Raw genomic sequence first — 56,602 nt, 5'->3', positions numbered from 1 at the left:
GCGCAGTGGCGCGAGTCCTTCGAGACCGTCTTCCTCGGCACCGTCCGCACCGCCCGGACGGTCGCCGCCGGGCTGTCCGACGGAGGCGCGATCGGGCTGGTCCTGTCCAGCTCGGCGCGCAGCCCGCTGGCCGGACTGGGCATCTCCAACGGGCTGCGGCCGGGGCTGGCCGGGGTGGCCAAGGACATGGCCGACGAGTACGGCCCCCGGGGCGTGCGGGTCGTCGGCCTGCTGCCGGGGCGGATCATGACCGACCGGAACCGGGAGCTGCTCGCGGCCACCGGGGACGCGGGGCGGGCCCGGGCCGAGGCCGAGGCCGGCATCCCGCTGCGCCGCATCGGCGAGCCGGCGGAGTTCGGCCGGGTCGCCGCGTTCGTCCTCTCCCCCGCCGCCGGCTACCTGACCGGGATCACCCTCCCCGTCGACGGCGGCGCGCTGCGCGGCCTCTGATGGCCATCCACCGCCGGGAGCCGAGGACGGCCTCCCCGGCACCGACCGGGCCGGCCCAGACCCGAGCGGCCCAGACCCGAGCGACTCCGACCAGCGCGGCCCAGACCGGAGCGACACCGACCGGAGCGACACCGAGCCGGTCCGGCGGGGCGGACCGGGTTCGGCGGCCGACGCGGGAGGAACTGGCCGCCGCGGCGGACCGGACCATCCCCGACGTCATCGCGCCCGGGCTGACCGTGCTCTTCGTCGGGATCAACCCCGGGCTCTGGTCGGCCGCGACCGGCCGGCACTTCGCCCGGCCCGGCAACCGGTTCTGGCCGGCCCTGCACCGGGGCGGCTTCACCCCTCACCGGCTGCACCCGAGTGAGCAGGACACGCTGCCCGGGTACGGGCTGGGCATCACCAACATGGTGGACCGGGCCAGCGCCCGGGCCGACGAGCTGACCGCCGCCGAGCTGGTCGAGGGGGCGGAGGTCCTGGCCGACAAGGTACGGCGGCACCGGCCCGCGTGGGTGGCGGTGGTCGGGGTGACCGCGTACCGGATCGGGTTCGGCCGGCCGAAGGCGGCCTTCGGCCCGCAGCCGGAGCTGCTCGGCGACGCCCGGCTGTGGGTGCTGCCCAACCCGAGCGGACTGAACGCCCACTTCACGGCGGAGACCCTGGGCGCGGCCTTCGGCGAGCTGCGCGCCGCGACCGCCGGCCCGGCCTGACCCGGCACCGACGCCGGCAGGGCCAGCAGGGCCAGCAGGGCCGGGCCGGGCCGGTCAGTTGGCGGCGGCCGGGGGCATCGCCTCATCGGCGACGTAGGTGGCCATCGGCATGGTGATCACGGTCTCCGGCCCGGTCGCGTCCACGTACGGGGCGGGCGAGTCGGCCACCGCGAACTGGGTGCGGTACAACTCGGCGTAGAGCCCGCCGACGGCGACCAACTCCTCGTGCCGGCCCCGCTCGACGATCCGCCCCTCGTCGAGGACCAGGATCTGGTCGGCGTCCCGGACGGTGGAGAGCCGGTGCGCGATCACCAGCGCGGTACGCCCGGTCAGCGCCACCGACAGGGCCCGCTGCACCGCCGCCTCGCTCTCCGAGTCCAGGTGCGCGGTCGCCTCGTCGAGGATCACGATCGACGGGGCCTTGAGCAGCAGCCGGGCGATCGCGATGCGCTGCTTCTCGCCGCCGGAGAAGCGGTACCCCCGCTCGCCGACGGTGGTCTCCAGCCCGTCGGGCAGCGACCGGACCAGGTCGGCGACCTGCGCCCCGGCGAGGGCCGCCCAGATCTCGTCGTCGGTGGCGTCCGGTTTGGCGTAGCGCAGGTTCTCGGCGATCGTCTCGTGGAACAGGTGGGAGTCCTGGGTGACCACGCCGATCTCGTCGCGCAGCGAGGCGAGCGTGGCGTCCCGGACGTCGACCCCGCCGACCAGCACCTGGCCGTCGCTGACGTCGTAGATCCGGGAGATCAGCATGGACAGGGTGGACTTGCCGGCGCCGGACGGGCCGACCAGGGCCACCATCTGGCCCGGCTCGACGACGAACGAGACGCCCTTGAGCACCGGCTCGTTGACGGTGCGGTCCAGCGTGGTGACCTCCTCCAGGGAGGCCAGCGACACCTCGGCGGCGCTCGGGTAGCGGAACCGGACGTCGTGGAACTCGACCCGGCCGTTGCCGCGCGGCACGGCGACCGCGGCCGGCTTCTCCTCGATGCCGGGGCGCAGGTCGAGCACCTCGAAGACCCGGTCGAAGGAGACCAGCGCGCTCATCACGTCCACCCGGACGTTGGACAGCGCGGTCAGCGGGCCGTAGAGACGGGTGAGCAGGAGCGCCAGCGTCACCACCGTGCCGGCGCTGACGCTGCCGGTGACCGCGAGCCAGCCGCCGAGGCCGTAGGTGAGCGCCTGGGCCAGCGAGGCGACCAGCAGCATCGCCACGAAGAACGTCCGGGAGTACATGGCGGACTGGATGCCGATGTCGCGGACCCGCTCGGCCCGGCCGGCGAACCGGCGCGCCTCCACGTCGGGCGAACCGAACAGCTTGACCAGCAGCGCCCCGGACACCCCGAACCGCTCGGTCATCGTGGCGCTCATCTTGGCGTTGAGGTCGTACGACTCGCGGGTGATGTCGGCCAGCCGCCGGCCGACCCGGCGGGCCGGGATGATGAAGATCGGCAGCAGGATGAGCGACAGGACGGTGATCTGCCAGGACAGGGTCAGCATCACCGCGGCGGTGAGCACGAGCTGGATGACGTTGCTGACCACCCCGGAGAGGGTGGAGGTGAACGCCCGCTGGGCCCCCATCACGTCGTTGTTGAGCCGGCTGACCAGCGCGCCGGTCTGGGTGCGGGTGAAGAACTGCAGCGGCATCCGCTGGACGTGGTCGTAGACCCGGGTCCGCAGGTCGAGGATGATCCCCTCGCCGATCCGGGCCGAGTACCACCGCTGGGCCAGTGAGAAGAGCGCGTCGGCGACCGCCAGGGCGGCGATGACCAGGGCCAGCCGGACCACGGTCGACCCGGCGTCCGGGCCGCCGCGGCTGATCGCGTTGATCACGTCACCGGCGAGCACCGGGGTGGCGACGCCGATCACCGCGGCGATCACCACGGTGACCAGGAAGACCACCATGTCCCGCCGGTAGGGACGGGCGAACTCGACGATCCGCCGGGCGGTGCCCCGCTTGAGCCGGTGGGCGGAGATCTCGTCCCGGTTGCGCATCGACCGGATCATGTTCCAGCCGCCCATGCCGCCGTCAGACATCGCGCGTCACCTCCGGGTCGTGGGCGGACTCGTGCCGTCGGGTCGATTCTCCCGACGCCTACGACAACCTCGGCCGTAACCCGGTTTCTTCCCGGACCAGTCCTTACCGTTGCGCCCCGGTTGGCGAGACCGTTCCGCCCCGGTTTGGCGAGGCTATTCGCCCCGGCCGGCGAGGTCGCGTAGGCGACGGGTCTGTGCCTCGCGCTCGGCCCGCTGCTGCTCGGCGTGGGACCGGCCGGCGGCGCCGGCGAGCAGGGCCTTGATCTCCGTCACGGCGTTCCGGTCGTTGGCGAGCAGACCGGCGGTGAGGTCGCGCACGGCGGCGTCCAGCTCGGCGTTCGGCACCACCAGGGTGGCCAGCCCGAGCCGGTCGGCCTCCGCGGCGTCCATCCGCCGGCCGGTGGCGCAGATCTCCAGGGCACGGGCGTAGCCGACCAGCTCGACCAGCCGTCTGGTGCCGGCCAGGTCGGGGACGAGACCCAGGGTCACCTCGGCCATGGAGAACTTGGCGTCGGCCGCCAGCACCCGCAGGTCGCAGGCGAGCGCGAGCTGGAGGCCGGCGCCGATGGCGTGCCCCTGCACGGCCGCCACCGAGATCACGTCCGGCCGGTGCAGCCAGGTGAAGCCGCCCTGGAACTCCGCGATCCGGTCGGCGCACTCCTGCTCGGGCAGGGTGGCCAGCTCGGCGAAGGAGCCCGGGCCGGAGGAGCCGGCCACCGACAGGTCGAGGCCGGCGGAGAACGCCCGACCCTCGCCGCGCACGACGACGACACGCACGTCGCCGGGCAGGTCCCGCGAGTAGTCGCTCATCGCGCGCCACATCGCCGGGGTCTGGGCGTTGAGCACGTCGGGCCGGCACAACGTGACCGTCGCGACCGGCCCGTCGCAGTCGAGTCGTACCCCGGCCGCGCCGGGGGTCACCGGGCCGCCCGGGGGACGGCGCTGGTGGACGACGTCGGTGGGCGGGTCACGCCTTCTTGCGACGCCGGGCGCCACCGCGCTGACGCAACTGCACGCCGGACTCGGTCAGCACCCGGTGAATGAACCCGTAGGAACGCCCGGTGGAGGCCGCGAGCGCACGGATGCTCTCCCCCGAGGTGTACCGCTTTACCAGGTCCTTGGCGAGCGTCTGACGCTCGGCTCCGACGATCCGGCGACCCTTCTCAGTGCTGGTGGCTGTGCCAGTGGCTGCCATGCTGATTCCTCACGTCCCAGACTGTGCGGTTCGGATACGGTCCCACCTATTAGACCGCCTCGAACGATCATGCGCCAGATATCAACTATTCGCCAACCGACACGCTATGCAGTGTCGGTTACCCGATAGGGTGACGACGACGGCCGGCTGACGGCGCCACCACGGCGCCGGGCCCCGGCCGGGCCGGGCGCGGCGGCCGTACCCTGCCTGGCGTGACCGACCTGATCGCGACCGCAGCCGGCGCGGCGCTGGTGTTCGCCGCCACCAACGTCGACGACGTCATCGTGCTGACCCTGCTCTTCGTGGCCGCCCGGAGCACCGGGAGCGCCCGGCCGTGGCACATCGTCGGTGGCCAGTACCTGGGCATCGGCGCGCTGGTCGTCGCCGCCGTGGTGGCCGCCGCCGGGCTGCTCGTGGTGCCCGACCCGTGGACCGGCCTGCTCGGCCTGCTGCCGATCGCGCTCGGCGTGCGCGCCCTGCTGGCCCGGCGCGACGACGCCGAGCCGCCGGTCGTGGTCGGCGGGCTGCTCGGGGTGGTGGGGGTGACGATCGCCAACGGCGCCGACAACATCGCCGTGTACGTGCCGGTGTTCCGCGCCCTCGACCCGGTCGACGGACTGGTCTGGCTGGTGGTGTTCGCGGTGCTGGTCGGGCTGTGGTGCGCGGTCGCCGCCGGCCTCGGCGGCCACCCGGCGGTGGTCCGGCTGGTCGACCGGGCCGGTCACTGGCTGGTCCCGGCCGTCTTCGTCGCGATCGGCGTGGTGATCCTGGTCAGCTCCGGCGTACTGACCCACCTGGCCACCTGAACCCGCCGCCCCGCCCCGGTGGACACGGAATCCGTGCCGCTTCGCGAAAGGTGCATGAAGTCGCATTCCGCCCGGCACGGCCCCGTGGTCGACCCGGCGCGGGCGGACTCAGGCCAGCTCGACCAGTTCGAGCAGGTCGTCGCTCCAGGCGTCCTCGTCGCCGTCGGGGAGCAGGATCGCCCGGTCCGGCTTGAGCGCCAGCACCGCGCCCGGGTCGTGGGTGACCAGCACGATCGCGCCCGGGTAGTTCGCGATGGCGTCGAGCACCTGCTCCCGGCTGACCGGGTCGAGGTTGTTCGTCGGCTCGTCGAGCAGCAGCACGTTCGCGCCGGAGCAGACCAGGGTGGACAGGGCCAGCCGGGTCTTCTCCCCGCCGGAGAGGACCCCGGCCGGCTTGTTCACGTCCTCGCCGGAGAACAGGAACGCGCCGAGGATCTTCCGCAGCTCGGTGTCGGTCTGCTCGATGGCGGCGGCGCGCATGTTCTCCAGCACCGTCCGGTCCACGTCCAGGGTCTCGTGCTCCTGGGCGTAGTAGCCCAGCCGCAGCCCGTGCCCGGCGTGCACCTCGCCGGTGTCCGGCTTGAGCAGGCCGCCGAGCATCCGCAGCAGGGTGGTCTTGCCGGCGCCGTTGAGGCCGAGGATGGCCACCCGGGAGCCCCGGTCCACCGCCACGTTGACGTCGGTGAAGATCTCCAGCGAGCCGTACGACTTGGACAGGCCGGACGCGGTGAGCGGCGTCTTGCCGCACGGGGCGGGGCTCGGGAAGCGAACCTTGGCCACCTTGTCGGAGACCCGGACCTCCTCCAGTCCGGAGATCAGCTTCTCGGCCCGGCGGGCCATGTTCTGCGCGGCGACGGTCTTGGTGGCCTTGGCCCGCATCTTGTCGGCCTGGGCCATCAGCGCGCCGGCCTTCTTCTCGGCATTGGCCCGCTCCCGGCGGCGGCGCCGCTCGTCGGTCTCCCGCGCCTCCAGGTACGCCTTCCAGCCCAGGTTGTAGACGTCGACCACCGAGCGGGTGGCGTCGAGGAACCAGACCTTGTTGACCACCGACTCCAGCAGCGCGCCGTCGTGGGAGATCACGATCAGCCCGCCCTTGTGGTTGGCGAGGAACCCGCGCAGCCAGGTGATCGAGTCGGCGTCGAGGTGGTTGGTCGGCTCGTCGAGCAGCAGGATGCCGCCGCCGTTCTCGCCGGCGTCGCGGAACAGGATCCGGGCCAGCTCGATGCGGCGGCGCTGACCGCCGGAGAGGGTGCCGATGGTCTGGGCGAGGGCCCGGTCCGGCAGGCCGAGGTTGGCGCAGATCCGGGCGGCCTCGGCCTCGGCCGCGTACCCGCCGAGGGAGGCGAACTGGTCCTCCAACGCGCCGTAGCGGCGGACCAGCTTGTCGTCGGCGCCGTCGGCCAGCCGGGCCTCGATCTCCTGCATCTGGGCCATCAGCACGTCCAGGCCCCGGGCCGAGAGCACCCGGTCGCGGCCGGTGACCTCCAGGTCGCCGGTGCGCGGGTCCTGCGGCAGGTAGCCGATGGCGCTGCGCCGGTCGAGCTGACCGGCGTACGGCTGCCCCTCCCCCGCCAGCACCTTCAGGGTGGTGGTCTTGCCGGCGCCGTTGCGGCCGACCAGGCCGATGCGGTCGCCCGGCTGCACCCGCAGGGTGGTGTCGGACAGCAGGATCCGGGCGCCGGCGCGCAACTCCAGGCCGGTGGCAGTGATCATGTCGAAGGCTCGCTCTCGGGGTCTGGAAGGGCTGACTCAGGGCACGCGAAAGCGCCGGCGGGTCGGTGGTTCCCGTCGGCGCGGGGCGGTTCAGCCTTCGCAGAGCAGCACGCCGCAATTGTACCGGGCGCCCCGGAGCGCGCCGCCCGGATTACCAGGCAAGATCATCGGGTACCGAAAACGGCGTCCGGACCGGTCCGGTACCGCAACCGCCAAACGTGATGAATCGTGATCGGGGTCAACATGGAGCTGAACGAGAACGCGCAGGTCGACACCAGTCAGGTGGACGATCGGCGGGGGTCCGGGGGAGGCGGCGGCCTGGGTGGCATCCCCATCCCGATCGGCGGTGGGCGCGGCGGCCTCGTCGGCATCATCGTCGCGGTGCTGATCGCCCTGGTCGGCGGCGGCGTCGGACTCAACGCGATGACCGGGGGCGACGACGCCAGCCAGGGCGACAACACCTCGCTGGAGCAGAAGTGTTCGGCCGACGACGCGCTGAAGCAGCTCGACTGCCGCAACACCCTGTACGTCAACTCGATCCAGGCGTACTGGCGCAGCGCGCTGCCCGAGGTCTTCGGCGAGCAGTACCAGCCCTCGAAGACCGTCTTCTTCAGCCGGGGCGTCAACACCGGCTGCGGCCAGGCGGACTCCGGCGTCGGGCCGTTCTACTGCCCCGCCGACGACCTGGTCTACATCGACCTGACCTTCTACCAGCAGCTCGCCGGCCAACTCGGCGCGAAGGGCGAGTTCGCCCAGCCGTACGTGCTGGCCCACGAGTACGGCCACCACGTGCAGGACCTGCTCGGCACCGAGGCCCAGATGCGTCGCGAACAGCAGCGCGACCCGGGCAACGCGAACGCGCTCTCGGTGAAGTTGGAGTTGCAGGCCGACTGCTACGCCGGCGCCTGGGCCAAGAACGCCACCGGCACCGCCGACGAGCAGGGCCAGAAGATCTTCACCAGCATCACCGAGCAGGACATCCAGCAGGCCATCGACACCGCGGAGAAGATCGGCGACGACGCCATCCAGCAGCGCTCCGGCCGGCCGGTGAACCCGGACGAGTTCACCCACGGCACGTCGCAGCAGCGCAGGCAGTGGTTCACCAAGGGGTACGACACCGGGGACCCGAAGTCCTGCGACACCTTCGGCGGCGGCCGCTGAGCCGCCCCGTGCCCACCGCCGGCGGGCGGGCCCGGTCGCCTCGGCGGCCGGGCCCGTCCGTCTTCGGGGAGCGGGCGGGGTTCAGACCCGCTGCCAGAGGGCGGGGACGGTCGGCGGTTCCCAACCCGCCTGGGCGGTGTGCGCCTGTAGGCACCGGTACGACTGGCCGCCGTAGGTCACCGTCGCCCCGGCGGCGTACGGGGTGCCCGCCTGCCAGGTCGTGTCACCAGGCGGATTGCCGGTGCCGGTGGGGGTGGGCGTCGGGTCCGGGCCGCCGCCGGAGGTGATCAGGCTCAGCCCGTAGGCGGCCAGGATCGGGTTGACCGGCTGGAAGTACATGGTGCCGCCGCTGGTGCAGTTGCCCGAGCCGCCGGAGGTGACCCCCTGGGCCTGGGCGCCGGCCAGCCAGGAGCCGCCCGAGTCGCCCGGCTCGGCGCAGGCGTTGCTGCGGGTCAGGCCCGAGACGGTGCCCTCCGGGTAGGTGACGGAGGCGTTCTTCTGCTGGATGGTGCCGCAGCGCCAGCCGGTGGTGGAGCCGGACCGGCAGACCGCCGCGCCGACGGCGGCCTCCGTGCTGCCGGCCACGGCGACCGTGCCGCCGTTGTACTGGTTGACCAGGCCGCGCGGGGTGTTGCCGGCGTCCACCTGCACCCAGGCGTAGTCGCGGCCGGGGAAGGTGGAGCCCCGGAACGTGCCGCCCGGCTGGGAGGTCCGGGCGCCCGTCCGGCCACAGTGCCCGGCCGTGACGAACCCGCCCTGCACGGAGAAGCCGACCGAGCAGCGGCTGCTGCCGATGTAGTACGCGTTGCCGCCGATCACGTCGGCGTACGGCCGGGGGTTCTCCGTGCTGGCCTGGACCCGGACGGTGCCGGCCGGCGCCCCGGCGGCGAACGCCTCGGCGGCGGCGCCGCCCCCGGGGCGGGCCAGCACCACGACGCTGTTCGTGGGCAGGTCGGCGTACCAGCCGACCACCGCCTCGGGCGCGGCCTCCGCCCGCTGGTTCAGCCGGTCCACGACCGCCGTCAGGGCCTGCTCGCCGTGCCGCACCCGGACCGGGACGACGCCGAGAGCACGCGCGGTCGCCGCGTCGGCGGCGGTGGTCACGCCGGCGGCGACAGCGCCGTCGCCCGCCACCCAGGTTCCGCCGTAACGGCTGCCGAGGGTCGCGCTCAGCACCTGCTGGGCGCGGCCGGCCCGGGCGTCGGCGTCGAGTCGGGCACGGGCCTGGGCCGGGGTCAGCCGCAGGTCCCGCTGGAGCGCGGCGAACATCTCGGGCGCGATGCCGTCGGGAGCGACGGCGGCGGCCGGGCCGCCGGGGGCCGAACCGGCACCGGGGGCGGCCTGCGCGGCCAGGGTGAAGGTGAGCACCGTGGCGGCGGCACCCAGGAGGGTGGCGGCCAGGGTGGCTGGTCGTCGGCGCATGGGGGATCTCCTCGCGGACAGGGGGGAGGGACCGGGCTGCGGCGACGGGCGCGGTCGCCCGCCCACCGCGCTACCGGCGAGCTAACATTTGTTGTTAACTCTGTTGCCAGTACGGTAAGTGAGGCATACCCATGCGTCAATAAGCCCGCCGGTCAGCCGCATCCGACTGCCACGACCGCCTGGAGTGGCCGTTGTCCACCTCGCCCCGACCCGGCCCGGCCCGCCGCCGGGCAACCCCCGGCCCACCACCGGAGCTGCCCCGGCACGCGCTGGACGTCCCCGCGCCCGACGAGCTGCCGCTCGCCGTCGGCTCCTTCGCCGAGATCGGGCCGCTGTCGCGCGCCGACTTCCCGCACCGGCACACCTTCTACGAGCTGGCGTACGTGACCCACGGGCGCGCCACCCACGTCGTCGACCTCGTCGCGTACGCCGTCCGGCCGCCCCAGCTCTTCCTCGTCACCCCCGGCCAGGTGCACCACTGGCGCGACGCGGACGACCTGCGGGGGCACGTCGTGCTGTGCACCCCCGAGTTCCTGCTGACCGACCCGGCCGACCGGGACGCGCTGCACCGCTCGGGCCAGCGCTCGTGGCACCCACGCGACGCCGCGCACGCGGCCCGGATCCGGTCGCTGCTGGACCGGATGACCGGGGAACGACGCCGGGCCGAGCCGGGCTGCCGCAGCGTGCTGCGGGCGTACCTGCACATCCTCATCGCCGAGGTGGGCCGGTCGACGCCGGCCGGGCCGGCGGGCCACCCGGCCGGGGACACCCCCGCCCCCATCGGCCGGGCCGTGGCGGTGGCCCGCCGCTTCGACGCGCTGCTCGCCGAGCCGGCCCTGCTCGGCGAGCCGCCCCGCGCCTACGCGCGCCGCCTCGGCGTCTCGGTGCGGCACCTCAACGAGGCGGTCCCCCGGGCCACCGGCGCCACCCCGGCCCAGCTCATCCGCCAGGCCCGGGTGCTGGAGGCCAAGCGGCTGCTGGTGCAGACCGACCTCACCGTGGCCCGGATCGCCGACCGGCTGGGCTTCGCCGACGCCGCCTACTTCTGCCGGTTCTTCCGCCGCGAGGTCGGCGACACCCCCGGCGGCTTCCGCCGGCACGGCGGAAAACACCACGACCCGGGCGCCGAACACATCGACGCTGACGGATAGTCATCCCTAGGGTCGGGGCAGCGGGGCCGGCCCGGCCGGGTCGGCCCCGGATTTCCCCTCCGAGCGACAAGGAGCTGCCATGACCGGCGCATCCACCGGCGCGGACGAGCCCCGCGACACCAGCGGTGTCACCCGCAAGACCGTGCTGAGGGCCGTGGCCCTCACCCTGCCCGCGCCCCTGCTGATCGGCGGCGCGGCGCGGGCGCTGGCGACGGCCGGCGGCCCCGCCGGACCGGCGCTGACGCCCACCCCGATGTGCGACGACGGCGACGACCCGACGCCGCCGCAGATCGAGGGCCCCTACTTCAAGCCCAACTCGCCGCGCCGCACCTCGCTGATCGAGGCCGGCACCGTCGGCACCCGGCTGACCCTCAGCGGCTACGTCTTCGGCCTGGGTTGCCAGGCGATCCCCAACGTGTTGCTGGACTTCTGGCAGGCCGACACGAACGGCGGCTACGACAACACCGGCTACCGGATGCGCGGGCACCAGTTCACCGACGCGTCCGGCGGGTACCGGTTGACCACGATCGTGCCGGGCCTCTACCCCGGACGGACCCGGCACATCCACGTCAAGGTCCAGGCCCCGGGCCGGCCGGTGCTCACCACCCAGCTCTACTTCCCCGGCGAGCCCCGCAACAACACCGACTCGCTGTTCGACCCGGCCCTGCTGATGACCGTGCGGACGGTGGACGGCGGCCGGGAGGCCAGCTTCGACTTCGTGCTCAACGTGCCGCAGACCCCCGGACCCACCACCAGCCCCACCGGCACCCCGCCGCCGACGGGAACCTGGGCGGTGGGTACCGCGTACCAGGCCGGCAACCGGGTGACGTACGGCGGGGCCGGCTACCGCTGCCTCCAGCCGCACACCGCACAGGTGGGCTGGGAGCCGCCGAACACGCCCGCGCTCTGGGCCCGCGACTGAGCGGCCCGCCCGCCGAGGCGGGGCACGGCGGGCGGTATGGGCCCTGATCACAGGGTCAGCGCGGCGGGCGGCCCGCCACACCCGGGAGCAGACGGTGGATGGGCGTCAGGTGGCCGGGCGCACCGCCGAGGGTGGGCGCTCACCGAGCCGTTCCACCTCGCGCAGCCCCTCGCGCATCAGGTCCAGCGCCTCGGCGGGCCGGCCGGCGCGGGCGAGGTGGTCGGCCAGCGCCAGCACGGTGCCGGCCAGCTCGCGCCGCCGGCCGGCCGTGCGGAACCCCTCGACCGCCGCCCGCAGGTACCGCTCGGCCCCGGGCCCGTCGCCGGCGTCCGCGCGGAGCAGTCCGCGCACCCGCGCCGCCCGGGCCGCGCCGGGGCCCTCCCCCTCCCGGTCCAGCACCTCTCCCACCAGCGCGTCCGCCGTCGCCGGCCGCCCGAGCGCCCGGTACGCCTCGGCCAGTTCGACCGCGGCCTCCCCGGCCAGCCCCGGCTGGCCGGCGGCGCGCAGCGCGTCGTACGCGGTGGTGAGGTCGGCCAGTGCGCCCGGGACGTCCCCGGCGGCCCACCGGCCGCGCCCGCGCGCCCGGTGGCACGACGCCAACTGGACGTGCAGCGTGGCCTGCCGGGCGGCCTGCCGGGCCTGTTCCACCGCCGTGGCCGCCTCCGCCGTGCGGGCGCACGCCAGCAGGCTGGCCGCCACCGTCAGGTGCAGCCCGGCCACCCGGACCGGCTCGGCCAGCACCGCCAGGGCCAGGGCCCCCGCCGCCGCCTCCGCCGCCGCCGGCTCGTCGTCGAGCTGGAGGTGGCAGACCGCCAGCTCCGCGTGCAGGGTCAGCAGCGCGGCGGGGTCCGGGTAGCCGTCCCGCACCAGCCCGTCCCGGGCCGACGCCAGCAGATACGTCGCGTACCGCAGGTCGCCGCCGCGGCCCACCAGCACCGCGCGGACGGCGGTCGCCTCGGCGCGGACGTGCGGTGCCGCCTCCGTCAACAGTTCCTCGGCCCGGTCCACCTGCGCCGCCGCCTCGCCGGTGTCCCCCCGCCGCAGGGCGAGGCCGGCGAGGCCGAGCCGGGCCCGGGCGACCAGGACCGGGGCGTCCAGCGGTGCGGCGGCCGAGATCACCTCCTGGTAGCCCGCGCCGGCCCCGGCGGGATCGGCCGGCCCGGCGCAGTCGGCCTCGACCAGCCGCAGGTGCAGGCGCACCACCTCGGCCGGGGAGCGGCCGGTGGTCAGGTCGGCCGGGGTGACCCCGAGCCGCTCGGCGAAGTGGGCGACGGCGTCGGCCGAGGGGGTCCGCCGGCCGCTCTCCACGGCGGAGACGTAGGCCGGGGTGTAGCGCGGCTGCGCCAGGGCGCGCTGGGTGAGCCCCCGGGCGACGCGCAGCCGCGCGACGCGGGCGCCCACCTCGTCCCGCCGCGGCGTCACCGCCGCCGCCCCGCCGCGCGCCGGCCGCTCAGGTCGGTCGCTCCGCGGCGCCCCGCCACGCGTCGACCACTCACGTCAGTCGCTCCGCCGCGCGCAGGCCCCGGCGCAGCACCTCGGCCGCCCCCGCGCGGTCCCCCTCGGTGAGCAGCGACTCGCCGAGGTGCCGGCAGGCGACGACGACCTCCCCCATCAGCCCGGCCTGCTCGTACCGGTCGGCCGCGCGGGACAGCAGCCGGCGGGCGTCGGCGCCGGCGCCCCGGGCCGCGCGGACCAGGCCGAGCACGAGGTCGGCCTCCGCCATCAGCTCCCGGTGCCGGCACTCGGCCGCCGTCCGGGCGGCCTCCCCGGCCAGCTCCTCCGCCTCGTCCAGGGCACCCTCGCGGCGGCGGGACTCGGCCAGCTCCAGGGTCGCCCCCGTGTGGTCGAGCACCGCGCCGACCGCGCCGAGCATCTCCCGGGCCCGGCGCAGCTCCGGAGCGGCCTCGGCGGGGCGCCCGGCCCGGCGCAGGACGTACCCCCGGGCCCAGTGACACAGCGCGATCTCCCGGGTGAGCCCCAGCTCGGCGTAGCGGCGGACCGCCTCGCGCAGGTAGCGGTCGGCCTCGGCCAGCTCGCCGTCGCGCCGGAGCTGGCCCGCGACGGCGTAGAACTGGGCCACCCACTCGCCCCGGGTGGCCCGGCTCAACAGCGGCAGCGCGTCCCGCTCCAGCCGGCGGGCCCGGTGCCGCCAGCTCAGCTCGAGAAACGTGTACATCAACGCGTTGGTCAGCCGCAGCTCGGCGTCGGGATCCACCGGCGGCGCCGCCCGCAACGCCCGCAGCCCGTCCTCCAGGACGGCCACCGCGCGGGGGGCGTCCCCGTCGACGAGCAGGCAGTAGGACTGCCGGGCGAGCACCGCGGCACGCAGCGCCGGGCAGTGCGCCGGCGGCTGCGCCGCCAGCCGCGCGTAGCCGGCCGCGGCGGCCGGGGCCAGGCCCCGGTGCAGATCCGCCTCCGCCGCGTAGTACCGCGCCCAGCCGCCCAGCTCCGGCAGGTGGTAGTCGTCGGCCCGGCGGCGGATGTCGGCGAGCGCGCGGTCGGCGGCGTCGAGGTCGCCGGCCGACAGGGCGCGCCGGGCGGTCGCCAGCTCCCCCGCCAGCCGGGCCGCCGCCTCGGCCGGCCGCCCGTGGCGCAGGTCGTCCACCGGCAGCCCGAGCCGGTCGGCGACGTGGGCCAGCGCCTCCGGGCTGGGGGTACGGGTGCCGGACTCGATCGCGCCGAGGAACGCCCGGGTGTACCGGGGCTCGGCTACCTGCTGCTGGGTCAGCCCCCGGGCCGTGCGCAGGCGGCGGATCCGGTCACCGAGACGCTCCCCGTCCGGGCCGGCGCCACCGGCGACGCCGTCCGTCGCCTCCATCCCGACCCCCTTCGCGCGCTGCCGCCAGCCTAGCGGCCCGGGCACGCGCGTCGATCGGTCAGGGTGCGGCCGGTCCGGGATCCCGGACCAGGACCCGCACGGCGCGGGCCGCGTCCACCGCGGCGACCAGCACCGCGTGCCGGGGCTCCGGCACGTCGAGCAACCGGTCGGCGCGCAGCGCGGCCAGCGGGGCCAGCCGCCGGTCCGCCAGCACGGTGTCCACCGCCCGCCGGTCGCCCCCGCCGACCAGGGCGGTGAGCGTGGCCGCCGCGGGCAGCAGCAGCCGGACGGCCAGCTCGGCCGCGTCGCCCAGCGCCGCCCTCGCCTGGTTGTCGCGGCGGCGGGCGAACCGCTGCTGGGACCAGCCACCGGCGGCGGTGCGCCCCTGCACGTACCGGGTGTCGACCTTCGACACGACGAGGTCGCCGCCCTCGGCGATCCCGACCGCCACCGCGCCCTTGCGGGCGAGCAGCAGCCCGATCCGGCGCGGCGCGGCGACGGCGGTCACGAACCCGGCGAGGTCGACGACCGGGGGTACGCCCGGCGGGCCGTGCAGCTCCGCGGTCGCCCCGTCCGGGGCGGCGAGCAGCAGGCCGTACTCCTGGGGGGTGGTGGTCGGCGGGCCGTGCCGGTCGGCGAAGCCCTCGACCCAGCGGGCGACGCGGGCCGGGTCGACCTCGACCCACCGGCCGCCCCCGGCTGCGGGTCGGCTGGTCACCGCTCGACCGTACGGCACGACCGGGTCGCGCCGGGACCGGCCTTCGGTCCGATCGAGGCCCGCGACCGGTCGGGCGACAGCGGATCACTCCCCGCTGCGAACCCCGGTCAGCGCACGAACAGCACGACGGCCGCGAGCGCACCGATGATCGCGCTGGAGACCAGGGCGGTCACCAGCCGGCCCCGGGGCCCGGTCAGCGCCCGGCCGACCAGTGTCCCACCGCCGGCGATCAGCAGCTGCCAGCTCGCCGAGGCGAGGAACGCCCCGGCCACGAAGAGGGCGGCGGCCGGGCGGTCCGGGCCGGCAGCCTCGCCGCGGCCGAGCACGAGCGCCGCGAAGTAGACCACCGTCGCCGGGTTGAGCAGGGTCAGCGTCAGCACCCCGGCGAAGGCCCGCCCGGGGGTGCCGAGGCCCCGGCCTTCGCCCGCGTCGGCGGACGCGGGGCGCGGGCGCAGCGCCCGCCACGCGGTGTGCCCGGCGAGGACGAACAGCACGGCCGCCGCCACCAGCCGCAGTGGCCCGGCGACCGGGGTCACCAGTTCGGCGACCGCCGCCCCGCCGAGCACGGCGACGGCGGCGTACAGGCCGTCGGCGGTCGCCACGCCGAGCGCGGCGGCGGCGCCGACCCGGAACGACGTCCGCGCGCTGAGCCCCAGGATCAGCACGGCGATCGCGCCGACGGGCACGGCGACGCCGTAGCCGGCCACCAGGCCGGCCAGGAAGGCCCCGGTCACGACGTTCTGGAGCGGGCCGAGCCGGACCGGGGAACCACCCGCTGTCGCCCCGTGGCCACGGTCGCGGCAACAGGGGCGAGGGGCATCCGGCACGTCTCGATCACGCGCCCATCCTGCCCCGCGGCCCCCTCCCCCACCACCGCTTTTCGGCCCCGCCTCCCGCCCGCTACGGACAGTGCGGCGGCGCGAAGGAGCGACCGGCGGACCACGCACCGGGCAGGGGCAGGGGCGGTCGGGCCGGCCTGGGACCGAACTACGCAGCGGGCCGCTTCGGCCGGCGGCGGGGCGGGAGACACGTCGAGCGCGCCGCCCCGGTGCGGGGCGACGCGCTCGACGGTTACCGGCGCGGGGCCGGTGTCAGACGTTGAAGCCGAGGGAACGGAGCTGGTCGCGGCCCTCGTCGGTGATCTTGTCGGGGCCCCACGGGGGCAGCCAGACCCAGTTGATCCGGATGTCGTCGACCAGTCCCCCGCCGGGGCCGGTGGTCAGCGCCTGCCGGGCCTGGTCCTCGATGACGTCGGTCAGCGGGCAGGCCGCCGACGTCAGCGTCATGTCCAGGGTGGCGACGTTGTCGTCGCCGACGTGGACGCCGTACACCAGGCCGAGGTCGACCACGTTGATGCCCAGCTCCGGGTCGACGACGTCCTTCATCGCCTCCTCGACGTCGGCGACGGCGGCCTTGCCACCGGCCGCCGCGCCGGTGGCCGCCGACGTGGCCGTGTCCTCGGTGGCCGGAGCCGAACCGTCGGTCGCCACGGCGCCGGTGCCCGGCGTGCTGGCGGTTTCCTCGCTGCTCATGCCGTCCCCTCGCTTCGCTCGGCACCGGCATGAGCTGTGCCGGCACTGTGCCGATGATCCGCTCGCTGACGCTCGCTCATGCCTTCACCTCCGGGCTCGCGCCCACCCCGGCGCGTGCCGCGGCGTCCTTGAACGCCATCCACGGCAGCAACGCGCACTTGACCCGGGCGGGGTAGCGCGCGACACCCGCGAACGCCACCCCGTCACCGAGCACGTCCTCGTCCGGCGTGACCTGGCCACGACCGGACATCAACTCGACGAACGCCTCGTGCACCGCGAACGCCTCACCCGCGCCCCGACCGCGCAGCAGCTCGTGCAGCACGCTCGCCGACGCCTGGCTGATCGAGCAGCCCATGCCGTCGTACGAGATGTCGTGCAGCACTTCGCCGTCGGTGGCGACCCGGACGGTCACCTCGTCGCCGCAGGTCGGGTTGACGTGGTGCGCCTCGGCGACCTGGTCGGCCGGGTCGTCGGCGTCGCGCAGGCCACGGCCGTGCGGGTGCTTGTAGTGGTCCAGGATGATCTCCTGGTAGAGCTGGTCGAGCTGCATCAGTCGAACACCTTCCGCGCCTGCTCCAGACCACCCACCAGGGCGTCGATCTCCTCGGTGGTGGTGTACAGGTAGAACGAGGCCCGCGTCATGGCCGGCACGCCGAACCGGGTGCACACCGGCTTGGCGCAGTGGTGGCCGACGCGCACCTGGACGCCGAGCGAGTCGAGCACCTGACCCACGTCGTGCGGGTGGATGTCGCCGAGCGCGAACGAGATCGTCCCGCCCCGGCCCACCGGCACCGTCGGCCCGAAGATCCGCAGGCCGGGCACGGTGGCGAGGGCGTCCAGCGCGTACGCCGTCAGCTCCTTCTCGTGCCACTGGATGGCCCGCATGCCGATCCCGGCGAGGTAGTCCACGGCCGCGCCGAGCGCCACGGCCTCGGCGATCGGCGGGGTGCCGGCCTCGAACCGGGCCGGCGGGGCGGCGAACGTCGACCGGGCCATGGTGACCGTCTCGATCATCGAGCCGCCGCCGAGCACCGGCGGCATGGCCGCGAGCAGCTCGCCCCGGCCCCAGAGCACGCCGATGCCGGTGGGGCCGCACATCTTGTGCCCGGTGAAGACGATGAAGTCGGCGTCGAGGTCGACCACGTCGATCGGCAGGTGCGGCACCGACTGCGAGCAGTCGAGCAGCAGCAGCGCCCCCACCTCGCGGACCCGATCGGTGATCCGGGCGGTGGCGTTGACGGTGCCGAGGATGTTCGACATGTGCACCAGCGAGACGATCTTCGTCCGCTCGGTGACCAGGTCGTCCAGCCCTGACTCGTCGAGCCGGCCGGTGTCGGTGACCGGGAACCAGCGCAGGGTCGCGCCGGTACGCTCGGCCAGCAACTGCCACGGGACGATGTTCGAGTGGTGCTCCATCTCGGAGATCACGATCTCGTCGCCGGGGCCGAGCCGGAAGCGCTCGTCGGCGTCGGGCCGCAGCGAGGCGTTGGAGAACGCGTACGCCACGATGTTGATCGCCTCGGTGGAGTTCTTGGTGAACACCACCTCGTCCGCGCTCGGCGCGTTGACGAACGCGGCGATCTTCGCCCGCGCGCCCTCGTACGCCTCGGTCGCCTCGGTGCCCAGCGTGTGCACCGAGCGCGACACGTTGGCGTTGTGCCTCGCGTAGTGCTCGGTGAGCACGTCGAGCACCTGGCGCGGCTTGTGCGAGGTGTTCGCGCTGTCGAGATAGACCAGCGGGTGCCCGTTGACCTCCCGGTCGAGGATCGGGAAGTCCGCGCGCACCGCCGCGACGTCGAAGCGCGGCACGTCGTCGAACTGCGGCATCCCCTCGGGGATCGTGATGGTGGTCATCTGCGTGACCGGCCCCTTCCTCAGGCCCGCGCCGAGCCGGCCCCGGCGGCGTACCGCTCGTAGCCCTCGTCCTCGAGCTTGTCGGCCAGCTCCGGGCCGCCCTGCTCGACGATCCGGCCGGCGACGAACACGTGCACGAAGTCCGGCTTGATGTAGCGCAGGATGCGCGTGTAGTGGGTGATCAGCAGCAGGCCCGTGTCGCCGTTGTCGCGGACCCGGTTCACGCCCTCGCTGACCACCCGCAGCGCGTCGACGTCGAGGCCGGAGTCGGTCTCGTCGAGGATCGCGATCTTCGGCTTGAGCAGTTCGAGCTGCACGATCTCGTGCCGCTTCTTCTCGCCGCCGGAGAAGCCCTCGTTGACGTTGCGCTGGGCGAACGCCGGGTCCATCTGGAGGCGCTCCATCGCGCCGCGCAGCTCGCCGCCCCAGGTGCGCAGCTTCGGCGCCTCCCCGTCGATCGCGGTCTTGGCGGTACGCAGGAAGTTGGCCACCGAGACGCCGGGGACCTCGACCGGGTACTGCATGGCCAGGAACAGCCCGGCGCGGGCCCGCTCGTCGACGGACATGGCGAGCACGTCGGAGCCGTCCAGGGTCACCGAGCCGCCGGTGATCTCGTACTTCGGGTGGCCGGCGATGGAGTACGCCAGGGTGGACTTGCCGGAGCCGTTCGGGCCCATGATGGCGTGCGTCTCACCCGAGCGCACGGTCAGGTCGACGCCGGCCAGGATCGGCTTGAGCTCACCCTCGGGCAGCTTGACCGACACCTTCAGGTCGCGGATCTCCAGGGTGCTCATTATCGGGTCACTCCATTGCTCGGCGTCAGACTGACGTAGATGTCGCCGTCGCGGACTTCGACGGGGTAGACGGGTACGGGTTCGGTGGCGGGCAGCCCGGTCGGCTCACCGGTACGCAGGTCGAAACGGGAGCCGTGCAGCCAGCATTCCAGCGTGCAGCCCTCGACCTCGCCCTCGGAGAGGGCGACCGCGGCGTGCGAGCACTCGTCGTGCACGGCGTAGAACTGGTCGTCCTCACCGTGCACGAGGGCGATCTGCGTGCCGTCGACGTCGGCGCTGATCACCGTGCCCTTCGGCACGTCCTCGATGGCACAGATCCGGATCATCAGGCCCCCGCCCTGGCCAGCCGGGCCTCGATCGCGTCGCCGAGCCGCTCGCGCAGCTCCTCGACCGGGATCTTGTTGATCAGCTCGGCGAAGAAGCCGCGGACCACCAGTCGGCGGGCCTCGCCCTCCGGGATGCCCCGGGCCATCAGGTAGAAAAGCTGCTCGTCGTCGAAGCGGCCGGTCGCGCTGGCGTGCCCGGCACCGGCGATCTCGCCGGTCTCGATCTCCAGGTTCGGCACGGAGTCGGCGCGGGCGCCGTCGCTGAGCAGCAGGTTCCGGTTGATCTCGTACGTGTCGGTGCCGGTCGCCTCGGCCCGGATCAGCACGTCACCCACCCAGACCGTGTGCGCGTCCGCGCCCTGCAACGCGCCCCGGTAGCCGACGTAGCTGCGGCAGTCGGGCACGTTGTGGTCGACGAGCTGGCGGTGTTCCAGGTGCTGGCCGCCGTCGGCGAAGTAGACGCCGTACAGCTCGGCCTCGCCGCCCCGGCCGGTGTACTCCACCGAGGTGTACTGCCGGACCAGGTCGCCACCCAGGCTGACCTGGATGTGCACCACCTTGGCGTCCCGGCCGAGCTTCACCCGCAGGTGCTGGGCCTGCACCGCGTCGGCGGCCCAGTCGGCCACGGTGACCAGGGTCAGCTTCGCCCCGTCGGCCACCGACACCTCGACGTTGTCGGCCAGTGTCGCCGAGCCGACGTGCTCCAGCACCAGGGTCACCTCGGCGAACCGGCCCACGTCGACGACGGTGTGCCCGAACGCCAGAGCCTCGGCGCCGGCGCCGAGGACCCGCAGGCTCACCGGCGCGCCGACCACCGCGTCGCGGGCGACCTCGACCAGCAGCGCATCGCCGGCCCCGCCGTACGCCAGGGCGCTGACCCGGTCGACCGGGGTGAGCACGCTGCCCACCCGGGGATCGTCCCTGGTGATCCGGGAGACGGTGACGCCGGAGGGCAGGTCACCGTACTCGTGCCGGACCGTGCCGGTCGCGGCCTGGGCCCCGCCGACCAGCCCACGCAGCCGCTTGAGCGGGGTGAAGCGCCACTCCTCCTCCAGGCCGGTGAGGGCCGGGAAGTCGGCGACGTCGTACGAGCGGAGCGCCTGCGACTTGGTGCTGGGCGGCGCGGAAGCCTGGGTAGTCATCTCTTCCTTGGTCTGTTCTGCGACGACGGTGTCATTGATCGGAGGGCGGGCCGGGGTTCGCGCGGCCCGGCCCGACGGGTCCGGGTTCGCGGTCGGGGTCAGCCGACCGCGCCCTCCATCTGGAGCTCGATCAGGCGGTTCAGCTCCAGGGCGTACTCCATCGGGAGTTCCTTGGCGACCGGCTCGATGAAGCCGCGCACGATCATCGCCATCGCCTCGTCCTCGCTCAGCCCCCGGCTCATCAGGTAGAAGAGCTGGTCATCGCTGATCTTGGAAACGGTCGCCTCGTGCCCCATCGACACGTCGTCCTCGCGGATGTCGACGTACGGGTAGGTGTCCGACCGGGAGATGGTGTCGACCAGCAGCGCGTCGCACTTGACGGTGCTGCGGCTGTGGTGCGAGCCCTCCAGCACCTGCACCAGGCCCCGGTACGAGGTCCGGCCGCCGCCCCGGGCGATCGACTTCGACACGATGGTGGAGGAGGTGTGCGGCGCGGCGTGCACCATCTTGGCGCCGGCGTCCTGGTGCTGGCCCTCGCCGGCCATCGCCACCGAGAGCACCTCGCCCTTGGCGTGCTCGCCGGTCATGTAGACCGCCGGGTACTTCATGGTGACCTTGGAGCCGATGTTGCCGTCGACCCACTCCATGGTCGCGCCCTCGTGGCACACGGCCCGCTTGGTGACCAGGTTGTAGACGTTGTTCGACCAGTTCTGGATGGTGGTGTAGCGGCACCGGGCGTTCTTCTTGACGATGATCTCCACGACCGCGCTGTGCAGCGAGTCGGAGGAGTACAGCGGCGCGGTGCAGCCCTCGACGTAGTGCACGTACGCGCCCTCGTCGACGATGATCAGGGTCCGCTCGAACTGGCCCATGTTCTCGGTGTTGATCCGGAAGTACGCCTGGAGCGGGATCTCCACGTGCACGCCCTTCGGCACGTAGATGAACGAGCCGCCGGACCACACGGAGGTGTTCAGCGCGGCGAACTTGTTGTCGCCGACCGGGATCACCGTGCCGAAGTACTCCTTGAAGATGTCCTCGTGCTCGCGCAGCGCGGTGTCCGTGTCCAGGAAGACGACGCCCTGTTCCTCAAGGTCCTCGCGGATCTTGTGGTAGACGACCTCGGACTCGTACTGCGCCGCGACACCGGCGACCAGCCGCTGCTTCTCCGCCTCGGGGATGCCCAGCCGGTCGTAGGTGTTCTTGATGTCCTCGGGCAGGTCCTCCCAGCTCGTGGCCTGCTTCTCGGTGGACCGGACGAAGTACTTGATGTTGTCGAAGTCGATCCCGGTAAGGTCCGCGCCCCAGGCCGGCATCGGCTTGCGGCCGAACAGCCGCAGGCCCTTCAGCCGCAGGTCGAGCATCCAGGCCGGTTCGTTCTTCTTCGCCGAGATGTCCCGCACCACCGCCTCGTTGAGGCCGCGCTGGGCGGCGGCCCCGGCAACGTCGGGGTCGGCCCAGCCGTACTCGTAGCGACCGAGGGCGGCGAGCTGCTCCTCCTGGGTCAGGGGCTGGACGATCTGCTCGGTCATATATCTGTCCTCACAGTGGTGACGGTTCTACCGGACTGGGCGCGCCCCGGCTGGGCGGGGATGTGCGTGGTGCACACCCCGTCGCCGTGCGCGATGGTGGCCAGGCGCTGCACGTGGGTGCCGACCAGACGGGAGATCACCGCGGTCTCGGCCTCGCACAGCTGGGGGAACTCGGCGGCCACGTGCGCCACCGGGCAGTGGTGCTGGCAGAGCTGACCGCCGGAGGCGATCGTGGACGCGTTGGCAGCGTAGCCCTCGGCGGTCAGCGCCCCGGCGAGTGCCTCGGCCCGTGCCAGGGGGTCGTCGCCGGCGTCCTCCATGGCGGCCCGGCAGCGGTCCTCCAGGGCGACGACCTGGTCGGTCGCGAACGCCTCCACCGCCTCGGAACCGCCGTTGCGGGCGATCCAGCGCAGGGCGGCGGTGGCGATGTTGTCGTAGTGGTGGGTGCCGCAGCGGCCCCGGGCCGCGTCGGTCAGCACGAAGACCTTCGCGGGGCGGCCCCGCCCCCGGCTGCCCCGCACGGTCTGCTCACGGGCGACCACGTCGCCGTCGACGAGCATCGCGTCGAGGTGCCGGCGGATCGCCGCCGGGCTGAGCCCGAGCGCCGAGCCGAGCTGCGCGGCGGTGGTCGCCCCCCGCTCCAGCAGCAGCTTGGTCACCCGGTCACGGGTGGAGAGGTCGGTCGCGGCGGAACCGGCGGACGCCACCGGGACGGCGGCCACTGGCGCACCGGCGGGCACGGACGCACCGGCGACCGGACCGGTCGCCGGCTGTCGCCCGGACAGCGCCGCCGCGTTTTTCACAACGGCAACGTTACGTAATTCGCCGGGGGCCCGCAATCCGGGTACCGGTGATCCGAGCCACCGGCACGGCGGGAGTCACCCGATCGGGCTCCACTACGTTGCGTAGGATTTGGCCCGTGAAGCGATCCGTCCGGTTCCCGGTCTCCACCACCCTGCTGCGCCGCCTGGCGCTCGCCTCGATCATCGCGAACGTGGGCATCGTCGTCACCGGCGGGGCGGTCCGGTTGACCGCGTCCGGCCTCGGCTGCCCCACCTGGCCCAGGTGCACCGACGCGTCGTACAGGACGACGGCCGAGATGGGCGTGCACGGCGTCATCGAGTTCGGCAACCGGCTGCTCACCTTCGCCGTCGGCGCGATCGCGCTGCTCGTGGTGGTGGGCGTGCTGCTGCACGGCGCGCGGCGGCGGGCCCTGCTGCCGCTCTCGATCGGGGTGCTGTTCGGCATCCCCGCGCAGGCGGTGGTCGGCGGCTTCACCGTGCTGACCAACCTGAACCCGTGGGTGGTCGGCCTGCACTTCCTCGCCTCGATGGCGGTGATCGCGGTCGCGTACGCGCTCTGGCGACGCATCGGCGAGCCGGACGGCCCGGCGGTGCCCACGGTGCCGGGGCCGCTACGGGCGCTGACGCTGGTCACCACCGTGGTGAGCGTCGCGGTGCTGGTGATCGGCACCTGGGTCACCGGCAGCGGCCCGCACGCGGGCGACCAGGGCGCGGCCCGCAACGGCCTCGACCCGGAGTCGATCTCGCAGGTGCACGCCGACGGGGTGTTCCTGCTGATCGGACTCTCGGTGGCGCTGGTCTTCGCGTTCCGCGCGGTCGGCGCCCGGCGGGCCGAACGGGCCGCCCTGGTGCTGGTCGCGGTGGAGCTGAGCCAGGGCCTGATCGGCTTCGTCCAGTACTTCACCCACCTGCCGGCGGTGCTGGTCGCCCTGCACATGCTCGGCTCGTGCCTGGTCCTGCTGGCCACCCTCGGGGTGCAGTGGTCAACCCGGCAGCCCCACCCGCCCCACCCGCCGTCCACGGCGCCCCCGGCCCTGACCGAGCCCCCCGTCCCGGCCACCGCCTAACCACCACCCACCCCACCCCGCCGCGCAAACCGATTCTCGGAATTTGCACGGCGGGGCACGGCGGGACGGGGACGGTGGGGTCAGCGGGGTAGGTGGGTGAGGATCGCTTCGGCCAGGCGCTCGGGGGCGCCGTCGGCGTACCCGAGGAACAGGGACGGCTCGGTCAGTTCCAGCTCGACCAGCACGGGCGACCCGTCGGGGCCCGGGATGAGGTCGACCCGGGCGTAGAGCAGGCGCTCCGGCCCGCCCGGCACCGCCGCCAGCGTCCGCTCGGCGACGGCGAGCTGGTCGGAGACGGCCGCCCGGGAGCTGATCTCCTCGGCCTTGTACAGCCCGTCGACGCCCAGGTCGGGGCCGGTCAGCATCGGACCCTTGCGGATCGCGTGGCTGAACCGGAGCCCGTCCGGCCCGGCCAGGTACAGCAGCGCGGTCTCCCCGGCGGTGTCCACCGCCGCCAGGTACGGCTGGACCATGGTCACCCGGCCGGCCCCCGCCAGTCGCCGCACGTGGGCCGCGGCCAGCTCGCGGTGCCCGGGGTCGGCCAGGTCGTACCGGCCGGTGTCCTGGCTGCCGGCGCTGACCGCCGGCTTGATGACGTACTCGCCGTGGGTGGCGGGCGGCTCCCAGCTCTCCCCCGGCAGGACCCAGCGGGTCGGCACGGTGGGGACGCCGGCGGCCGAAAGTTCGCCGAGGTAGCGCTTGTCGGTGTTCCAGCGCACCACGTCGGCCGGGTTGACCAGCCGGGGGACGGTGTCGGCCCAGGCCACGAACTCGTCGCGGCGCAGCGCGTAGTCCCAGGGCGAGCGGATCACGACCAGGTCGTACGCGGCCCAGTCGACCGCCGGGTCGTCCCAGGCGGCGGCGGCCACCCGGACGCCGTGCCCGGTGAGCGGGGCGAGCAGGAGCCGGTCGTCCGGGTCGAGGTCGGACAGCTCGGCGCAGGTGACGAGAGCGACCCGGGGTTCCCCCCGGGTCGACTGGTGGTGTTCGGTCATCTATGTGTCAACGGGCCATCGTGCGCCGGGCCATCGACCGCCAGAGGTCGTTGCTGGGACGCATCTGGTCCATCAGTTCACGCTCCCAGGCGTTCTCGACGGCGACGCCTGCCTGGGCGCAGGCCTCCCGCGCGACGACGGTGTCGTCCGCGAACTGGTCGCCCCAGGCCCCGTCGGAACCCACGAGGACGATGCGCGCGCCGCGCTTGCCGACGTACTCGATGACCGCCTTCGCCCCGCCGTGCCCGTCGGCGAACGACCTGATGCCCGCGACCAGGCCGTTGGGGGCCTGCGCGGCGACGGTCTGGTCGGCCGTCAGCGTCGTATCGGAACCATCTGCCATGACGCGAAGCCTAAGCAGACTTCCCTCGGGACGTGCGAGAACCATGAACTATTTGTGATGCCCGTTACCCGACTGTTTAAGGAGAACCACAGGTGATTCGCCCTGACTTATCCGGCTTTTCCGGCCAAAGCCACCGGGCAAAGTTACTCGTTGTCACCCAGGTTGAGCGAACCCGACTCAGGATGAAATTCTTTCCGATGGGTCGCCAAAGGCGGACAACTCATCAACGATGATGATTTGTCGGGGCAGCCGGGGAGGCGGTGGACCAAGTGGGCGTTGCGGGCGGGGGGCCGGACCGCCGGATCCACGGGCGGGGCGGCAACCGGCGCGGGCCGGGAAGCTGGAGGGGGCGGGAACCCGCGCGGGAGGGGACCGACGGCCCCGGCCGCGGCTTGCGGAGACCCCGTCAGATCAGGGCGTCCACGGCGACGGCGGCGAACAGGATGGTCAGGTAGACGTACGACCAGTGGAACAGCCGCATCGGCCTGACCGCCCCGCCCCGGGCCACCTGACGGCACAGCTTGTGCGCCTCGTACACGAAGACCCCGCCGGACACCAGCGCCGTGACGCCGTAGATGGCGCTCATCCCGAGCGGCCAGACGGCCAGCGAGGAGAGCAGCGTCAGCCAGGCGAAGCCGATGATCTCCGCGTTGACCCGGCGGGTGGAGGCGACCACCGGCAGCATGGGGATGCCGGCGCGGGCGTAGTCGGCCTTGTACTTCATGGCGAGGGGGTAGAAGTGCGGCATCTGCCAGAAGAAGACCACCGCGAACAACGCCCACGCCGCCGGGGCCAGCGAGCCGGTCACCGCGGCCCAGCCGATCAGCACCGGGGCCGCCCCGCAGGCGCCGCCCCAGAAGGTGTTCTGCGCCGTGGTCCGCTTCAGCCAGAGCGTGTAGACCAGGTCGTAGTAGACGATCGCGGCCAGGGTCAGCCCGGCGGCCAGCAGGTTGGTGAACGCGGCCATCAGGGCCACCGAGACCACCGCCAGCACCAGCCCGAAGACCAGCGCGCTGCGCGGCGAGACGGTGTGCGTCGGCAGCGGGCGGCGCTTGGTGCGCCGCATGACCTGGTCGATGTCCCGGTCGATGTAGCAGTTGAGCACGCTGGCCGCGCCCGCGGCGAGCGAGCCGCCCACCAGCACCACCGCCATCAGCCACAGCGACGGCAGCCCGCCCTGGGCCAGCATCATCGCCGGAACGGTGGTGACCAGCAGCAGCTCCACGATGCGCGGCTTGGTCAGCGAGACGTACGCCGAGACCACCGCCCGGACGTCCCGCCGGGGCGAGGCCGGCGCCTCGGTCACCGTGCGCACCGGCGGCTGCCCGGCAGAGTTGCTGACGGGGCGCTCGGTGATCATGCTCACGGATTGCCACCTTCCGGCGTCGGCAGGGGGGGTCGGGTCGGTCGGACCCGTCCGGGCCCACGCACCGACCCACACACTACGCGTTGTCGTTTTGGCTGCCCGCGCGACCCGACAACGGTGCGGGCCGTCACACCCAGGTGGAACGGCCGATCCGGTCGGACCCGCACAGACCAGCATGCAGAGATCCCTGGGCGCACGTTTAGTGCCGCTCGATAGGGTCATCACTGAGGGTTCCGCCCAACTGCCGAGGAGCACAACCATCGTGGCTGCCAACCGACCCGAGCAACCCGCACTCAACTGGTCCGACCTCGACCGCCGGGCCGTCGACCTCGTCCGCGTGCTGGCCATGGACGCCGTGGAGAAATCCGGCAACGGCCACCCCGGCACCGCGATGAGCCTCGCGCCCGCGGCGTACCTGCTTTTCAACCGGGTGATCCGGCACAACCCGACCGACCCCAACTGGGCGGGTCGGGACCGGTTCGTGCTGTCCGCCGGCCACTCCAGCCTGACCCTCTACATCCAGCTCTTCCTCTCCGGGTACCCGCTGGCCCTCGACGACCTCAAGGCGCTGCGGCAGTGGGGCTCGCTCACCCCGGGCCACCCGGAGCACGGGCACACCCCGGGCGTGGAGACCACCACCGGCCCGCTCGGCCAGGGCCTGGGCAACGCGGTCGGCATGGCGATGGCGGCCCGCCGCGAGCGCGGCCTGTTCGACCCGGAGTCCGAGGCCGGCGCGTCGGTCTTCGACCACGACATCTGGTGCATCGCCTCCGACGGCGACATCGAGGAGGGCATCAGCCACGAGGTCAGCGCGCTCGCCGGGCACCAGCAGCTCGGCAACCTCACGGTGATCTACGACGACAACGAGATCTCGATCGAGGACGACACCCGCATCGCCAAGAGCGAGGACGTCGCGGCCCGCTACGAGGCGTACGGCTGGCACGTGCAGACCGTCGACTGGCGCACCGGCGACGCCGACCAGGGCGACTACCACGAGGACGTCGAGGCGCTGCACCGGGCGCTGCTGGCGGCGAAGGCCGAGACCGGCCGTCCCTCCTTCGTCGCGCTGCGCACCATCATCGGCTGGCCCGCCCCCAACAAGCAGAACACCGGCAAGATCCACGGCTCGGCGCTGGGCGCCGACGAGGTGGCCGCCACCAAGCAGCTCCTCGGCTTCGACCCAGCGCAGAGCTTCGAGGTCGACGAGGAGGTCCTGCGCCACGCCCGCCGGGTGCTGGAGCGCGGCGCGCAGGCCCAGCAGGAGTGGGAGAAGGCGTACGCGGACTGGGCGAAGGCCAACCCGGAGCGCAAGGCGCTGTGGGACCGGATGTCCCGGCGGGTACTGCCGCAGGGCTGGACCGAGGCGCTGCCGACCTTCCCGGCCGACGCCAAGGGCGTCGCCACCCGGGCCGCGTCCGGCAAGGTGCTGGAGGCCCTCGCCCCGGTGCTGCCCGAGCTGTGGGGCGGCTCGGCCGACCTGGCGGAGAGCAACAACACCACCATGAAGGGCGAGCCGTCGTTCGTCCCGGCGGTGCACGCGACCAAGGACTTCCCGGGCCACGAGTACGGCCGCACGCTGCACTTCGGCATCCGCGAGCACGCCATGGGCGCGATCCTCAACGGCATCTCCCTGCACGGCGGCACCCGCCCGTACGGCGGCACCTTCCTGGTGTTCAGCGACTACATGCGCCCGTCGGTGCGGCTCGCCGCGCTGATGAAGCTGCCGGTGGTCTACGTCTGGACGCACGACTCGATCGGCCTCGGCGAGGACGGCCCGACCCACCAGCCGGTGGAGCACCTGACCGCGCTGCGGGCCATCCCCGGCCTGGACGTGGTCCGTCCGGCCGACGCCAACGAGACCGCCTGGGCGTGGCGGCAGGCCCTGGAGCACACCGACCGGCCGACCGCGCTGGCGCTGAGCCGGCAGCCGCTGCCGACCTTGGACCGGTCGACCCTGGCCAGCGCCGAGGGCGTCACCAAGGGCGGCTACGTGCTGGCCGAGGCGTCCACCGGCAAGCCGCAGGTGATCATCGTCGGCACGGGCTCCGAGGTGCAGCTCTGCCTCACCGCCCGGGAGCGGCTGGAGGCCGACGGCACCCCCACCCGGGTGGTGTCGATGCCGTGCCAGGAGTGGTTCTTCGCGCAGGACGAGGCGTACCGGGACTCGGTCCTGCCCCGCGGGGTAAAGGCACGGGTGAGCGTGGAGGCGGGCATCGGCATGTCCTGGCGCGGGATCGTCGGCGACTCCGGCGAGAGCGTCAGCCTGGAGCACTACGGCGCGAGCGCCCCGCACTCCGTGCTCTTCGAGCAGTTCGGGTTCACCCCCGACCGGATCGTCGCCGCCGCCCACGCGGTGCTGACCCGGGTGGGCGACATCACCGGTTTCGCGACCGGCAACTGAGGGGAGCGTGGACGGCATGACGGACAGGCTTAGCGAGCTCACCGCCGCCGGGGTGGCGGTCTGGCTCGACGATCTCTCCCGGGTACGGCTGAGCTCCGGCGGACTGGACCAGCTCCGCCGGGAGAAGCACGTGGTCGGGGTGACCACCAATCCGACGATCTTCGCCAAGGCGCTCGCCGACGCCGACGAGTACGACTGGCAGCTCCGTGACCTCGCCACCCGGGGACTGGAGGTGGAGGAGGCGGTGCGCATGCTCACCACGTACGACGTGCGGTGGGCGTGCGACGTGATGCGCCCGTCGCACGACGGCAGCCACGGCGTCGACGGCCGGGTCTCCATCGAGGTGGACCCCCGGCTGGCCCACGAGACCGACAAGACGGTCGCCGAGGCCAAGGCGCTGTGGTGGCTGGTCGACCGGCCGAACCTGTTCATCAAGATCCCGGCCACCGAGGCGGGCCTGCCGGCGATCACCGCGACCCTGGCCGAGGGGATCAGCGTCAACGTCACGCTGATCTTCGGCCTGGACCGCTACTCGCAGGTGATGGAGGCGTTCCTCGCCGGCCTGGAGCAGGCGCGGGCGAACGGCCACGACCTGTCCAAGATCGGCTCGGTGGCCTCGTTCTTCGTCTCCCGGGTCGACTCCGAGGTCGACAAGCGGCTGGAGAAGATCGGCTCGGCCGCGGCCAAGGCGCTGCGCGGCAAGGCCGCCGTGGCCAACGCCCAGCTCGCGTACGAGCGCTACGGCGAGGTCTTCTCCTCCGACCGGTGGCAGGCCCTGGCCGACGCGGGCGCCCACCCGCAGCGCCCGCTGTGGGCGTCCACCTCGACGAAGAACCCGGACTACCGGGACGTCATCTACGTCGAGGAGCTGATCGCTCCCGGCACGGTCAACACGATGCCGGAGTCGGTCATCCACGCGTACGCCGACCACGGCGAGACCCGTGCCGACACCATCACCGGCGCGTACGACGCGGCCCGCGGGGTCTTCACCGACCTGGAGTCGGTCGGCGTCGACATGTCCGACGTGATCGCCACCCTGGAGCGGGAGGGCGTGGAGAAGTTCGAGGCGAGCTGGCTGGAGCTGCTCGACGGGGTGCGCAAGTCGCTCGCCGCGGCGGGCCGGGGCACCGGGCGGCCCGGCCAGGCCGCCGAGGGCAACGCGCAGGCCGCCCAGCATGCCGGCGGCAACGCGTGACCGACGCTCGCGGACGCGCCCCGGGGCACCGCCCCGGGGCGTCCCGTGCCGCCGGTCGGCGGTACGGGACGGCCCCGTGAGCGACCTGCTCGCCGGCCCGGCGGACGCGTCCGCCGGGCTGGTCGTGCACGGCGCGGACGCGGTCGACCGGTCCGCACCCGCGTCGACCCGGGACGCCCTGGTCAGCCGGGGCGTCCCGGCGAGACTGGCCGCGAAGGACCCCACGCTGTGGGGGCCGGCGGCCGAGGCCGAGGCGGCGACCCGGCTCGGCTGGCTGGACACCCACCGGCGCAGCCGGGAGCTGCTCCCCCAGCTCGCCGAGCTGACCGCCGAGCTGGCGGACCTGGACCACGTGGTGCTCGCCGGGATGGGCGGCTCGGCGCTGGCCCCCGAGGTGATCACCCGCACCCTGGGCCGGCCGCTGACCGTGCTGGACACCACCGACCCGGGCCAGGTCCGGGCGGCGCTGGCCGACCGGCTGGAGCGCACCGTGGTGGTGCTGGCCAGCAAGTCCGGCGGCACGGTGGAGACCGACAGCCACCGGCGGGCGTACCTGCGGGCGTTCCTCGACGCCGGGATGACCGAGGCGGAGGCCGGCCGGCACTTCGTGGTGGTCACCGACCCGGGCTCCCCGCTGGAGTCCGTCGCCGCCGAGCTGGGCGCGGTCACCGTGCTCGCCGACCCGCGGGTGGGCGGCCGGTACTCGGCGCTGACCGCGTTCGGGCTGGTGCCCGCGGCGCTGGCCGGGGTCGAGGTGACCGAGCTGCTCGACCAGGCCGAGGCGCTGTCGGAGTCACTGGCCCGGGAGACCGACAACCCCGGCCTGGCGCTGGGCGCGGCCCTCGGCGCGGCGGCCACCGGGGGTCGGGACAAGGTCGCCCTGATCGGCGACGGCACCGGCATCGACGGGCTCGGCGACTGGATCGAGCAGTTGCTCGCCGAGTCCACCGGCAAGTCCGGCCTCGGCATCCTGCCGGTCGTGCTGGAGTCCCCCGACGCCCCCGGCGGCACCGGCCCGGACGTGCTCACCGTCAGCTACGGCGGGGCGCTGTCCCCCGGGGCCGTTCCCGGCGGCGGCTGTGTGCCGGACGTCGCGGTCAACGGTCCGCTGGGCGCCCAGTTCCTGACCTGGGAGTACGCCACGGCGGTGGCCGGCGCGGTGCTCGGGGTGAACCCGTTCGACCAGCCGGACGTCACCGAGAGCAAGGAGAACACCGCCCGCATCCTGGCCTCGACCGCGCCGGCGGAGCCACCGTCGTCGACCGCGGACGCGATCGAGGTGTACGCCCCGGCGGGCAGCCCCGGCGACCTGGCCGGCGCGCTGCGCCACCTGCTCGACGGCGTCGGCGACGGCTACCTCGCCGTGCTGGCGTACCTGGACCGGTTCGCCGACGCCGACGCGGCCCGGCTGCGTCCGCTGCTCGCCGGGGCGGCCGGGCGGCCGGTCACCTTCGGCTGGGGGCCGCGCTTGCTGCACTCCACCGGCCAATACCACAAGGGCGGTCCTCAGGTGGGCCGTTACCTCCAGGTGACCGGTACCGTCGACAATGATCTGCATGTGCCCGGGAAGCCGTACTCCTTCGGTGAACTCCAGGCGGCCCAGGCCGCGGGCGACCGGCAGGCCCTGGCCGGCCGGGGTCGCCCGGTGCTGCGGCTGCACCTGACCGACCGGGTGGCGGGAGTGGCCCAGCTGCTCGACGCGGTCCGGCAACTACGAACCTGACGATGGACGACGTGACACCAGCGGAGCGAGGAGGCGGCGTGAACCCGCTGCGCGACGCACAGGACCGGCGGCTGCCGCGGATCCCGGAGCCCTGCGCTCTGGTGATCTTCGGGGTGACCGGTGACCTGGCGCGGAAGAAGCTGCTACCGGCGGTCTACGACCTGGCGAACCGGGGGCTGCTGCCACCCGGTTTCGTGGTCCTGGGCTTCGCCCGGCGTGACTGGGGCGACGGCGACTTCGAGTCGGTGGCCCACGAGGCGGCCAAGCAACACGCCCGGACACCCTGGCGGGAGGAGGTCTGGGCCCGGCTGGCCGGCAACATCAAGTTCGTCGGCGGCTCGTTCGACGACGACGCCGCCTTCGACCAGCTCAACCGGACCCTGGACGAGCTGCGTGGCACCCACGGCATCCACGGCAACGCGGCGTTCTACTTCTCCATCCCCCCGGCGGCGTTCCCCGTCGTGCTCAAGCAGCTCGCCCGCACCGGGATGGCCGACAACGACAAGTGCGGCGGCTGGCGCCGGGTGGTGGTGGAGAAGCCGTTCGGGCACGACCTGCCCTCGGCGAAGGAACTCAACGACCTCGTCGACGACGTGTTCACCCGGCAGGACGTCTTCCGGATCGACCACTACCTGGGCAAGGAGACCGTCCAGAACATCCTGGCCCTGCGGTTCGCCAACAGCCTGTTCGAGCCGCTGTGGAACTCCAAGTACGTCGACTCGGTGCAGATCACCATGGCCGAGGACGTCGGCATCGGCACCCGGGCCGGCTTCTACGACTCGGTCGGCACCGCCCGCGACGTGCTCCAGAACCACCTGCTCCAGCTCCTGGCGCTGGTGGCGATGGAGGAGCCGACCAGCTTCGACGCCGACGAGATCCGGGCCGAGAAGCTGAAGGTGCTCAAGGCGATCACCCTGCCGAAGGACGTCTCCGAGGGCACCGTGCGCGGGCAGTACCTGCCCGGCTGGGTCGGCGGGCAGCGGGCGGTCGGCTACCTCGACGAGGAGGGCGTCCCGGCGGACTCCACCACGGAGACGTACGTGGCCGTGGAGCTGGGCATCCAGAACCGCCGCTGGGCGGGGGTGCCGTTCTACATCCGGGCCGGCAAGCGGCTGCCCCGGCGGGTGACCGAGGTCGCCATCATGTTCAAGAAGGCCCCACACCTGCCGTTCGACGAGGCCGACATGGAGATGCTCGGCAACAACCAGCTCGTCATCCGGGTGCAGCCGGACGAGGGCGTGGTGCTGAAGTTCGGCTCGAAGGTGCCGGGCACCACGATGGAGGTCCGCGACATCGCGATGGACTTCCAGTACGGCGAGGCGTTCACCGAGTCCAGCCCCGAGGCGTACGAGCGGCTGGTGCTTGACGTGCTGATCGGCGACCGCACCCTCTTCCCCGACGCCGCCGAGGTCGAGCAGAGCTGGGCGGTGGTGGACCCGCTGGAGCACGCCTGGGAGGGCACGAAGCCGGAGCCGTACCGGGCCGGCGAGTGGGGGCCCCGGGCCGCCGACGAGATGCTGGCCCGCGAGGGCCGGGCATGGCGGAGAGCGTGAGCGAGCACAGCGAGCGAACCAGGAGGTTCCATTGATCGGGCTGTGGGACACCACCGGCAACGAGGTGGTCAAGGCGCTCGCCGCCGAGCGGCGCAGCGCGGGCGGGGTGGCCAGCGGCATGGCGCTCACCCTGATCGTGGTGGTCGACGAGAAGCGGGTCCGCGAGGCGGAGGCGGCGGCGACCATCGCCGCCGCCGCCCACCCGTGCCGGCTGCTCGTGGTGGTCCGCACCGACGTCGAGCGCGACCGCAACCGGCTGGACGCGGAGATCGTCGTCGGCGGCCGGCTCGGCCCGTGCGAGGCGGTGGTCACCCGGATGTACGGCCGGCTGGCGCTGCACGCCGAGTCGGTGGTGATGCCGCTGCTGGTGCCGGACGTGCCGGTGGTGACGTGGTGGCACGGCGAGCCGCCGGCGGAGATCGCGACGGACTTCCTCGGCGTGGTCGCCGACCGGCGGATCACCGACACGGCGCAGGCCGTCGACCCGATCGAGGCGCTGCGCCAGCGGGCCCGGGACTACGCCCCGGGGGACACCGACCTGGCGTGGACCCGGATCACCCCGTGGCGGACCCTGGTGGCCGGCGCGTTCGACACCACCCAGGCACGGGTCACCGAGGCCCGGGTGGTGGCCCCGCCGACCGACCCGACGGCCGCGCTGATGTGCGGCTGGCTGGGCAGCCGGCTCGGGATCACCCCGCGCTGGGAGCCCAGCGACGAGTCCCCCCGGATGCGGGAGGTGCAGCTAAGCTGCGCCAACGGCGACGTGCTCACCCTCACCCGGGAGGACAGCCTGGCCACGTTCCGGCGCACCGGGCAGGACGACCGCCAGTTGCCGCTGGTCCGCCGGCCGCTCGGCGACGAGCTGGCCGAGGAGCTGCGCCGGCTGGACGCCGACCAGGTCTACGCCGAGGCGCTGGGCGCGATGGCCGGCGTCTCCGGGCTGGACGAGCGGCCCGGCCAGCGGGTGCACGTCTGGAAGGACCCGGCGACCGCGAAGCGGGCCGAGGCGGGGGTCACCGCCCACGCCGGTACCAGCGCGACGCCCTGACGACGGCGCCGGCGGGCCGGGTCCGGCCCGCCGGCCCGTCCGCCGGGCCGCGCGACGGAGGGCCGCCGGCCCCCGGGCACGACGAACAGGGGACCGCGCGGGCGGTCCGGAGACGAAGGCACAAAAATGAGCGAGGCGAGTGTCGCCGTCCACGCCGACGCCGACCTGCTGGCGCAGGCGGTGGCGGCCCGGTTGCTGGTGAAGCTGCTCGACGCGCAGGCGGACCGCGGCCAGGCGTCGGTGGTGCTGACCGGCGGTCGGATCGCCGCGGCCGTGTACCGGGCGGTGGCCGCGCTGCCGGCGCGGGACGCGGTCGACTGGTCCCGGGTCGACGTCTGGTGGGGCGACGAGCGGTTCCTGCCCGCCGGGGACCCGGAGCGCAACGAGACGCAGGCCCGGGCGGCGCTGCTGGACGCAATGCCGCTGGACCCGGCCCGGGTGCACCCGATGCCCGCGTCCGACGGCCCGGCCGGGGCCGACCCGGAGGCCGCCGCCGCCGGGTACGCCGCCGAGCTGGCCCGGGCGGCCCGCCCCGGGAACGCCGCGCTACCCCACTTCGACGTGCTGATGCTCGGCGTGGGCGAGGACGGGCACGTCGCCTCGGTCTTCCCGGAGCACCCCGTGCACCACGACAGCCGGCCGGTCAGCGCCGTGCGGGGCAGCCCCAAGCCGCCGCCGGTGCGCACCACGCTCACCCTCCCGGCGATCAACACCGCCGAGGAGGTCTGGCTGGTCGCCAGCGGCGCCGACAAGGCCCGCGCGGTCGGCATGGCGCTGGCCGGGGCCGGGCCGGTGCAGCTCCCGGCGGCCGGGGTGCAGGGCGTCGGGCGCACCCTCTGGCTGCTGGACCGGGCGGCGGCGGCCGACGTCCCGCCCCGGCTGCGCAGCCTGCGCTGAGGCGTACGCAAGGGCCCCCGCCGGCCGCGGGGGCTTTTTTGCGCGTGTCCGGGCGGCGGGTCCCCGTACCCGGCTGCGCTCAGGCCCCGCCCCGGCGACGGTGCAGGGCGGCCAGGGCCTCAGCCAGCAGGGCCTCCCCCTCCTCCGGGGTGCGCCGCTCCTTCACGTACGCCAGGTGGGTCTTGTAGGGCTCCGGGCGCGCCCGGCCCGGCGGGTTGCCCGGGTCCCGGCCGGCCGGGACCCCGCAGTGGGGGCAGTCCCACAGCGGCGGGGGCTCGGCCTCCGCCGCGATCGGGACGTCGATCCGGTGGTCGTTGCGGCACCAGTAGCTGACCGACCGGCGCGGGGCCGGCGCGTGCCGCTCGTTGAAGCGTTCCGGGCCGGATCCGGTCCGGGCGCCCCGGATCAGGTTGCCACTCGCCACGGCTGCTCGCTCCTGTCGTCGGAGGGGACCGCCGCTCGGGCGGGCGGCGGGCGACGCGGTGCAGCGGGAAAACACCTGCGCGCGGCCCGTCGGTGACGGACCGCGCGCAGATTGTACGACTCGGCGGGCTCGCCCTCAGGCCCCGCTGCCGAGCTGGAGGCGCAGCCACAGCCCCAGCCCGACGATGCAGGCGAACCAGACGATGCCCACCAGGACCGTGTAGCGGTCGAGGTTCTTCTCGGCCACCGAGGAGCCGGCGAGGCTTGAGCTGACCCCACCGCCAAACATGCTCGACATCCCACCGCCCTTACCGCGGTGCAGCAGGATGAGCATGGTGAGCATGACGCTCGTGATCGTCAGCAACACGATCAACGTGTATGCGAACCAGATCGGCATGGCTGGGGTCAGTCCTCTCGTAGCGATCCTCGCCCGGACAGGTCGGGCACTGCGGCACCGACCGACGGACGGGCGGAGTCAAGGATAGCGACCGGTCAGCGGCTGAGGTGCTCCGGGAACCGGCAGATCTTGGCGAATTCCTCGGCGTCCAGGCTCGCGCCGCCGACCAGGGCCCCGTCCACGTCCGGCTGGGCCATGATCGAGGCGACGTTCGAGGATTTCACCGACCCGCCGTAGAGGATCCGGACCTGGTCCGCGGTCGCCTGGTCGAAGGTCTCGACCAGCCGCTTGCGGACCTCCCCGCACACCTCCTGGGCGTCCTCGGGGGTGGCCGTCTTGCCCGTCCCGATCGCCCAGACCGGCTCGTACGCCACGACGACCTTGGTGACCTGCTCGCGGGTGAGCCCCCGCAGCGCGCCGTCGAGCTGGTCGCAGCAGTGCGGCACGTGCCGGAGCTGCTCGCGGACCTCCAGCCCCTCCCCGATGCACAGGATCGGGGTGAGCCCGTTGGCCAGCGCGGCGGCCACCTTGTCGTTGACCAGCGCGTCGTCCTCGTGGTGGTACTGCCGCCGCTCGGAGTGCCCGACCACCACGTACGTGCAGCCGAGCTTCGCCAGCATCGTCCCGGAGATCTCCCCGGTGTAGGCGCCCGACGGGTACGGCGACACGTCCTGCCCGCCGTAGCCGATCAGCAGCTTGTCGCCGTCCACCGCGGTCTGCACGGTGCGCAGGTCGGTGAAGGGCGGCAGCACGACGCACTCGACGTCGGTGAGCTGCTTCTCGGTCAGGCTCGCGGCCAGCTTCTGCACCAGCAGGTTGGCCTCGAGGTGGTTGAGGTTCATCTTCCAGTTGCCGGCCATCAGCGGCCGGCGGGTGATCGCCGCCATCAGTCCTCCAGCGCCGCGATGCCGGGGAGGGTCTTGCCCTCCAGGTACTCCAGGGAGGCGCCGCCGCCGGTGGAGATGTGCCCGAAGGACGACTCGTCCAGCCCGAGGGCGCGCACCGCCGCGGCGGAGTCGCCGCCGCCGACCACGCTGAACGCGTCGGTCTTGGTGATCGCCTCGGCGACGCCGCGGGTGCCGTTGGCGAAGGCCGGCATCTCGAACACGCCCATCGGCCCGTTCCAGAAGATCGTCTTCGCCTCGGACAGGGCCGCCGCGAAACCGGCCACCGTCTCCGGGCCGATGTCCAGGCCCAGCCGGTGGCTGGGGATGCCGTCGGCGCGGACCGTGTCGTGCGCCGCGTCGGGGGCGAAGGCGTCCGCCACCACCACGTCGACCGGGAGCATGATCTTGCCCGCGGACCGCTCCAGGAGGTTGCGGCAGGTCTCCACCATCTCCCCCTCCAGCAGCGAGGTGCCCACCTCGTGGCCCTGGGCCTTGAGGAAGGTGAAGCACATCCCGCCGCCGATGAGCAGCCGGTCGACCTTCGGCAGCAGCGCCTCGATCACCGCGAGCTTGTCGGAGACCTTGGAGCCGCCCAGCACCACCACGTATGGCCGCTCCGGCTCGCCGGCGAGCTTCGCCAGCACCTCCACCTCGCGCAGCACCAGCCGGCCCGCGACGTGCGGCAGCCGGGCCGGCACGTCGAAGACGCTGGCGTGCTTACGGTGCACCGCGCCGAACGCGTCGTCGACGTACGCCTCGCCGAGGGCGGCGAGCTGGTCGGCGAACGCGCCCCGCTCGGCGTCGTCCTTGCTGGTCTCCCCCTTGTTGAAGCGGAGGTTCTCCAGCAGGGCGACCTCGCCGTCGGCGAGCGCGTCGACCGCGGACCGGGCGGAGTCGCCGACGGTGTCCTCGGCGAACCGGACCTGCGCGCCGAGCAGCTCGCCGAGGCGGGCCGCGACCGGGCGGAGGCTGAACTGCGGGTCCGGCGCGCCCTTCGGGCGGCCCAGGTGCGAGAAGACCACCACCTTCGCGCCGGCCCCGGTCAGGGCGGTCAGCGTCGGCAGCACCGCGCGGATCCGGCCATCATCCGTGATGGCGCCGGTCTGCTTGTCGAGCGGGACGTTCAGGTCGGCGCGCACCAGCACGCGCCGACCCGACACCCCCTCGGCGAGCAGGTCGTCGAGGTTGCGGATGGTCACAGCGACTGACCCACCAGCTTGACCAGGTCGACCAGGCGGTTCGAGTAGCCCCACTCGTTGTCGTACCAGCCGACGACCTTGACCTGGTTGCCGACGACCTTGGTCAGCGGCGCGTCGAAGATGCAGGACGCCGGGTCGGTGACGATGTCCGAGGAGACGATCGGGTCCTCGTTGTAGACCAGGATGCCCTTGAGCGGGCCCTCGGCGGCGGCCTTCAGCGCGGCGTTGACCTCGTCCACCGTGGTCTCCCGGTTGACGTTGACCGTGAGGTCGGTGGTCGAGCCGGTCGGGATCGGCACCCGCAGCGCGTACCCGTCGAGCTTGCCCTTCAGCTCCGGCAGCACCAGGCCGATGGCCTTCGCGGCGCCGGTGGAGGTCGGGACGATGTTCAGCGCGGCGGCCCGGGCGCGGCGCAGGTCCGAGTGCGGCGCGTCCTGGAGGTTCTGGTCCTGGGTGTACGCGTGGATGGTCGTCATCAGGCCGTGCTGGATGCCGAACGTGTCGTGCAGCACCTTCGCCATCGGGGCGAGGCAGTTGGTGGTGCAGGAGGCGTTCGAGATGATCGTGTGCTTGGCCGGGTCGTACTGGTCCTGGTTGACGCCCATGACGACCGTGACGTCCTCGTTCTTCGCCGGGGCGGAGATGATGACCTTCTTGGCCCCGCCGGCGACGTGCGCCTTCGCCTTGGTGGCGTCGGTGAAGAAGCCCGTGGACTCGATGACCACGTCCACGCCGGCCTCGCCCCAGGGCAGCTTCGCCGGGTCCCTCTCGGCGTACGCCTTGATGGTGTGGCCGCCCACGGTGATCTCGTCGTCGGTCGCCTTGACCTCCTGCGGGAGGCGGCCCAGGATGCTGTCGTACTTGAGCAGGTGGGCGAGCGTCGCGTTGTCGGTCAGGTCGTTGACGGCCACGACCTCGATGTCCGCGCCGGACGCCAGCACGGCCCGGAAGAAGTTGCGGCCGATGCGGCCGAAGCCGTTGATGCCAACCCGGATGGTCACAGGTCCCGTCTCCTCGCGTTCTGATCCGCCGGCGTCAGCTTCGGGCCGGCGAGGTGATGTGCGCCGGCCGTTGCAGCCGGCCGTTGCCAGTTCATGTCGGCCACCCCGCCGCGGTCGGCAAGACCCTGACCGCCGGAGGCGGTGTGCACGGCGAGGAGTGCCTGTGCCGGCCCCCTTGCCGTACCCAGCGACCCTATCCGAGCACGCGGCGGCGCGCTGCGGCGGGTGGTGATCCGCTTCGCGTCACCGGGCCGGCGCCCGACCGGACGACGGTCGGCGGGACGGGCCGGCGCCCGCCGCCGCGCGCGCCGCCGTCCGCCTACCGCCACCGTCCTATCAGACCACGAGCATGTCGGGCGTGACGGCCGCTTCGGTATCAGGGATGCCCAGGTCACGGGCCCGCTTGTCGGCCAGCGCCAGCAGCCGGCGGATCCGCCCGGCGATGGCGTCCTTGGTCAGCGGCGGGTCGGCGAGCGCGCCCAGCTCCTCCAGGGACGCCTGCCGGTGCTCCAGGCGCAGCCGGCCGGCGGAGGTGAGGTGGTTCGGGGCGTCCTCGGCGAGGATCTCCAGGGCCCGGGTCACCCGGGCGGCGGCGGCCACCGCGGCCCGCGCGGAGCGGCGCAGGTTGGCGTCGTCGAAGTTGGCCAGCCGGTTGGCCGTCGCCCGCACCTCGCGGCGCACCCGGCGCTCCTCCCAGGCCAGCACGCTGGAGTGTGCTCCTATCCGGGTGAGCAGCGCGGCGATGGCGTCGCCGTCCTTGACCACCACCCGGTCCACGCCGCGCACCTCGCGGTTCTTCGCGGTGATGCCGATCCGGCGGGCCGCGCCGACCAGTGCCAGCGCCGACTCCGGACCGGGGCAGGTGATCTCCAGGGCGCTGGAGCGGCCCGGCTCGGTCAATGAGCCGTGCGCCATGAACGCCCCCCGCCACGCGGACACCGCGCAGCAGACGTTGGCCGCCACCACGTGCGGCGGCAGCCCCCGCACCGGCCGGCCCCGGACGTCGAGCAGGCCGGTCTGCCGGGCCAGGGCCTCGCCGTCCTTGACCACCCGGACGATGAAGTGGCTGCCCTTGCGCAGCCCGCCGGAGGCGAGCACGTGGATCTCGCTGGGATAGCCGTAGACCTCGGCGATCTCCCGGCGCAGCCGCCGGGCCACCGCCCCGGTGTCGAGTTCGGCCTCCACGACCACCCGACCGGAGACGATGTGCAGCCCGCCGGCGAAGCGCAGCAGCGCCGCCATCTCCGCCCGCCGGCAGCAGGGCTTGGGCACGTCGACCCGGCTCAGCTCGTCCTTGACCGCAGCCGTCATCGCCATTGTGCGCCCCCTCACGGACCGGTTCCGGCGTGTCGCCGGAGATTACGTACGTGCTTAACGATCGGCGCCCAGGACAGGCACCAGCGCGGCGCCCAGGGCGGCCGGATCGTGACGGGGCTCGCCGTCGGTGACGGCGACCGGGGCGAGGACCAGCCGGGCACCAAGCGATTCTGCCGCACGCTCGACGGGCCCGGGATCGCCCACCGCCTTGGAGTCCGCCAGCACGGCGTCCACCATCAACTCGGGCAGATAGTGCCGCAGGGTGTCCAGATGGTCGGCCAGGGAGAGCCCGAGGGTCTCCTTCTCCGCCGCCAGGTTGAGGGTGACCAGCCGACGGGCCGGGCTGTCCACGATGGCGGCGGCCAGCCCCGGCACCAGCAGGTGCGGCAGCACGCTGGTGTACCAGCTACCCGGCCCGAAGATCAACCAGTCCGCCTCGGCGGTGGCCGCCACGACCTCCGCGCAGGCCGCCGGGGTGGTCGGGGTGAGCCGGAGCGACTCCACCCGCCCGGTGGTGACCGCCACCTGGTGCTGCCCGCGCACCGTGCGCACCTCGTCCGGGCAGGCCGGGTCGGCGCCGCGCACCCGGGCCTCGATGCCGACCGGCTGGCGGGACATCGGCAGCACCCGGCCCACCGCGCCGAGCATCGCCCCGGCGTGCTCCAGGGCGGTGACCGGGTCGCCGAGCAGCTCGATCAGCCCGCACAGGACCAGGTTTCCGACCGCGTGCCCGGCCAGCCCGTCTTCGGTGCCCGGCGGGTCACCGGGGGTGCCGGCGAAGCGGTGCTGGAAGAGCCCCGCACTGCGCCGGGTGGCCGGGTGGTCGCCGGCGAGGGCCACCAACGCCTGACGCAGGTCGCCCGGCGGCAGCCCGCCGCGCCGGGCCCGCAGCCGGCCGCTGGAACCGCCGTCGTCGCCGACGGTGACCACGGCGGTGATGTCCAGGTCGAGCTCGGGCGCGCAGCGGCGCAGCGCCCGCAGGGACACCGACAGGCCGTGCCCGCCGCCGAACGCGACCACCCGCGTCGGCGTCATTCCCGCCCCAGGTCGCGGTGCTGGGCCTTGGCGGCGAGGCCGGCGTGGCGCAGCCGGGCGGCCAACTCCTCGGCGATGGCGACGCTGCGGTGCTTGCCGCCGGTGCAGCCGACCGCCACGGTGAGGTAGCGCTTGCCCTCCCGCTCGAAGCCGACGGTGGTGGCGTTGACCAGGTCCGCGTACGCGCCGACGAAGGCCTCCGCGCCCTCCTGGCCGAGCACGTACGCGCTGACGGCCTCCTCCCGGCCGGTGTGCTCGCGCAACTCGGGCACCCAGTACGGGTTCGGCAGGAACCGGGCGTCGAGGACGAAGTCGGCGTCGGGCGGGAGGCCGTACTTGAAGCCGAAGGAGAGCACGGTGACCCGCAGCCGGCGGCTATCCTCGCCGCCGAACAGCTCCTCGATCCGGCGGCGGAGCTGGTTGACGTTCAGGTGGCTGGTGTCGATGATCACGTCGGCCTGGTCCCGGGCCTCCTCCAGCAGGCCCCGCTCCACGGCGATGCCGTCGGCGAGCCGCCCGTCGCCCTGCAACGGGTGCGAGCGCCGGACGCTCTCGAACCGGCGGATCAGCACCTCGTCGTCGGCGTCGACGAAGACCACCCGGGGCGAGAAGCCCCGGTCCTTCAGCTCCCGGATCGCCCCGACCAGGTCGGTGGAGAAGGCGCGCGAGCGCACGTCCAGCACCATCGCGGTACGCCGGGCCGCGCCGCCGGCCTTGACGGCCAGCTCGGCCATGTCGAGCATCAGCGCCTGGGGCAGATTGTCGACCACGTAGTAGCCGACGTTCTCCAGCGCCCGCGCCACGGTGCTGCGGCCCCCGCCGGACACGCCGGTCACCACGACCAGGGTGGTCTCCGACTCCGACACCGCCGGTGTCGGGCCGCCGGTCGGAGCCTCGGGCGTCCGCGCCTCGTTCACTGCTCTACTCCCCACGGGTGAGCCACGGTCGAGACGACCGGGCATGGCCGATCTGCGACTCTATCCCGCCACCCCCCACCAGCCGGCGCACCCCGCCCAACCCCCACTCCACCCCACCCCGCGCTGACCCACGCCCCGCCCGCGCCGCGCCGCCCGCGCCGCGCCGCGCTGATCTTGCACTTACGGCCCGGACAAAGAGCGCAGGAGAGGCATATCGACTTCCGTAAATGCAAGATCGCGAAAACAGGGGCGGCGGGGCGGGCAATTGGGCACGATGGAAGAAGTCAGTCGGCGAAAGTCCCGCCACACTGCGGTTGGACATTGATCCGCGTAAATCAACTGCGCGCAGCGGGTTGGCGGGCGCGTCCACGCGGCCGGCGGTCACCGGCCTCCCGGTCCGGGCGTCGTCGCCAGTGTCGCCGCCGCGCCCGCGCCCGGGTCTCGTCCCCCCAGCGTGAGGAGCGCAGCGTGACGCAGACCCACAATTCCCCCCGACGGCCCAGGGTGCCGGTCGAGATCCGGCCCGACGCCGGGCAGGAGGGGACGTCCACCTTCGTCAACGGGCACTTCCCCCGGCGACGGGCGCTGATCGTCCTACTCAGCGTGCTCGGCGGTTTCCTGCTGACCGTGATCTGGTCGGCGGAGTTCGTGGACCAGACCATCGGCGACAACGTCGCCAACACCCTCCTCGGCCACGACGCCAAGGAGACGCCGATCCAGGGGATCGCGGCGGGCATCGTGTTCGCCTTCGTCTCCGGGATCGCCGGCACGTTCACCGCCTGCAACATCGCCGCCTTCGGCGCCCTCGCCCCGCTGACCGGCACCACCACCGGGAGCAGGTTCAGCAGACTCGTCCAGCCGCTGAAGCCGCTGGGCTGGATGTCGGTGGGCATGATCGCGGTGTCGGCCGTCTACGGCGCGATCGTCGGCATCGTCGGCACCTCGATGCCGCAGTTCTCCACCGCCCCCACCACGCCCGGCGGCCTGTCGCCGAGGAGCATCCAGTCGATGGTCGTCTTCGGCGTGATCGGGCTGGTGATGGTCTATCTCGGGCTGGCCTCGATCGGCGTGGTGCGGGACCCGTTCGCCCGGATCGCCCGCCGGTACCCCAACGCCCCGATGATCTTCATGGGCGCGCTGATCGCCGGCTTCCTGATCGGTCGGCCGTTCGCGCTGTTCCGGCAGATGTTCCGCGACGCCGCGGAGAGCGGCAACCCGCTGTACGGGGCGGCGGCGTTCACGCTCCAGTCCCTCGGCAACATCGTCATCATGGCGGTGCTGTTCCTGCTGCTGGCCTGGCTCGCCGGCTCCCGCCTGCAACGGTGGTTCACCGAGCGGCCGACCCGGCTGGCGGTGCTGACCGCGGTCGCGTTCATCGTCGCCGGCGCGTTCACGTTCCTCTACTGGGACGTACGACTGCTCGCCCGCCGCGAGATCATCCCCTGGTACCCGCTGGCCCCCTGGGCCTGACCCGCGACACCGCCGCTGGTGACCGTGTCCCGATCACCAGCGGCGGTTCCGCAGCGTCTTGACGCGGTCACGGCCGAGCACGCCGAGGTAGTCCCACGGCTCGTCAAGGCAGGAGTCGACCTCGGCTGATCCGATGATCTCGGCCAGCCGGGCGGCCAGTTCGTCGGGGTCCGGCTGCACCTGCTCGCAGAGCTGGACGTGGGCCGCCCGCAACGCGCCGCCGATCTCGCCCGGCTCGTCCTCGTACGTCTCCCAGGCGTCGTAGAGGTAACCCGCAAGGCCGTCCCAGGCGCGGGCGGCCCGCTCGACCACCAGCAGGGTTCCCTCCGTCGCCGGCCGCTCGGCCAGCACCCGCACCTCTTCGACGAGCGCCCGGCCGGCCTTCTCGACGTCGTGCAGGTCCCAACGATCACCGCTGGTTGCCTCATGGGCGATGTTGTCGATGGTCCGGCGGGCGTCATCCAGCTCTGCGGCGGTGAGGGTTGATAGCCGGCCCGTGTACGCCAGCAGCCTGTTCTCCAACACGCGATCCGTGGCCGCCCACTCGGCGACCAGCAACGCAAGCCGCCGGGCGGGGATGCTGCGCGCGAGTTCGGCCAGCCCGGCGAGCCTGGGGTCGATTTCCACGGCTGACGGCGGGGTGGCCGCCGAGGACCACGTCAGTCCGTCTGCCAGGGCAGCGGCGGTGAGGGCCACCGCGTGCCCGCACAGGTCCGCACCGGCTGGGCAGTCGCACTCGGTGGTGAAGCCGTCCGCCGTGACCCCCACCCAGACCTCGTACGGCGGCTGCCCGGCCTCCCGGATCACGCAGGACGCTCCCCCGCCGAGCGCCATGATCTCCACCGGCTGACCGGCTGCCTGGAACTTGTCCGCCGCTTCACAGGCGACGAACCCGGCCGCGTCCCGGAGGGCTTCGATGTCGATGCGTACCGCCATCCGGCCATCTAACCGGGCGTGGGTGATGCCGCCGACATCAGGGCGGCGACCAACTCGCCAGGGCGTCAGTCGAGCGGGCCGCGCCGAAGGCCGACGACGAACGACGACCAGGCGTCCCGATCGAAGAGGAGCGCAGGCCCCTCCGGGTCCTTGGAGTCCCGGACGGCCAACGCGTCGGTCAGCTCGGCCACCTCGACACAATTGGAGCCGCTTGCGCTGCTCCGGCTGCTCTTCCGCCACTTCCCTGCGTGAACGACCGGAGCAGTCATCGGTCAGGCTCCTTGAGTGCTAGTCAGTACTCATCAGCCACCCGGGCCAGGAAGCCAGCCGACTCGTCAGGGTCGAGTGCCTTGGCCATGAGGTGATCGAACATGAGTCTATATCGGGCGACATGCCTCTCCTCCTCCAGCAGGAGCGTGCTGGAGTCGTTGTCGAGATAGACGACGGTGGGGTCCAAAGCCGGATCGGCATAGTCGAGCAGGGTGAACGGGCCGCCCATGGCTGCGTGTGCGCCAGCAGCGAAGGGAAGGATCTGGATCTCGACGGTAGGCAGCTCGCAAGCTTCGATCAAACGCGCGAGCTGCGCTCGCATCACCTTCGGGCCACCCACAACTCGGCGGACGGATGCCTCATCGAGCACCAACCACAACCTCGGCGGCGCGTCTCGCGAGAGCAGGACCTTGCGGCCGAGGCGAGCCGCTACGCGCCGATCGATCTCGTCCTGATCGGCGGTACTGCGCCCCGCCCTGACGATCGCGCGGACGTACTCCTCCGTCTGCAACAGGCCGGGCACGTACAGACTCTCGAACGTGCTGATCGCTGCGGCCTCGGCCTCGAAGCCGACGTAGTCGTCCGGCAGCACGTCGCCGTACGCGCTCCACCAACCCTTCTGTCGGGACTGCCGCAGCAGCGCGGTCAGCGACTCCCGCTCCTCCTCAGAGGCGTCGTAGAGGTCGAGCAGCGGCGGCATGTCCTTGGGCATCACCCGGGAGTGCCCGAGTTCGAAGCGGATGACCTTGGTCCGGTGCCAGCCGAGGATCTTGGCCACCTCCTCGGCTGTGTGTCCGGTGCGGTCCCGCAGCCGACGCAACTCACGCCGGAGACGGCGGGCTCTGATCGTCGGACTTGGCACCTGCGCCATCTCCACCTCACCTCCACTGCGAGTAGTCAATTCTCGCCGAAGAGCAACCGAAGATCAAGCACTCGCCAGAGAAAAGTACAACGTTGCGTTTCCAGCCTAAGTAGTCCAGTCTCTTGGCAATCACTCGCTTACGGAGAGGCAGTGCCGGTGACTGGCAATCGATCGCCGCGGTGGGAGCAGCCCGAGTCCGACTTCCACCACGACCTGGCCGCCGTGCTCGACGGTGCCGACGTGTCCGAGCGGGTCCGGGCCGCCATCGCGCACGCGCTGGCGAAGCCCGACGCCCTCTCCTCGTACGTCAACTCCCTGGTCACCCGCTACACGACGGAGCGCGAGCGGCGATCGGGGCGCAACGGGCCGCCCGCCGGGGCGTACGAGATGCCCCGCCGCTGGACGCTGCACCTGACCTACCTGGCGACCGACCTGCGGGAGGCCCGGGACCAGGCGGTCGTCTACACGGAAGGGCTCACGATCCTGCGCCCCGAGCTGACCGCGAGCGCCGCGCTGCTGTCCCGGGCCGACGCCTGGAACCACGTGGAGCCGGTCTTCTGCGGACGGATCGGCCCCGACAACGAGGCCTGCATGGACGTCGCCGGGCACCCCGGCTTCCACAGCGCGGCCGGCATCGGCGGGCTCTGCTGGGGCGACGGGGACGGCGTGGCGGAGCGGTGACAGGCCCGACCGATCCTGGTCGAGGACGTCGACCAGGCTCGGCGGGCTGATCTGCACCGCCCTGGGGTGACGCGGGGCAGGGCCATTGCCTGGTCGTGGGTGCGGTCCCCGGCCGGCGGGGGAACGGTGACCCAGGCGGGACTGTGGGCGGCGGTCGATGACGTGGGCGGCGGTGCCTATGGAGCTGAGTCGTTCACGTCATCACCGTCGGTCGGGCCACCACCGTTCGCGGTTACCCACCGCCCCGTCGGGTTGCTGGCGCTGCGGGTCGCGTCGCTTGCGGTCGTCGCTTGCGGTCGCCGATGGCGGCGGGCGTGGCTGATGTCGTATTCGACTCAGCTCCATAGGCACCCGGAAGGCACACCTGCTGTGCAGCAGCGCCCACACCAGGAACCCCAGACTCCCTGACCGAAGCGCTCCCGCCCGAATCACGCCACCGCCGTGGGTGCCAAGAACGCGTCAGGCAGGCTGTCTCCCCGGGCATGAGGCTGTGGGGGTGGTGGCCGGTGGGTAGAAGGATCCGGTAAAGCGCTGCGGCGGGCGACCGTGGCGCTGTCGAAGGAGACCGAGGACCCGGCCGGCCGTCCTCCTGCTGGCCGCCTGCCAAGCTGTGCGACTACCTCGTCGAGGTCGGCCACGTCACGGCGATCAGCATCGAGACGATCCGGCGTGTCCCGCACGAACGTGGGATGTCGTGGCAGGCCACCAAGACGTGGAAGGCCAGCCGCCTAACGCACCGCCAACCAGCCTGGCGCACCGCCAACCAGGCCGAACTGACCACCGGATTCGCCACCGAATCCAAGATCCGGCACCCGGATTACCCGTTCAAGGCTGCATGACGGGGCAGTAGCTTGCACACCAGGCTGAGCACGACGGCCACCCGCCTCCTGTGGGTGGCCTGGCGGGCCGCGTCGCCGAGGGTGCCCGTTTGGCGGGCGGATCGGCGAGGGCGATCACGGAATGGGCGACAGTAGCCAGGACACCGATCGCGCCGGCGCCGGTGTGCAAACCGGGAATGTCCACACCCGACATCTTCGAGACAGATCACTAGGCGTCACTGAGCGTGTCTGCCTCGGGTGTCGCGGAGGCCGGTGTGGCCGGGGGCGGGTTGAGCGCGGCGGTGATCGCCTCGGCGGTGCGCCGGCCGACGCCGGGAACCTCGGTGATCTCCTCCACCGACGCCGCCGCGAGCCGCTTGAGCGAGCCGAAGTGGCGCAGCAGCGCCTTGCGCCGCACCTCGCCGAGGCCGGGCACGCCGTCCAGCGCCGACTCCGTCATCCGCTTGGACCGGCGCTCCCGGTGGAACGTGATGGCGAACCGGTGCGCCTCGTCACGCACCCGTTGCAGCAGGTAGAGCCCCTCGGAGGTGCGCGGCAGGATGACCGGGAACTCGTCGTCGGGCAGCCACACCTCCTCCAGCCGCTTGGCCAGGCCACACAGCGCCACGTCGTCGATGCCCAGCTCCGCGAGGGCCTGGGCCGCCGCCGCGACCTGCGGCGCGCCGCCGTCGACCACCACCAACTGCGGCGGGTACGCGAACTTTCGCGGCCGGCCGGTCGTCGGGTCGATGCCCGGCCGGTCCGGGTCCGACGCGGTCTCCTCCCCCAGCTCGCCGGTCTCGGCGCGGGCCTCCAGGTAGCGGGCGAAGCGGCGGCGCAGCACCTCGGACATGGCGGACAGGTCGTCGGTGGCGCCCCGGACGATGAACCGGCGGTACTCGCCCTTGCGGGGCAGGCCGTCCTCGAAGACGACCATGCTGGCCACCACGTCCGTGCCCTGGATCTGGGAGACGTCGAAGCACTCGATGCGCAGCGGCGCGGTGCGCATGCCGAGCGCGTCGCTGATCTCGTCGAGCGCCTGGCTGCGGGTGGTCAGGTCGCCCGCGCGTTTGAGCTTGTGCCGGGCCAGCGCGTCCTTGGCGTTGCGCTCCACCGTCTCCAGCAGGGACCGCTTGTCGCCGCGCTGCGGCACCCGCAGGGACACCCGGCTGCCCCGGCGGCCCGACAGCCAGTCGGCCAGCGCGTCGGCGTCGGCGGGCAGGGCGGGCACCAGCAGCTCGCGGGGCACGTCGGCCTCGCCCTGCTCTCCGCCGTACACCTGGGTGCAGAAGTGGTGCACCAGGTCGCCGGTGGTCAGGTCCTCGGTCTTCTCCACCACCCAGCCGCGCTGGCCCCGGACCCGGCCGTCGCGGACGTGGAAGACCTGGACGGCGGCCTCCAGGGGGTCATCGGCGAACGCGACCACGTCGGCGTCGGTGCCGTCGCCGAGGACCACGGTCTGCTTCTCCATGGCCCGGCGCAGCGCCGCGACGTCGTCGCGCAGCCGGGCGGCCTTCTCGAACTCCAGCGCCTCGCTCGCCTCGGTCATCTCGCGTTCGAGGCGGCGGACCATGGTGTCGGTGCGCCCGCCCATGAAGTCGCAGAAGCCGTCGACGATGTGCCGGTGCTCCTCGGCGGAGACGCTGCCCACGCAGGGGGCGGAGCACTTGCCGATGTAGCCCAGCAGGCAGGGGCGGCCGACCTGGCCGGCGCGCTTGAACACCCCGGCCGAGCAGGTGCGTGCCGGGAAGACCCGCAGCAGCAGGTCGAGGGTCTCGCGGATGGCCCAGGCGTGCGAGTACGGCCCGAAGTAGCGCACCCCCTTGCGCTTGGCGCCGCGCATCACCTGGAGCCGGGGGAACTCCTCGTCGACGGTGACGGCGAGGTACGGGTACGACTTGTCGTCGCGGTAGCGGACGTTGAACCGGGGGTCGTACTGCTTGATCCAGGTGTATTCGAGCTGGAGGGCCTCGACCTCGGTGCCGACGGTGACCCAGTCGACCGCCTCGGCGGTGGTGACCATCTGCTGGGTGCGCTGGTGCAGCCCCCACAGGTCGGCGAAGTAGGAGTTGAGCCGGCTGCGCAGGTTCTTCGCCTTGCCGACGTAGATCACTCGGCCGGTGCCGTCGCGGAACCGGTAGACCCCCGGGGACTCGGGGATCGTGCCGGGCGCGGGGCGGTAGGTGGAGGGATCAGCCACGCCTGAAGACTAGTCGCTGGGCCCGACAGCCCAGATCACGCCGAGCTGGTCGACCTCGCTCCCGGCGCGGCCGAAGAAGCCGGCGGACGGCCGGCGGGTGACATGTCGATTGACGTCTTCCAATACCGAGGCGCGGAGGTTACCATCCGGTAACTGAATGTTCTTCACGTAATGATCGGCACCCGTCCCGCACCATGATCCCCACCCCCCGGAGGATCACCATGCCCCGTCCCACCACCACGCGCCGCCTGCTGGCCGGCGCGACCGCCGCCGTCGGAGTCGCGGCCCTGCTGGTCGCCTCCCCCGCCCCGCCCCCCGCCGTGGGCGCGCCGGCCACCGCCGCCGCCACCGCGTTCGCCGCCAACGACTACTGCCTGGGCGAGTGCGGCGACATCGTGCCGCCCGGCCAGAACGGCGACGCCACCCTGGTCGAGATCCTCGCCAACCAGACGCTGGGCACCCTGCCCCGGCACTCCGCCGACCAGCTCGGCCGTTACGCCGACCTGGTCTACGGCTACGCCGGGCTGCGCGAGGACCAGATCGGCAACTTCTTCAACGACGCCTCGTTCGGCGTCCCGGCCGGACAGGTCGAACGCGACTACTCGCCCCGCTCCGACGTGCGCATCGTCCGGGACAGGGCCACCGGCGTGCCGCACGTCACCGGCACCACGCGCGGCGGCACCATGTACGGCGCCGGGTACGCCGGCGCCGAGGACCGGCTGTTCACCATGGACCTGCTGCGCCACGTCGGCCGGGGCACCCTCACCCCGTTCGCCGGCGGGGCGCCGGGCAACCGGGCCCTGGAGCAGAGCGTCTGGCGCAACTCGCCGTACACCGACGCGGACCTGCAGACCCAGGTCGACGCGCTGCGCGCGAAGGGCCCGCGCGGCGAGCAGCTCTACGCCGACGTGCAGGAGTACATCGCCGGCATCAACGCCTACATCGGCGTCTGCATGGCCAACCGCAACTGCCCCGGCGAGTACGTGCTGACCGGGCACCTCGACGCGATCACCAACGAGGGCGGACCCGAGCCGTTCCGGATGACCGACCTGGTCGCCATCGCCGGCGTGGTCGGCGGCCTGTTCGGCGGCGGGGGCGGCACCGAGATGCAGTCCGCGCTGGTGCGGATCGCCGCCCGGGCCCGCTACGGCCCCGCCGAGGGCGACAAGGTGTGGTCGGCCTTCCGCAACCAGAACGACCCGGAGGCGGTGCTCACCCTGCACGACGGGCAGAGCTTCCCGTACGGGTCGGCCTCCCCGGACGCGGCCAGCGTGGCGCTGCCCGACGCCGGGTCCGCCAGGGTCGAGCCGATCTTCACCGACCCCACCGGCTCCGCCACCAGCACGGCCACCGCCGGCCGCGGCTCCGAGCTGGCCGCCGCGCTGTCCGGGCTGACCATCGACCCCGCGCACCGGGGCATGTCCAACGCGGCCCTGGTCTCCGGCGCCCATTCCGCGACCGGCCACCCGGTCGCCGTGTTCGGCCCGCAGACCGGCTACTTCTCCCCCCAGCTCCTGATGATCCAGGAGTTGCAGGGGCCCGGGATCAGCGCCCGGGGGGCCGCGTTCGCCGGCCTGAACCTCTACGTGCTGCTCGGCCGGGGCCAGGACTACGCCTGGAGCGCCACCTCGTCGACCCACGACATCACCGACACGTACGCGGTGCCGCTGTGCACCACCGACGGCAGCGCGCCCACCCTCACCGGCGACCACTACCTGTACCGGGGCCAGTGCCTGGCGATGGAGCAGCTCGCGCACACCAACAAGTGGAGCCCGACGGCGGCCGACAGCACGCCCGTCGGGTCGTACAAGCTCACCGCCTGGCGCACGAAGCTCGGCCTGGTCGCCTGGCGCGGCACCGTCGGCGGCCGGCCGCACGCGTTCACCCAGCTCCGCTCCACCTACCGGCACGAGGCCGACTCCGCGATCGGCTTCCAGATGTTCAACGACCCCACCCAGATGGGCTCCGCCGACGCCTTCACCGTTTCGGCGAACAACGTCGAGTACGCGTTCAACTGGTTCTACGTGAACTCCACCCAGTCGGCGTACTTCAACTCCGGGCTCAACCCCGTGCGGGCCGCCGGGTCGAACCCGAACCTGCCGATGAAGGCCGAGGCCGCGTACGAGTGGCAGGGCTACCAGCCGGCGACGAACACCGCGACGTACGCCCCGCTGGCCGCCCATCCCCGGTCGGTGGACCAGGACTACTACGTGAGCTGGAACAACAAGCAGGCCAAGGACTTCGGGGCGGCCGACGGCAACTTCAGCTTCGGCGCGGTGCACCGGGGCAACCTGCTCGACCGGCCGCTCAAGGCGGCCCTCGCGACGGGGAAGAAGTTCGACCGGGCGTCGCTGACCAGCCTCGTGGAGCAGGCCGGGCTGACCGACCTGCGCGGGGTCGAGGTGCTCGACGAGCTGATCCGGGTGCTGGAGAGCCAGCCCGTCGGCGACGCCGCCCTGGCCGCCGAGATCGGCCGGCTGAAGGCGTGGCGGCAGGACGGCGCGCTGCGGGTCGAGACGGCCAAGGGCTCGAAGGTGTACCGGCACGCCGACGCGATCCGCACGTTCGACGCCTGGTGGCCGCTGCTGGTCCAGGGGATGTTCTCCGCGCCGCTCGGCGCGGACCTGTACCAGTCGCTGGTCAACGCCCTCCAGATCAACGAGTCCCCGTCCGGGCACCAGCAGGGCGACATGTCGAACCTGCCCACGTCCGCCAGCGAGGCCCAGTCACACAAGGGCTCGTCGTTCCAGTACGGCTGGTGGGGCTACGTGGACAAGGACCTGCGCGCGGTGCTCGGCGACCCGGTCGCCGGCGGCCTCGGCCGCACGTACTGCGGCGGCGGCACCCTCGCCGGGTGCCGGCAGCTACTGCTCGACACGCTGCGCGGCGCGGCGGCCACCCCGGCCGCACAGGTCTACCCCGGCGACGCCACCTGCTCGGCCGGCGACCAGTGGTGCGCCGACGCGATCGTCCAGTCGCCGCTGGGCGGGATCAAGCACGCCACGATCGCCTGGCAGAACCGGCCCACCTTCCAGCAGGTGGTCTCGTTCCCCGCGAAGCGCGGCGACGACGTGACCAACCTCGCCGCCGGCCGGTCGGTGGCCGCGTCGAGCAGCCAGTTCGGCTACGCCGCCGCGAAGGCCGTCGACGGGGACCTCGGCACCCGGTGGGCCAGCTCCTGGAACGACGACCAGACGCTCACCGTCGACCTGGGCTCCGCCCGAGCGGTGGGCCGGGTGGTGCTGGCCTGGGAGTCGGCATACGCCCGGTCGTACCGGATCGAGGTGTCCGCCGACGGGACCACCTGGCGCACGGCCTGGTCGACCACGGCCGGCGACGGCGGCACCGACGTGGCGGCGTTCCCGACCGAGACCGCCCGGTACGTACGGATGCGCGGCCTGACCCGGGCCACCACCTACGGCTTCTCGCTGTGGGAGATGTCGGTGTACGCCCACTGACCCCCTGCGACGGCGGCCGGCACGGGCGATCCGTGCCGGCCGTCGCCGTCAGGCGAGACTGATCTGGTCGCCGTCGACCTTGATCTCCTTGGCCGCCAGCGGCTTCGTCGCCGGACCCTGCCTCACCGAGCCGTCGGTGATGGAGAACCTGCTGTTGTGGCAGGTGCAGTTGATGGTGCCGCCGTCGACGTTCGACACCGGGCAGCCCTGGTGGGTGCAGATCGGGTCGAAGCCCTTGAACGTGCCGGCCTCGGGCTGGGTGATCACCACACCCTTGCTGGCGTACACCGCGCCGCCGCCGACCGGGATGTCGGCGGTGCGGGCCAGCGGGGCCGACGAGTCCCGGTTGCCGCCCTCGGCGTCGCCCGTGCCGGTCGCGCCCGGTCCCCCGCTGGTCGGGGCCGAGCCGCCGTCGGTGTCGTCGGCGCTCCCGCAGGCCGACAGGACGACCGCCGCGCCCACCGCGCCGGCACCGGCGAGGAGGGTGCGGCGCGTCCGCGTGCCCGGAGGAGTCTGCGCCTGCTCGTCACTCATGTCTGGCCTCTCTCTCGACTGCCGCCGCCCACCAGCCGCGGCCACACCAGCTGTCCACGGACCACGGTGCCTGCCGGTTCAACGAATCGACCACCGTGATCGCTCCGGGCCGGCCGCCGCCGGCGGACCCGACGAGATCGCCGTCGCCGGCCCCGCCCGACTCACCTGCGGCGGTCGCCCGTCGCCGGGACCGCCGCGCCGCCGGGCCGGGCCGGGCGAGGGGTCAGCGGGTCCCGGCTGTGGCCTTCCGGCCCGACCGGGGGCGGGTGGTGCCGTTGGCCTTGGCGGCCCGGCCGGTGGCCGCCTTCGCGCCCTTGGCCTCGCCGTCGAGCCTGAGCACCTGGCGCAGGAACTGGCCGGTGTGGCTCTCGGGCACCTCGGCGACCTCCTCCGGGGTGCCGGTGGCCAGCACGGTGCCGCCCCGGTGGCCGCCCTCGGGGCCCATGTCGATCAGCCAGTCGGCCGTCTTGATCACATCGAGGTTGTGCTCGATGGTGATGACGGTGTTGCCCTTGTCGACCAGGCCCTCCAGGACCATCAGCAGCTTGCGGATGTCCTCGAAGTGCAGGCCGGTGGTCGGCTCGTCCAGCACGTAGACCGTCCGGCCGGTGGAGCGCTTCTGCAGCTCGGAGGCGAGCTTGACCCGCTGCGCCTCGCCGCCGGACAGCGTCGGCGCGGGCTGGCCCAGCCGGACGTAGCCCAGGCCCACGTCGACCAGCGTCCTGAGGTGCCGGTGGATGGCCGGGATGGCGGAGAAGAACTCCGCGGCCTCCTCGATCGGCATCTCCAGCACGTCGGAGACGGTCCTGCCCTTGTAGTGCACCTCCAGGGTCTCCCGGTTGTACCGGGCGCCCTTGCAGACCTCGCACGGGACGTACACGTCGGGCAGGAAGTTCATCTCGATCTTGATGGTGCCGTCGCCGGAGCACGCCTCGCACCGGCCGCCCTTGACGTTGAACGAGAACCGGCCCGGCCCGTACCCCCGGACCTTGGCCTCGGTGGTCTCGGCGAACAGCTTGCGCACGTGGTCCCAGACCCCGGTGTAGGTGGCCGGGTTGGAGCGTGGGGTGCGGCCGATCGGCGACTGGTCGACGCCGACGACCTTGTCCACGTGCTCCAGGCCGGTGATCCGGGTGTGCCGGCCCGGCACGTGCCGGGCGCCGTTGATCTGGTTGGCCAGCACCGCGTGCAGGATGTCGTTGACCAGCGTCGACTTGCCCGAGCCGCTGACCCCGGTGACCGCGATGAGCTGGCCGAGCGGGAACGACACGGTCAGGTTGCGCAGGTTGTGCTCCCGGGCCCCGTGCACCACCAGCTCCCGCTCCGGCGTCTGCGGCCGGCGCCGGCTCGGCGTCGGGATCTGCCTGCGCCCCGACAGGTACGCCCCGGTGACCGACTCCGGGTTGTCCAGCAGGGCGGGCACCGAGCCGGAGTGCACGATCCGGCCGCCGTGCTCGCCCGCGCCCGGGCCGATGTCGACGATCCAGTCGGCGGTGCGGATGGTGTCCTCGTCGTGCTCGACCACGATCAGCGTGTTGCCCAGGCCGCGCAGCCGCACCAGGGTCTCGATCAGCCGGTGGTTGTCCCGTTGGTGCAGGCCGATGGACGGCTCGTCGAGCACGTAGAGCACGCCGACCAGGCCGGAGCCGATCTGGGTGGCCAGCCGGATGCGTTGCGCCTCGCCGCCGGAGAGGGTGCCGGCCGGACGGTCCAGGGAGAGGTAGTCCAGCCCGACGTCGAGCAGGAACGTCAGCCGGGCGTTGATCTCCTTGAGCACCCGCTCGGCGATCATCTTCTGCCGGTCGGTCAGCTCGATGCCGGCCAGCAGGTCCGCGCACTCGCCCACGGACAGGTTGCAGACCTCGGCGATGCTCTTGCCGGCCAGGGTGACCGCGAGCACCTCGGGCTTGAGCCGGGCGCCGCCGCAGGCCGCGCAGGGCACGTCGCGCATGTAGCCCTCGTACTTCTCCCGCGACCACTCCGACTCGGTGTCGGTGTGCCGGCGCTCGATCCACTGCACCACGCCCTCGAAGCCGGTGTAGTAGGAGCGCTCGCGGCCGAACTTGTTGCGGTAGCGCACGTGCACCTGGTCGCCGGAGCCGTGCAGGATGGTCTTCTGCGCCCGCGCCGGCAGCGCCCGCCACGGGGTGTCCACGTCGAAGTGCTCGGCCTCGCCGAGGGCCTCCAGCAGGCGCAGGAAGTACTCCAGGTTGTGCCCGGTGGACCAGGGCTGGATCGCGCCCTCGCGCAGGCTGCGCTCCGGGTCGGGGACGACCAGTTCCGGGTCGACCTCCTTCTTGGTGCCCAGGCCGGTGCACTCCGGGCAGGCGCCGTACGGGGCGTTGAAGGAGAAGACCCGGGGCTCCAGGTCCTCGATCGCCAGGGGGTGGTCGTTGGGGCAGGCCAGGTGCTCGGAGTAGCGGCGCTCGCGGTCGGGGTCGTCCTCGGCGAGGTCGACGAAGTCGAGCAGCACCAGGCCGCCGGAGAGCCCGAGCGCGGCCTCGACCGAGTCGGTCAGCCGCCGCTTGG

Annotated in this window: 52 protein-coding genes (2 of these 52 running past the window's edge); 17 read left to right on the top strand and 35 right to left on the bottom strand. The window is 73.2% G+C overall.

The annotated features are described in order from the left end of the window. Positions 1 to 450 carry the 3' portion of an SDR family oxidoreductase gene (locus OOK41_RS12760; protein WP_266264799.1) on the top strand. Its footprint begins 312 nt before the window's first position, so the window shows 450 of its 762 coding nt (coding positions 313–762); its start codon lies off the left edge, out of view; the stop codon is at positions 448 to 450. Further along, a complete protein-coding gene (gene mug, locus OOK41_RS12755; protein WP_323136161.1) occupies positions 450 to 1,160 on the top strand; it encodes a G/U mismatch-specific DNA glycosylase in 711 nt (236 codons plus the stop codon). The genes OOK41_RS12760 and mug overlap by 1 nt, the downstream gene beginning before the upstream one ends. A gap of 54 nt (positions 1,161 to 1,214) precedes the next feature. Here the strand turns inward: mug and OOK41_RS12750 are convergent, their stop codons facing one another. From OOK41_RS12750 to OOK41_RS12740, 3 genes are all read right to left on the bottom strand, one after another. After that, positions 1,215 to 3,194 (bottom strand): ABC transporter ATP-binding protein, encoded by a 1,980-nt coding sequence (locus tag OOK41_RS12750; RefSeq protein ID WP_266264798.1) that lies wholly within the window; start codon positions 3,192 to 3,194, stop codon positions 1,215 to 1,217. Between the two features lie 153 nt (positions 3,195 to 3,347). Beyond that, positions 3,348 to 4,115, bottom strand: a complete 768-nt coding sequence (locus OOK41_RS12745; protein ID WP_266267801.1) for an enoyl-CoA hydratase/isomerase family protein — start codon at positions 4,113 to 4,115, stop codon at positions 3,348 to 3,350. 46 nt (positions 4,116 to 4,161) lie between these two features. Beyond that, positions 4,162 to 4,389 carry a helix-turn-helix domain-containing protein gene (locus OOK41_RS12740; protein WP_007462679.1) on the bottom strand — a complete coding sequence of 76 codons (228 nt, stop codon included), beginning with the start codon at positions 4,387 to 4,389 and terminating at the stop codon, positions 4,162 to 4,164. Positions 4,390 to 4,601: 212 nt separating this feature from the next. Between OOK41_RS12740 and OOK41_RS12735 the strand changes: the two genes are divergently transcribed. Then, entirely contained in the window at positions 4,602 to 5,195 is a 594-nt protein-coding gene (locus OOK41_RS12735; RefSeq protein ID WP_266264796.1) for a cadmium resistance transporter, read from the top strand. Positions 5,196 to 5,303: 108 nt separating this feature from the next. On the opposite strand, the gene OOK41_RS12730 is transcribed toward OOK41_RS12735, so the two are convergent. Further along, positions 5,304 to 6,908, bottom strand: a complete 1,605-nt coding sequence (locus tag OOK41_RS12730; RefSeq protein WP_117669704.1) for an ABC-F family ATP-binding cassette domain-containing protein — start codon at positions 6,906 to 6,908, stop codon at positions 5,304 to 5,306. Positions 6,909 to 7,151: 243 nt separating this feature from the next. Between OOK41_RS12730 and OOK41_RS12725 the strand changes: the two genes are divergently transcribed. Beyond that, positions 7,152 to 8,069, top strand: a complete 918-nt coding sequence (locus tag OOK41_RS12725) for a neutral zinc metallopeptidase (protein ID WP_266267799.1) — start codon at positions 7,152 to 7,154, stop codon at positions 8,067 to 8,069. A gap of 81 nt (positions 8,070 to 8,150) precedes the next feature. Here OOK41_RS12725 and OOK41_RS12720 read toward each other — a convergent pair whose 3' ends face one another. Beyond that, positions 8,151 to 9,491 carry a carbohydrate-binding protein gene (locus OOK41_RS12720; RefSeq protein WP_117669707.1) on the bottom strand — a complete coding sequence of 447 codons (1,341 nt, stop codon included), beginning with the start codon at positions 9,489 to 9,491 and terminating at the stop codon, positions 8,151 to 8,153. Positions 9,492 to 9,682: 191 nt separating this feature from the next. Between OOK41_RS12720 and OOK41_RS12715 the strand changes: the two genes are divergently transcribed. Both OOK41_RS12715 and OOK41_RS12710 read left to right on the top strand, forming a co-directional pair. Next, a complete protein-coding gene (locus OOK41_RS12715; protein ID WP_266264794.1) occupies positions 9,683 to 10,642 on the top strand; it encodes a helix-turn-helix domain-containing protein in 960 nt (319 codons plus the stop codon). 79 nt (positions 10,643 to 10,721) lie between these two features. Beyond that, positions 10,722 to 11,564: a carbohydrate-binding protein gene (locus OOK41_RS12710; RefSeq protein WP_117669708.1), complete on the top strand. Its 843-nt coding sequence runs from the start codon at positions 10,722 to 10,724 to the stop codon at positions 11,562 to 11,564. A gap of 105 nt (positions 11,565 to 11,669) precedes the next feature. Here the strand turns inward: OOK41_RS12710 and OOK41_RS12705 are convergent, their stop codons facing one another. From OOK41_RS12705 to OOK41_RS12650, 12 genes are all read right to left on the bottom strand, one after another. Then, a complete protein-coding gene (locus OOK41_RS12705) occupies positions 11,670 to 12,986 on the bottom strand; it encodes a helix-turn-helix domain-containing protein (RefSeq protein WP_266264793.1) in 1,317 nt (438 codons plus the stop codon). Between the two features lie 70 nt (positions 12,987 to 13,056). Further along, a complete protein-coding gene (locus tag OOK41_RS12700) occupies positions 13,057 to 14,382 on the bottom strand; it encodes a helix-turn-helix transcriptional regulator (protein ID WP_266264791.1) in 1,326 nt (441 codons plus the stop codon). A gap of 58 nt (positions 14,383 to 14,440) precedes the next feature. Continuing rightward, a complete protein-coding gene (locus tag OOK41_RS12695; protein WP_117669711.1) occupies positions 14,441 to 15,100 on the bottom strand; it encodes an acVLRF1 family peptidyl-tRNA hydrolase in 660 nt (219 codons plus the stop codon). A gap of 107 nt (positions 15,101 to 15,207) precedes the next feature. Beyond that, positions 15,208 to 15,834 carry a LysE family transporter gene (locus OOK41_RS12690; RefSeq protein WP_266264788.1) on the bottom strand — a complete coding sequence of 209 codons (627 nt, stop codon included), beginning with the start codon at positions 15,832 to 15,834 and terminating at the stop codon, positions 15,208 to 15,210. 357 nt (positions 15,835 to 16,191) lie between these two features. Then, entirely contained in the window at positions 16,192 to 16,632 is a 441-nt protein-coding gene (locus OOK41_RS12685) for a metal-sulfur cluster assembly factor (protein ID WP_117669713.1), read from the bottom strand. 76 nt (positions 16,633 to 16,708) lie between these two features. After that, positions 16,709 to 17,182: a Fe-S cluster assembly sulfur transfer protein SufU gene (gene sufU, locus OOK41_RS12680; RefSeq protein WP_117669714.1), complete on the bottom strand. Its 474-nt coding sequence runs from the start codon at positions 17,180 to 17,182 to the stop codon at positions 16,709 to 16,711. After that, complete coding sequence (locus OOK41_RS12675) at positions 17,182 to 18,486, bottom strand: cysteine desulfurase (protein ID WP_266264784.1); 1,305 nt, start codon at positions 18,484 to 18,486, stop codon at positions 17,182 to 17,184. Before OOK41_RS12675 ends, sufU begins: the two co-directional genes overlap by 1 nt. A gap of 20 nt (positions 18,487 to 18,506) precedes the next feature. After that, on the bottom strand, positions 18,507 to 19,280 hold the full coding sequence (gene sufC, locus OOK41_RS12670) for a Fe-S cluster assembly ATPase SufC (protein WP_117669716.1): 774 nt from the start codon (positions 19,278 to 19,280) through the stop codon (positions 18,507 to 18,509). Further along, complete coding sequence (locus tag OOK41_RS12665; RefSeq protein WP_117669717.1) at positions 19,280 to 19,606, bottom strand: non-heme iron oxygenase ferredoxin subunit; 327 nt, start codon at positions 19,604 to 19,606, stop codon at positions 19,280 to 19,282. The genes sufC and OOK41_RS12665 overlap by 1 nt, the downstream gene beginning before the upstream one ends. Further along, entirely contained in the window at positions 19,606 to 20,748 is a 1,143-nt protein-coding gene (sufD, locus tag OOK41_RS12660) for a Fe-S cluster assembly protein SufD (protein ID WP_266264781.1), read from the bottom strand. Before sufD ends, OOK41_RS12665 begins: the two co-directional genes overlap by 1 nt. Positions 20,749 to 20,846: 98 nt before the next feature. Beyond that, positions 20,847 to 22,277, bottom strand: a complete 1,431-nt coding sequence (gene sufB, locus OOK41_RS12655) for a Fe-S cluster assembly protein SufB (protein ID WP_266264779.1) — start codon at positions 22,275 to 22,277, stop codon at positions 20,847 to 20,849. Next, on the bottom strand, positions 22,274 to 23,080 hold the full coding sequence (locus OOK41_RS12650; RefSeq protein WP_266264777.1) for a metalloregulator ArsR/SmtB family transcription factor: 807 nt from the start codon (positions 23,078 to 23,080) through the stop codon (positions 22,274 to 22,276). The genes sufB and OOK41_RS12650 overlap by 4 nt, the downstream gene beginning before the upstream one ends. Positions 23,081 to 23,196: 116 nt before the next feature. Between OOK41_RS12650 and OOK41_RS12645 the strand changes: the two genes are divergently transcribed. Then, positions 23,197 to 24,147, top strand: coding sequence for a heme A synthase (locus OOK41_RS12645; RefSeq protein WP_117669721.1), 951 nt, complete (start codon positions 23,197 to 23,199; stop codon positions 24,145 to 24,147). Between the two features lie 80 nt (positions 24,148 to 24,227). On the opposite strand, the gene OOK41_RS12640 is transcribed toward OOK41_RS12645, so the two are convergent. The 3 genes from OOK41_RS12640 to OOK41_RS12630 all read right to left on the bottom strand — a co-directional run bounded on the left by OOK41_RS12640 (position 24,228) and on the right by OOK41_RS12630 (position 26,851). Further along, positions 24,228 to 25,142, bottom strand: a complete 915-nt coding sequence (locus OOK41_RS12640) for a RimK family alpha-L-glutamate ligase (RefSeq protein WP_266264774.1) — start codon at positions 25,140 to 25,142, stop codon at positions 24,228 to 24,230. 7 nt (positions 25,143 to 25,149) lie between these two features. Then, positions 25,150 to 25,485, bottom strand: coding sequence for a hypothetical protein (locus tag OOK41_RS12635; protein WP_117669723.1), 336 nt, complete (start codon positions 25,483 to 25,485; stop codon positions 25,150 to 25,152). Between the two features lie 406 nt (positions 25,486 to 25,891). Next, entirely contained in the window at positions 25,892 to 26,851 is a 960-nt protein-coding gene (locus OOK41_RS12630; RefSeq protein WP_117669724.1) for a heme o synthase, read from the bottom strand. Between the two features lie 262 nt (positions 26,852 to 27,113). Here OOK41_RS12630 and tkt point away from each other — a divergent pair, with 262 nt between their 5' ends. The 6 genes from tkt to pgl all read left to right on the top strand — a co-directional run bounded on the left by tkt (position 27,114) and on the right by pgl (position 35,668). Beyond that, a complete protein-coding gene (gene tkt, locus OOK41_RS12625; RefSeq protein WP_117669725.1) occupies positions 27,114 to 29,252 on the top strand; it encodes a transketolase in 2,139 nt (712 codons plus the stop codon). Positions 29,253 to 29,268: 16 nt separating this feature from the next. Further along, the gene (gene tal / locus OOK41_RS12620; protein WP_266264770.1) at positions 29,269 to 30,447 is read left to right on the top strand and encodes a transaldolase; all 1,179 of its coding nucleotides are present in this window, start codon (positions 29,269 to 29,271) and stop codon (positions 30,445 to 30,447) included. A 76-nt stretch (positions 30,448 to 30,523) separates the two neighbouring features. After that, on the top strand, positions 30,524 to 32,170 hold the full coding sequence (locus tag OOK41_RS12615; RefSeq protein WP_266264769.1) for a glucose-6-phosphate isomerase: 1,647 nt from the start codon (positions 30,524 to 30,526) through the stop codon (positions 32,168 to 32,170). Between the two features lie 2 nt (positions 32,171 to 32,172). Beyond that, positions 32,173 to 33,723: a glucose-6-phosphate dehydrogenase gene (gene zwf, locus OOK41_RS12610; RefSeq protein WP_117669728.1), complete on the top strand. Its 1,551-nt coding sequence runs from the start codon at positions 32,173 to 32,175 to the stop codon at positions 33,721 to 33,723. Between the two features lie 31 nt (positions 33,724 to 33,754). Continuing rightward, positions 33,755 to 34,771 carry a glucose-6-phosphate dehydrogenase assembly protein OpcA gene (locus OOK41_RS12605; RefSeq protein WP_117669729.1) on the top strand — a complete coding sequence of 339 codons (1,017 nt, stop codon included), beginning with the start codon at positions 33,755 to 33,757 and terminating at the stop codon, positions 34,769 to 34,771. A gap of 126 nt (positions 34,772 to 34,897) precedes the next feature. After that, a complete protein-coding gene (gene pgl / locus OOK41_RS12600) occupies positions 34,898 to 35,668 on the top strand; it encodes a 6-phosphogluconolactonase (RefSeq protein ID WP_266264766.1) in 771 nt (256 codons plus the stop codon). Between the two features lie 79 nt (positions 35,669 to 35,747). On the opposite strand, the gene OOK41_RS12595 is transcribed toward pgl, so the two are convergent. The 8 genes from OOK41_RS12595 to rapZ all read right to left on the bottom strand — a co-directional run bounded on the left by OOK41_RS12595 (position 35,748) and on the right by rapZ (position 42,844). Beyond that, positions 35,748 to 36,092: an RNA polymerase-binding protein RbpA gene (locus tag OOK41_RS12595; protein ID WP_266264765.1), complete on the bottom strand. Its 345-nt coding sequence runs from the start codon at positions 36,090 to 36,092 to the stop codon at positions 35,748 to 35,750. 135 nt (positions 36,093 to 36,227) lie between these two features. Further along, positions 36,228 to 36,488: a preprotein translocase subunit SecG gene (secG, locus tag OOK41_RS12590; protein WP_117669732.1), complete on the bottom strand. Its 261-nt coding sequence runs from the start codon at positions 36,486 to 36,488 to the stop codon at positions 36,228 to 36,230. Positions 36,489 to 36,583: 95 nt separating this feature from the next. After that, positions 36,584 to 37,375, bottom strand: a complete 792-nt coding sequence (tpiA, locus tag OOK41_RS12585; protein WP_266264762.1) for a triose-phosphate isomerase — start codon at positions 37,373 to 37,375, stop codon at positions 36,584 to 36,586. Continuing rightward, complete coding sequence (gene pgk / locus OOK41_RS12580) at positions 37,375 to 38,574, bottom strand: phosphoglycerate kinase (RefSeq protein ID WP_117669734.1); 1,200 nt, start codon at positions 38,572 to 38,574, stop codon at positions 37,375 to 37,377. Before pgk ends, tpiA begins: the two co-directional genes overlap by 1 nt. Continuing rightward, complete coding sequence (gene gap, locus OOK41_RS12575) at positions 38,571 to 39,575, bottom strand: type I glyceraldehyde-3-phosphate dehydrogenase (protein ID WP_117669735.1); 1,005 nt, start codon at positions 39,573 to 39,575, stop codon at positions 38,571 to 38,573. Before gap ends, pgk begins: the two co-directional genes overlap by 4 nt. A 336-nt stretch (positions 39,576 to 39,911) precedes the next feature. Next, entirely contained in the window at positions 39,912 to 40,892 is a 981-nt protein-coding gene (gene whiA / locus OOK41_RS12570; protein WP_088999356.1) for a DNA-binding protein WhiA, read from the bottom strand. A 54-nt stretch (positions 40,893 to 40,946) separates the two neighbouring features. After that, complete coding sequence (gene yvcK / locus OOK41_RS12565) at positions 40,947 to 41,927, bottom strand: uridine diphosphate-N-acetylglucosamine-binding protein YvcK (protein WP_266264759.1); 981 nt, start codon at positions 41,925 to 41,927, stop codon at positions 40,947 to 40,949. Next, complete coding sequence (rapZ, locus tag OOK41_RS12560; RefSeq protein WP_117669737.1) at positions 41,924 to 42,844, bottom strand: RNase adapter RapZ; 921 nt, start codon at positions 42,842 to 42,844, stop codon at positions 41,924 to 41,926. Before rapZ ends, yvcK begins: the two co-directional genes overlap by 4 nt. A 468-nt stretch (positions 42,845 to 43,312) precedes the next feature. Here rapZ and OOK41_RS12555 point away from each other — a divergent pair, with 468 nt between their 5' ends. Beyond that, positions 43,313 to 44,314 (top strand): hypothetical protein, encoded by a 1,002-nt coding sequence (locus tag OOK41_RS12555; RefSeq protein WP_266264757.1) that lies wholly within the window; start codon positions 43,313 to 43,315, stop codon positions 44,312 to 44,314. Positions 44,315 to 44,347: 33 nt separating this feature from the next. On the opposite strand, the gene OOK41_RS12550 is transcribed toward OOK41_RS12555, so the two are convergent. From OOK41_RS12550 to OOK41_RS12540, 3 genes are all read right to left on the bottom strand, one after another. After that, positions 44,348 to 45,250 carry a hypothetical protein gene (locus OOK41_RS12550; RefSeq protein ID WP_266264755.1) on the bottom strand — a complete coding sequence of 301 codons (903 nt, stop codon included), beginning with the start codon at positions 45,248 to 45,250 and terminating at the stop codon, positions 44,348 to 44,350. 65 nt (positions 45,251 to 45,315) lie between these two features. Further along, positions 45,316 to 45,519 carry a DUF397 domain-containing protein gene (locus OOK41_RS12545; RefSeq protein WP_117669739.1) on the bottom strand — a complete coding sequence of 68 codons (204 nt, stop codon included), beginning with the start codon at positions 45,517 to 45,519 and terminating at the stop codon, positions 45,316 to 45,318. Between the two features lie 23 nt (positions 45,520 to 45,542). Next, positions 45,543 to 46,391 (bottom strand): DUF5753 domain-containing protein, encoded by an 849-nt coding sequence (locus OOK41_RS12540; RefSeq protein WP_117669748.1) that lies wholly within the window; start codon positions 46,389 to 46,391, stop codon positions 45,543 to 45,545. 147 nt (positions 46,392 to 46,538) lie between these two features. Between OOK41_RS12540 and OOK41_RS12535 the strand changes: the two genes are divergently transcribed. After that, positions 46,539 to 47,063 carry a hypothetical protein gene (locus tag OOK41_RS12535; RefSeq protein WP_266264752.1) on the top strand — a complete coding sequence of 175 codons (525 nt, stop codon included), beginning with the start codon at positions 46,539 to 46,541 and terminating at the stop codon, positions 47,061 to 47,063. Positions 47,064 to 47,752: 689 nt separating this feature from the next. After that, entirely contained in the window at positions 47,753 to 47,902 is a 150-nt protein-coding gene (locus tag OOK41_RS12530; protein ID WP_266264751.1) for a hypothetical protein, read from the top strand. Between the two features lie 208 nt (positions 47,903 to 48,110). Here the strand turns inward: OOK41_RS12530 and uvrC are convergent, their stop codons facing one another. Both uvrC and OOK41_RS12520 read right to left on the bottom strand, forming a co-directional pair. After that, complete coding sequence (uvrC, locus tag OOK41_RS12525) at positions 48,111 to 50,081, bottom strand: excinuclease ABC subunit UvrC (protein WP_266264748.1); 1,971 nt, start codon at positions 50,079 to 50,081, stop codon at positions 48,111 to 48,113. Positions 50,082 to 50,090: 9 nt separating this feature from the next. After that, on the bottom strand, positions 50,091 to 50,249 hold the full coding sequence (locus OOK41_RS12520) for a hypothetical protein (RefSeq protein WP_165878170.1): 159 nt from the start codon (positions 50,247 to 50,249) through the stop codon (positions 50,091 to 50,093). 53 nt (positions 50,250 to 50,302) lie between these two features. Between OOK41_RS12520 and OOK41_RS12515 the strand changes: the two genes are divergently transcribed. Next, the gene (locus tag OOK41_RS12515) at positions 50,303 to 53,539 is read left to right on the top strand and encodes a penicillin acylase family protein (RefSeq protein WP_266264745.1); all 3,237 of its coding nucleotides are present in this window, start codon (positions 50,303 to 50,305) and stop codon (positions 53,537 to 53,539) included. 48 nt (positions 53,540 to 53,587) lie between these two features. On the opposite strand, the gene OOK41_RS12510 is transcribed toward OOK41_RS12515, so the two are convergent. Continuing rightward, positions 53,588 to 54,073: a Rieske (2Fe-2S) protein gene (locus tag OOK41_RS12510; protein WP_117669751.1), complete on the bottom strand. Its 486-nt coding sequence runs from the start codon at positions 54,071 to 54,073 to the stop codon at positions 53,588 to 53,590. A gap of 223 nt (positions 54,074 to 54,296) precedes the next feature. Next, positions 54,297 to 56,602: the 3' portion of an excinuclease ABC subunit UvrA gene (uvrA, locus tag OOK41_RS12505; protein ID WP_266264742.1), read on the bottom strand. Its footprint extends 640 nt past the window's final position; only the last 2,306 of its 2,946 coding nucleotides appear in the window; its start codon lies off the right edge, out of view; the stop codon is at positions 54,297 to 54,299.

The sequence above is a fragment of the Micromonospora sp. NBC_01655 genome, assembly GCF_026339755.1.
Lineage (GTDB): Bacteria > Actinomycetota > Actinomycetes > Mycobacteriales > Micromonosporaceae > Micromonospora.
This window is presented reverse-complemented; position numbering and strand designations above follow the sequence as displayed.

What these genes read in the sequence shown, in the direction of transcription:
- OOK41_RS12675 (WP_266264784.1), bottom strand. Translation starts at nt 18,486, where the DNA reads ATGACCACCATCACGATCCCCGAGGGGATGCCGCAGTTCGACGACGTG.
- OOK41_RS12540 (WP_117669748.1), bottom strand. Translation starts at nt 46,391, where the DNA reads ATGGCGCAGGTGCCAAGTCCGACGATCAGAGCCCGCCGTCTCCGGCGT.
- OOK41_RS12725 (WP_266267799.1), top strand. Translation starts at nt 7,152, where the DNA reads ATGGAGCTGAACGAGAACGCGCAGGTCGACACCAGTCAGGTGGACGAT.
- OOK41_RS12510 (WP_117669751.1), bottom strand. Translation starts at nt 54,073, where the DNA reads ATGAGTGACGAGCAGGCGCAGACTCCTCCGGGCACGCGGACGCGCCGC.
- OOK41_RS12685 (WP_117669713.1), bottom strand. Translation starts at nt 16,632, where the DNA reads ATGAGCAGCGAGGAAACCGCCAGCACGCCGGGCACCGGCGCCGTGGCG.
- tpiA (WP_266264762.1), bottom strand. Translation starts at nt 37,375, where the DNA reads ATGGCGGCGATCACCCGCCGGCCGCTGATGGCCGGCAACTGGAAGATG.
- sufD (WP_266264781.1), bottom strand. Translation starts at nt 20,748, where the DNA reads ATGACTACCCAGGCTTCCGCGCCGCCCAGCACCAAGTCGCAGGCGCTC.
- secG (WP_117669732.1), bottom strand. Translation starts at nt 36,488, where the DNA reads ATGCCGATCTGGTTCGCATACACGTTGATCGTGTTGCTGACGATCACG.
- sufC (WP_117669716.1), bottom strand. Translation starts at nt 19,280, where the DNA reads ATGAGCACCCTGGAGATCCGCGACCTGAAGGTGTCGGTCAAGCTGCCC.
- whiA (WP_088999356.1), bottom strand. Translation starts at nt 40,892, where the DNA reads ATGGCGATGACGGCTGCGGTCAAGGACGAGCTGAGCCGGGTCGACGTG.
- OOK41_RS12665 (WP_117669717.1), bottom strand. Translation starts at nt 19,606, where the DNA reads ATGATCCGGATCTGTGCCATCGAGGACGTGCCGAAGGGCACGGTGATC.
- pgl (WP_266264766.1), top strand. Translation starts at nt 34,898, where the DNA reads ATGAGCGAGGCGAGTGTCGCCGTCCACGCCGACGCCGACCTGCTGGCG.
- OOK41_RS12530 (WP_266264751.1), top strand. Translation starts at nt 47,753, where the DNA reads ATGTCGTGGCAGGCCACCAAGACGTGGAAGGCCAGCCGCCTAACGCAC.
- yvcK (WP_266264759.1), bottom strand. Translation starts at nt 41,927, where the DNA reads ATGACGCCGACGCGGGTGGTCGCGTTCGGCGGCGGGCACGGCCTGTCG.
- zwf (WP_117669728.1), top strand. Translation starts at nt 32,173, where the DNA reads ATGGACGACGTGACACCAGCGGAGCGAGGAGGCGGCGTGAACCCGCTG.
- OOK41_RS12710 (WP_117669708.1), top strand. Translation starts at nt 10,722, where the DNA reads ATGACCGGCGCATCCACCGGCGCGGACGAGCCCCGCGACACCAGCGGT.
- OOK41_RS12730 (WP_117669704.1), bottom strand. Translation starts at nt 6,908, where the DNA reads ATGATCACTGCCACCGGCCTGGAGTTGCGCGCCGGCGCCCGGATCCTG.
- OOK41_RS12635 (WP_117669723.1), bottom strand. Translation starts at nt 25,485, where the DNA reads ATGGCAGATGGTTCCGATACGACGCTGACGGCCGACCAGACCGTCGCC.
- sufU (WP_117669714.1), bottom strand. Translation starts at nt 17,182, where the DNA reads ATGCAGCTCGACCAGCTCTACCAGGAGATCATCCTGGACCACTACAAG.
- OOK41_RS12740 (WP_007462679.1), bottom strand. Translation starts at nt 4,389, where the DNA reads ATGGCAGCCACTGGCACAGCCACCAGCACTGAGAAGGGTCGCCGGATC.
- sufB (WP_266264779.1), bottom strand. Translation starts at nt 22,277, where the DNA reads ATGACCGAGCAGATCGTCCAGCCCCTGACCCAGGAGGAGCAGCTCGCC.
- OOK41_RS12700 (WP_266264791.1), bottom strand. Translation starts at nt 14,382, where the DNA reads ATGGAGGCGACGGACGGCGTCGCCGGTGGCGCCGGCCCGGACGGGGAG.
- tal (WP_266264770.1), top strand. Translation starts at nt 29,269, where the DNA reads ATGACGGACAGGCTTAGCGAGCTCACCGCCGCCGGGGTGGCGGTCTGG.
- OOK41_RS12545 (WP_117669739.1), bottom strand. Translation starts at nt 45,519, where the DNA reads ATGACTGCTCCGGTCGTTCACGCAGGGAAGTGGCGGAAGAGCAGCCGG.
- OOK41_RS12515 (WP_266264745.1), top strand. Translation starts at nt 50,303, where the DNA reads ATGCCCCGTCCCACCACCACGCGCCGCCTGCTGGCCGGCGCGACCGCC.
- OOK41_RS12750 (WP_266264798.1), bottom strand. Translation starts at nt 3,194, where the DNA reads ATGTCTGACGGCGGCATGGGCGGCTGGAACATGATCCGGTCGATGCGC.
- mug (WP_323136161.1), top strand. Translation starts at nt 450, where the DNA reads ATGGCCATCCACCGCCGGGAGCCGAGGACGGCCTCCCCGGCACCGACC.
- OOK41_RS12640 (WP_266264774.1), bottom strand. Translation starts at nt 25,142, where the DNA reads ATGACCGAACACCACCAGTCGACCCGGGGGGAACCCCGGGTCGCTCTC.
- OOK41_RS12550 (WP_266264755.1), bottom strand. Translation starts at nt 45,250, where the DNA reads ATGGCGGTACGCATCGACATCGAAGCCCTCCGGGACGCGGCCGGGTTC.
- OOK41_RS12720 (WP_117669707.1), bottom strand. Translation starts at nt 9,491, where the DNA reads ATGCGCCGACGACCAGCCACCCTGGCCGCCACCCTCCTGGGTGCCGCC.